46 protein-coding genes (2 of these 46 only partly in view) are annotated in these 57671 nt (G+C 68.6%); 22 read left to right on the forward strand and 24 right to left on the reverse strand.

The features are described from left to right. Both RAMLITH_RS11220 and RAMLITH_RS11225 read right to left on the reverse strand, forming a co-directional pair. On the reverse strand, positions 1-726 hold the 5' portion of the coding sequence (locus RAMLITH_RS11220; protein WP_168107487.1) for an SDR family NAD(P)-dependent oxidoreductase. 21 nt of this gene lie to the left of the window's left edge; 726 of the gene's 747 nt are visible here — the first part of the coding sequence; the start codon lies at positions 724-726; the stop codon falls past the left edge of the window. Beyond that, a complete protein-coding gene (locus tag RAMLITH_RS11225) occupies positions 723-1457 on the reverse strand; it encodes an SDR family oxidoreductase (RefSeq protein WP_168107488.1) in 735 nt (244 codons plus the stop codon). Before RAMLITH_RS11225 ends, RAMLITH_RS11220 begins: the two co-directional genes overlap by 4 nt. A 123-nt stretch (positions 1458-1580) precedes the next feature. Here RAMLITH_RS11225 and RAMLITH_RS11230 point away from each other — a divergent pair, with 123 nt between their 5' ends. The 6 genes from RAMLITH_RS11230 to RAMLITH_RS11255 all read left to right on the forward strand — a co-directional run bounded on the left by RAMLITH_RS11230 (position 1581) and on the right by RAMLITH_RS11255 (position 8062). Then, positions 1581-2321, forward strand: a complete 741-nt coding sequence (locus tag RAMLITH_RS11230) for a GntR family transcriptional regulator (protein ID WP_168107489.1) — start codon at positions 1581-1583, stop codon at positions 2319-2321. Between the two features lie 12 nt (positions 2322-2333). Then, positions 2334-3320 carry a sialic acid TRAP transporter substrate-binding protein SiaP gene (locus RAMLITH_RS11235; RefSeq protein WP_168107490.1) on the forward strand — a complete coding sequence of 329 codons (987 nt, stop codon included), beginning with the start codon at positions 2334-2336 and terminating at the stop codon, positions 3318-3320. Between the two features lie 81 nt (positions 3321-3401). Then, a complete protein-coding gene (locus tag RAMLITH_RS11240) occupies positions 3402-4007 on the forward strand; it encodes a TRAP transporter small permease (RefSeq protein WP_168107491.1) in 606 nt (201 codons plus the stop codon). Between the two features lie 3 nt (positions 4008-4010). Then, positions 4011-5405, forward strand: a complete 1395-nt coding sequence (locus RAMLITH_RS11245; RefSeq protein WP_168107492.1) for a TRAP transporter large permease — start codon at positions 4011-4013, stop codon at positions 5403-5405. Between the two features lie 61 nt (positions 5406-5466). Next, a complete protein-coding gene (locus RAMLITH_RS11250; RefSeq protein WP_168107493.1) occupies positions 5467-6981 on the forward strand; it encodes a UxaA family hydrolase in 1515 nt (504 codons plus the stop codon). Positions 6982-6997: 16 nt separating this feature from the next. After that, complete coding sequence (locus tag RAMLITH_RS11255) at positions 6998-8062, forward strand: malate/lactate/ureidoglycolate dehydrogenase (protein ID WP_168107494.1); 1065 nt, start codon at positions 6998-7000, stop codon at positions 8060-8062. A gap of 6 nt (positions 8063-8068) precedes the next feature. On the opposite strand, the gene RAMLITH_RS11260 is transcribed toward RAMLITH_RS11255, so the two are convergent. Beyond that, on the reverse strand, positions 8069-8842 hold the full coding sequence (locus RAMLITH_RS11260; protein ID WP_168107495.1) for an SDR family NAD(P)-dependent oxidoreductase: 774 nt from the start codon (positions 8840-8842) through the stop codon (positions 8069-8071). 183 nt (positions 8843-9025) lie between these two features. Here RAMLITH_RS11260 and RAMLITH_RS11265 point away from each other — a divergent pair, with 183 nt between their 5' ends. From RAMLITH_RS11265 to RAMLITH_RS11285, 5 genes are read left to right on the forward strand one after another with little or no spacing between them, the layout of a single operon-like run. Further along, on the forward strand, positions 9026-9673 hold the full coding sequence (locus RAMLITH_RS11265; protein ID WP_168107496.1) for a GntR family transcriptional regulator: 648 nt from the start codon (positions 9026-9028) through the stop codon (positions 9671-9673). Between the two features lie 37 nt (positions 9674-9710). After that, positions 9711-10694, forward strand: a complete 984-nt coding sequence (locus RAMLITH_RS11270; RefSeq protein ID WP_202883261.1) for a TRAP transporter substrate-binding protein — start codon at positions 9711-9713, stop codon at positions 10692-10694. Between the two features lie 6 nt (positions 10695-10700). Further along, the gene (locus RAMLITH_RS11275; protein WP_168107498.1) at positions 10701-11225 is read left to right on the forward strand and encodes a TRAP transporter small permease; all 525 of its coding nucleotides are present in this window, start codon (positions 10701-10703) and stop codon (positions 11223-11225) included. After that, positions 11225-12496, forward strand: a complete 1272-nt coding sequence (locus RAMLITH_RS11280; RefSeq protein WP_168107499.1) for a TRAP transporter large permease — start codon at positions 11225-11227, stop codon at positions 12494-12496. Before RAMLITH_RS11275 ends, RAMLITH_RS11280 begins: the two co-directional genes overlap by 1 nt. A gap of 49 nt (positions 12497-12545) precedes the next feature. After that, entirely contained in the window at positions 12546-13712 is a 1167-nt protein-coding gene (locus tag RAMLITH_RS11285; protein ID WP_168107500.1) for an enolase C-terminal domain-like protein, read from the forward strand. A 10-nt stretch (positions 13713-13722) separates the two neighbouring features. Here RAMLITH_RS11285 and pdeM read toward each other — a convergent pair whose 3' ends face one another. The 7 genes from pdeM to RAMLITH_RS26055 all read right to left on the reverse strand — a co-directional run bounded on the left by pdeM (position 13723) and on the right by RAMLITH_RS26055 (position 20204). Then, positions 13723-14409 carry a ligase-associated DNA damage response endonuclease PdeM gene (gene pdeM, locus RAMLITH_RS11290; RefSeq protein ID WP_168107501.1) on the reverse strand — a complete coding sequence of 229 codons (687 nt, stop codon included), beginning with the start codon at positions 14407-14409 and terminating at the stop codon, positions 13723-13725. Positions 14410-14459: 50 nt separating this feature from the next. Further along, complete coding sequence (gene slmA / locus RAMLITH_RS11295; RefSeq protein ID WP_168107502.1) at positions 14460-15101, reverse strand: nucleoid occlusion factor SlmA; 642 nt, start codon at positions 15099-15101, stop codon at positions 14460-14462. Positions 15102-15144: 43 nt separating this feature from the next. Next, entirely contained in the window at positions 15145-16524 is a 1380-nt protein-coding gene (locus RAMLITH_RS11300; RefSeq protein ID WP_168107739.1) for an ATP-binding protein, read from the reverse strand. A gap of 56 nt (positions 16525-16580) precedes the next feature. After that, on the reverse strand, positions 16581-17282 hold the full coding sequence (locus tag RAMLITH_RS11305; protein WP_168107503.1) for a response regulator transcription factor: 702 nt from the start codon (positions 17280-17282) through the stop codon (positions 16581-16583). 113 nt (positions 17283-17395) lie between these two features. Then, on the reverse strand, positions 17396-18286 hold the full coding sequence (gene argB, locus RAMLITH_RS11310; protein WP_168107504.1) for an acetylglutamate kinase: 891 nt from the start codon (positions 18284-18286) through the stop codon (positions 17396-17398). Positions 18287-18385: 99 nt separating this feature from the next. Next, a complete protein-coding gene (locus RAMLITH_RS11315) occupies positions 18386-19489 on the reverse strand; it encodes a glycosyltransferase family 4 protein (protein WP_168107505.1) in 1104 nt (367 codons plus the stop codon). A 7-nt stretch (positions 19490-19496) separates the two neighbouring features. Next, complete coding sequence (locus tag RAMLITH_RS26055) at positions 19497-20204, reverse strand: glycosyltransferase (protein WP_168107506.1); 708 nt, start codon at positions 20202-20204, stop codon at positions 19497-19499. A gap of 99 nt (positions 20205-20303) precedes the next feature. Between RAMLITH_RS26055 and rfbB the strand changes: the two genes are divergently transcribed. Genes rfbB through RAMLITH_RS11345 form a run of 5 tightly spaced genes read left to right on the forward strand, consistent with a single transcriptional unit; the run spans position 20304 to position 25390 of the window. Then, entirely contained in the window at positions 20304-21377 is a 1074-nt protein-coding gene (rfbB, locus tag RAMLITH_RS11325; protein ID WP_168107507.1) for a dTDP-glucose 4,6-dehydratase, read from the forward strand. Further along, positions 21374-22273 (forward strand): dTDP-4-dehydrorhamnose reductase, encoded by a 900-nt coding sequence (gene rfbD, locus RAMLITH_RS11330; protein WP_168107508.1) that lies wholly within the window; start codon positions 21374-21376, stop codon positions 22271-22273. Before rfbB ends, rfbD begins: the two co-directional genes overlap by 4 nt. 7 nt (positions 22274-22280) lie before the next feature. Beyond that, complete coding sequence (gene rfbA / locus RAMLITH_RS11335) at positions 22281-23183, forward strand: glucose-1-phosphate thymidylyltransferase RfbA (RefSeq protein WP_168107509.1); 903 nt, start codon at positions 22281-22283, stop codon at positions 23181-23183. Beyond that, the gene (gene rfbC / locus RAMLITH_RS11340; protein ID WP_168107510.1) at positions 23180-23740 is read left to right on the forward strand and encodes a dTDP-4-dehydrorhamnose 3,5-epimerase; all 561 of its coding nucleotides are present in this window, start codon (positions 23180-23182) and stop codon (positions 23738-23740) included. Before rfbA ends, rfbC begins: the two co-directional genes overlap by 4 nt. Before the next feature lie 3 nt (positions 23741-23743). Continuing rightward, a complete protein-coding gene (locus RAMLITH_RS11345; protein WP_168107511.1) occupies positions 23744-25390 on the forward strand; it encodes a M10 family metallopeptidase C-terminal domain-containing protein in 1647 nt (548 codons plus the stop codon). Positions 25391-25435: 45 nt separating this feature from the next. Here the strand turns inward: RAMLITH_RS11345 and RAMLITH_RS11350 are convergent, their stop codons facing one another. Genes RAMLITH_RS11350 through RAMLITH_RS11370 form a run of 5 tightly spaced genes read right to left on the reverse strand, consistent with a single transcriptional unit; the run spans position 25436 to position 32402 of the window. Further along, complete coding sequence (locus tag RAMLITH_RS11350) at positions 25436-26860, reverse strand: TolC family outer membrane protein (protein ID WP_238344135.1); 1425 nt, start codon at positions 26858-26860, stop codon at positions 25436-25438. A gap of 5 nt (positions 26861-26865) precedes the next feature. Next, a complete protein-coding gene (locus RAMLITH_RS11355) occupies positions 26866-28245 on the reverse strand; it encodes an HlyD family type I secretion periplasmic adaptor subunit (protein ID WP_168107512.1) in 1380 nt (459 codons plus the stop codon). A gap of 43 nt (positions 28246-28288) precedes the next feature. Continuing rightward, positions 28289-30019, reverse strand: coding sequence for a type I secretion system permease/ATPase (locus RAMLITH_RS11360; protein ID WP_168107741.1), 1731 nt, complete (start codon positions 30017-30019; stop codon positions 28289-28291). Positions 30020-30039: 20 nt separating this feature from the next. Further along, the gene (locus RAMLITH_RS11365; protein WP_168107513.1) at positions 30040-31794 is read right to left on the reverse strand and encodes a type I secretion system permease/ATPase; all 1755 of its coding nucleotides are present in this window, start codon (positions 31792-31794) and stop codon (positions 30040-30042) included. Then, the gene (locus tag RAMLITH_RS11370; protein WP_168107514.1) at positions 31791-32402 is read right to left on the reverse strand and encodes a hypothetical protein; all 612 of its coding nucleotides are present in this window, start codon (positions 32400-32402) and stop codon (positions 31791-31793) included. The genes RAMLITH_RS11365 and RAMLITH_RS11370 overlap by 4 nt, the downstream gene beginning before the upstream one ends. 244 nt (positions 32403-32646) lie before the next feature. Here RAMLITH_RS11370 and RAMLITH_RS26060 point away from each other — a divergent pair, with 244 nt between their 5' ends. Continuing rightward, the gene (locus tag RAMLITH_RS26060; protein WP_168107515.1) at positions 32647-34305 is read left to right on the forward strand and encodes a M10 family metallopeptidase C-terminal domain-containing protein; all 1659 of its coding nucleotides are present in this window, start codon (positions 32647-32649) and stop codon (positions 34303-34305) included. Positions 34306-34413: 108 nt separating this feature from the next. Here RAMLITH_RS26060 and RAMLITH_RS11380 read toward each other — a convergent pair whose 3' ends face one another. From RAMLITH_RS11380 to RAMLITH_RS11400, 5 genes are all read right to left on the reverse strand, one after another. Further along, positions 34414-35949, reverse strand: coding sequence for a class I SAM-dependent methyltransferase (locus RAMLITH_RS11380; RefSeq protein WP_168107516.1), 1536 nt, complete (start codon positions 35947-35949; stop codon positions 34414-34416). A 146-nt stretch (positions 35950-36095) separates the two neighbouring features. After that, positions 36096-40856 (reverse strand): beta strand repeat-containing protein, encoded by a 4761-nt coding sequence (locus RAMLITH_RS11385; RefSeq protein WP_168107517.1) that lies wholly within the window; start codon positions 40854-40856, stop codon positions 36096-36098. A 134-nt stretch (positions 40857-40990) separates the two neighbouring features. Further along, positions 40991-42334: a tetratricopeptide repeat protein gene (locus RAMLITH_RS11390; RefSeq protein WP_168107518.1), complete on the reverse strand. Its 1344-nt coding sequence runs from the start codon at positions 42332-42334 to the stop codon at positions 40991-40993. A gap of 189 nt (positions 42335-42523) precedes the next feature. Then, positions 42524-44551, reverse strand: a complete 2028-nt coding sequence (locus RAMLITH_RS11395) for a CHASE2 domain-containing protein (protein ID WP_168107519.1) — start codon at positions 44549-44551, stop codon at positions 42524-42526. Next, complete coding sequence (locus RAMLITH_RS11400) at positions 44548-45996, reverse strand: FecR family protein (RefSeq protein WP_168107520.1); 1449 nt, start codon at positions 45994-45996, stop codon at positions 44548-44550. The genes RAMLITH_RS11395 and RAMLITH_RS11400 overlap by 4 nt, the downstream gene beginning before the upstream one ends. Before the next feature lie 171 nt (positions 45997-46167). Here RAMLITH_RS11400 and RAMLITH_RS11405 point away from each other — a divergent pair, with 171 nt between their 5' ends. The 5 genes from RAMLITH_RS11405 to RAMLITH_RS11425 are packed head-to-tail and all read left to right on the forward strand — an operon-like array spanning position 46168 to position 50735. After that, positions 46168-46875, forward strand: coding sequence for a Crp/Fnr family transcriptional regulator (locus RAMLITH_RS11405; RefSeq protein ID WP_168107521.1), 708 nt, complete (start codon positions 46168-46170; stop codon positions 46873-46875). Between the two features lie 22 nt (positions 46876-46897). After that, on the forward strand, positions 46898-47713 hold the full coding sequence (locus RAMLITH_RS11410; protein ID WP_168107522.1) for an ABC transporter permease: 816 nt from the start codon (positions 46898-46900) through the stop codon (positions 47711-47713). After that, complete coding sequence (locus tag RAMLITH_RS11415; protein WP_168107523.1) at positions 47703-48872, forward strand: GNAT family N-acetyltransferase; 1170 nt, start codon at positions 47703-47705, stop codon at positions 48870-48872. Before RAMLITH_RS11410 ends, RAMLITH_RS11415 begins: the two co-directional genes overlap by 11 nt. 2 nt (positions 48873-48874) lie before the next feature. Next, positions 48875-50050: a glycosyltransferase family 4 protein gene (locus RAMLITH_RS11420; protein WP_168107524.1), complete on the forward strand. Its 1176-nt coding sequence runs from the start codon at positions 48875-48877 to the stop codon at positions 50048-50050. Then, positions 50025-50735, forward strand: coding sequence for a PIG-L deacetylase family protein (locus RAMLITH_RS11425; protein WP_168107525.1), 711 nt, complete (start codon positions 50025-50027; stop codon positions 50733-50735). Before RAMLITH_RS11420 ends, RAMLITH_RS11425 begins: the two co-directional genes overlap by 26 nt. 3 nt (positions 50736-50738) lie before the next feature. On the opposite strand, the gene RAMLITH_RS25475 is transcribed toward RAMLITH_RS11425, so the two are convergent. The 4 genes from RAMLITH_RS25475 to RAMLITH_RS11445 form a co-directional block, all read right to left on the reverse strand. Continuing rightward, positions 50739-52091 (reverse strand): ABC transporter ATP-binding protein, encoded by a 1353-nt coding sequence (locus tag RAMLITH_RS25475; protein ID WP_181017771.1) that lies wholly within the window; start codon positions 52089-52091, stop codon positions 50739-50741. After that, entirely contained in the window at positions 52091-56152 is a 4062-nt protein-coding gene (locus RAMLITH_RS11435; RefSeq protein WP_168107526.1) for a glycosyltransferase, read from the reverse strand. Before RAMLITH_RS11435 ends, RAMLITH_RS25475 begins: the two co-directional genes overlap by 1 nt. A 1-nt stretch (position 56153) precedes the next feature. Further along, complete coding sequence (locus tag RAMLITH_RS11440; RefSeq protein WP_168107527.1) at positions 56154-57257, reverse strand: glycosyltransferase family 2 protein; 1104 nt, start codon at positions 57255-57257, stop codon at positions 56154-56156. A gap of 153 nt (positions 57258-57410) precedes the next feature. Then, a protein-coding gene (locus RAMLITH_RS11445) for a WD40/YVTN/BNR-like repeat-containing protein (protein WP_168107528.1) crosses the window boundary here: on the reverse strand, positions 57411-57671 show its 3' end. The gene runs 909 nt beyond the window's last position; 261 of the gene's 1170 nt are visible here — the last part of the coding sequence; its start codon lies off the right edge, out of view — the gene reads right to left on this strand; it ends in the stop codon at positions 57411-57413.

Consider the following 57671-nt stretch of genomic DNA (forward strand, 5'->3'; position numbering starts at 1 on the left):
GGAGAGGTCGAACACCGCCCCGGTGGAGAACGAGCATTCCTCGGTGCACAGCCACGCCACCAGCGCGGCCACTTCCTCGGGCGTGCCGAAGCGGCCCATCGGGATCTTGGAGAGCATGAACTGGATGTGCTGCTCGCTCATCTGGTCGAAGATCGCCGTCTTCACGGCCGCCGGCGTCACGCAGTTGACGCGCACGCCGGTGTCGGCCAGCTCCTTGCCGAGCGACTTGGTGAGCGCGATGACGGCGGCCTTGCTGGCGCTGTAGGCGCTGGCGTTCGGGTTGCCGTCCTTGCCCGCGACCGAGGCGATGTTGACGATGCGCCCGTAGCCGGCTTCGCGCATCGCCGGGACGACTTCGCGGCAGCAATGGAACAGGCCGTTCAGGTTCACGTCGATCACCTGGCGCCACGCATCGACCGGATAGTCCCAGACCCTGGTGTTCGGCCCCGTGATGCCGGCGCTGTTGACGAGGGCGTCGATGCGTGCGGACTTCCGCAGCGTGGCTTGCACCGCCGCCTGCACCGACGCATGCTGCGCCACGTCCACTTCGACCGCGCCGGCGCGCTCGCCGAGCTGCGCCACCGCGCGCTGCATGGCCGCCGCGTCGCGGTCCCACAAGGTGACGCTGCCGCCGGAGGCGATCAGCCGCTGCGCGATGGCGAAGCCGAGCCCGGTGGCGCCGCCGGTGACGACCGCGTGCCGGCCGTCGAAATCGAGCCGGTTCATATGGTGATGCCGCCGTCGACGTTGTAGGCCTGGCCGGTGACGAACTGCGAATCGTCGCTGGCGAGGAACACCACCAGCGGCGCGATCTCGTGGGCCTGCGCCAGGCGCCCCATGGGCTGGCGCGCGACGAACGCCTTGCGGGCGGCCTGGGGATCGTCGAAGGCGTTGATGCGGTCCTGCAGCGACGGCGTGTCCACGGTGCCGGGACAGATCGCGTTGCAGCGGATGCCTTCGGCCACGAAGTCGGCGGCCACGCTTTTCGTGAGGCCGATCACCGCGGCCTTGGTCGTGCCATAGATGAACCGGTTGGGCAGTCCCTTGATGCTGCTGCACACGCTGGCCATGTTGACGATGCTGCCGCGCCCGGCGTCCAGCATGCGCGGCAGCACGGCCTGGATGGTCCAGAACTGCGACCGCACGTTCAGGTTCAGCGCGAAGTTCCACTCCTCGTCGCTCGCCTGCAGCACGGTGCCGCTGTGCACGAAGCCGGCGCAGTTGAACAGCACGTCGACCGACGGCATGGCGGCCACGACCTTGCCGATCGCGGCGCGATCGAGCACGTCCAGCGGCAGGGCCCGCACGTTGGCCACGCCTTCGTAGGACGAGAGCAGCTGCGCATTCACGTCGGTCGCCCAGACCTGCGCGCCTTCGGCTGCCATCGCGAGCGCGGTCGCGCGCCCGATTCCCTGGCCGGCCGCGGTGACCAGCGCTGTCTTGCCTTGCAGTCTCATTTGCTTCTTCCTTCGGTGAGGTGCGGCCATGTTCAGGGTTTTGCCCGATGCCCGGCCCGGCGATTGCCCGCATATTAATTGGTCTTACCGCTTGGCCACTTGCGGTGAACCCTAAGAACCATCGTGCCGCTGCAAACCGTCGAACCGCAACGCCTGTACCGGCAGATCGCCGAGCAGCTGCGTTCGCTCATCGCCGGCGGCGAATTCACTGCCGGCAGCCGCCTGCCGGCGGAGCGCGACCTCGCCAAGCAACTGGGCGTGAGCCGGCCTTCGGTGCGCGAGGCGCTGATCGCGCTCGAGGTCGAGGGCTGGGTCGAGGTGCGCACCGGTTCGGGCGTGTACGTGCAGGCGCGCAACGCGGCGGCGCTCAATGGCCATGCGCCGCAGGTTCCGGCCACCGAATGGGGCCCGCTGGAGCTGCTGCGCGCCCGGCGCCTGATCGAGGGCGAGATCGCCGCGCTGGCCGCGACCCACGCCAAGCGCAGGCACCTGCAGGCCATCGCCGAGGCGATCGACTTCATGCAGGCCGACGTCGAACGCGGCGTGGCGCCGCTGGAAGGCGACCGCGCGTTCCACGCCGCCGTCGCCCAGGCCAGCGAGAACGCCGTGCTGTTCGACACCGTGCAGACGTTCTGGGACGCGCGGCATGGCCCGCTGTTCGAGCGCCTGGGCGGCCACTTCGAGACCGAGAGCGTCTGGCGCCTCGCCATCAACGAGCACAATGCCGTGCTGTCGGCGATCCGCGTGCGCGACGCCGACGGCGCGCGCAGCGCGATGCAGCAGCACATGGACAAGACCAACGCCCGGTTCAGCGCGAGCTGGCGGCGCGCCCCCAGTTCCCGACCCCAGCACTTCAACCCGTAGGAGACCCTCAGCATGCAGAAACGCTTCGCCATCAAACTCATCGCCGCGTGCGCCGTCGCCGCCGGCGCCATGGGCACCGTGGGCCTCGCCCAGGCCCAGACCAAGCTCAAGTGGGCGCACGTCTACGAGACGTCCGAGCCGTTCCACAAGTACTCCGTGTGGGCCGGCGAGGAGATCAAGAAGCGCACCAACGGCAAGTACGAGATCCAGGTGTTCCCGGCCTCGTCGCTGGGCAAGGAATCGGACATCAACCAGGGCCTGACCCTGGGCACGGTGGACATCATCCTGACCGGCGCCAGCTTCGCCGGCAACAGCTACAAGCCGCTGGCGATCACCTACTTCCCGTTCATCTTCCGCGACGCCGAGCACCAGCTGAAGTACGCCAAGAGCGACGTGTTCAGGGAACTGGCCAAGGGCTACGACGACAAGACCGGCAACCACATCACCGCGCTCAACTACTACGGCGCCCGCCACGTCACGTCCAACAAGCCGATCACGAAGCCCGAGGACATGAAGGGCCTGAAGATCCGCGTGCCCGACGCGCCGGCCTACGTCGCCTTCCCGAAGTCGCTGGGCGCCAACCCGACGCCGATCGCCTTCGCCGAGGTCTACCTGGCGCTGCAGAACGGCACCGTGGAAGCGCAGGAAAACCCGCTGCCGACGATCGAGGCCAAGAAGTTCTATGAAGTCCAGAAGAACATCTCGCTGACCGGCCACATCGTCGACTCGCTGCTCACCGTGGTCTCGGGCCAGCTGTGGGGCAAGCTCTCGGCCGACGAGAAGAAGATCTTCACCGACGTGATGCAGGAAGCCGCCGAGAAGACCGGCCGCGAGATCATCGCCTCCGAAGCCCGCCTGGTGGAAGAGTTCAAGAAGAAGGGCAAGAACGTGATCGTGGTCGACAAGAACGCGTTCCGCGCCGAGGTGCTGAAGAACACCAAGCCGGCCGACCATGGCTACCGCCAGGCCGACTACGACCGCATCGTCAACATCAAGTAACACCGCGCCGCACCGCCCCTGCCGCCGTGGCGACAGGGGCGGTCCCATTTGGAGCGGTCACGAGCAGCAACAGGAGCAGACATGCATTCGATCGACGACATGCCGCACGTCATGGGAGACGACGGGCAGTTCCATGCCCAGGACGAGGCGGTGGATCTCTCGGGTACCCCGCGCGAGGCGTGGCTGGCCCTCGCCTTCTTCTGGCTGCTCGGGCTCACCGTGTTCTACCAGTTCTTCACCCGCTACGTCCTGAACGACTCGGCCGCCTGGACCGAGGAGATCGCGCGCTACCTGCTGATCGCCACGGTGTTCATCGGCGCCTCGATCGGCGTCGCGAAGAACAACCACATCCAGGTCGACTTCTTCTACCGCTACATGCCGCCGGGCATGGGCCGCGCGATGGCCACGGTCGTGGACGTCTTGCGCATCGCTTTCTTCGGCGCCGCCGTCGTGCTGACCATCCAGATGATGACCAAGCTCGGCCAGAGCGCGCGCATGACGCTGGTCGACCTGCCGATGAACGTCGTCTACGGCGTCTGCCTGGCCGGCTTCGTGTTCATGTTGCTGCGCTCGCTCTGGGTCGCGCGCGTGCACCTACGCCGCGGCTACACGGTGCTCGAGCGCGTGGAGTCGACCATGGAAGACGACCTCTCCGTCCCGCCCCGGCAAGCCCTGCAGAAGACCTGACCCATGCTCAAGATCGTTTTTCTCGGCCTGATGGGCCTCGGCCTGCCGGTCGCCATCGCGATGGCCGGCGCCTCGCTGATCTACCTGTTCTGGACGCAGAGTTCGCCCCCGTTCGTGGTGATCCACCGCATGGTGAGCGGGATCGACAGCTTTCCGTTGCTGGCCGTGCCGTTCTTCATCCTGGCCGGCAACCTGATGAACAACGCGGGCATCACCAACCGCATCTATAACTACGCGCTGGCGCTGGTGGGCTGGCTCAAGGGCGGCCTGGGCCACGTGAACGTCGTCGGCTCGGTGGTGTTCGCCGGCATGAGCGGCACCGCCATCGCCGACGCCGCCGGCCTCGGCACCATCGAGATCAAGGCCATGAAGGACCATGGCTACAGCTCGGAGTTCGCCGTCGGTGTCACGGCGGCCTCGGCGACGCTCGGCCCGATCATTCCGCCGAGCCTGCCGTTCGTGATCTACGGGATGATGGCCAACGTCAGCGTCGGCGCCCTGTTCCTGGCCGGCATCCTGCCCGGCGTGCTGCTCGGCGCGCTGATGATGATCACCGTCGCGTACTTCGCGCACAAGAACGGCTGGGGCTCGGACATCAAGTTCGAATGGCCGCGCGTGATCAAGGCGCTGGCCGAGACGGCGGTGGTGGCCGGCTGGCCGGTGGCGCTGTGGCTGCTGATCGTGAAGGCGGGCCTGCCGGCCCAGCCGACGGTCTTCGCCGGCCTCATCGTCCTGTTCGCCGCCGACAAGCTCTTCAGGTTCCAGGCGGTGCTGCCGATCATGACGCCCGTGCTGCTGATCGGGGGCATGACCACCGGCATCTTCACGCCCACCGAAGGCGCCATTGCCGCCTGCCTGTGGGCCATGGTGCTGGGCTTCGCCTGGTACGGCACGCTCACCTGGAAGATGTTCGTCAAGGTCTGCCTGGACACGGTGGAGACCACGGCCACGGTGCTTTTCATCGTGGCGGCTGCCAGCATCTTCGGCTGGATGCTGACGGCCACCGGCGTGACGGCCGCCATCGCCGAGTGGGTGCTGGCCTTCACCAAGGAACCGTGGATGTTCCTGCTGCTGGCCAACGTGCTGATGCTGTTCGTCGGCTGCTTCCTGGAGCCGACCGCGGCGATCACGATCCTGGTGCCCATCCTGATCCCGATCTGCCAGAAACTCGGCATCGACCTGGTGCACTTCGGCCTCGTGATGGTGCTGAACCTCATGATCGGCCTGCTGCATCCGCCGATGGGCATGGTGCTGTTCGTGCTGGCGCGGGTGGCCAAGCTGTCCGTCGAACGGACCACCATGGCCATCCTGCCGTGGCTGATCCCGCTGCTGCTCTCGCTGGCCGTGATCACCTACTTCCCGGCGCTGGTGCTGTGGCTGCCGAAGATGTTTTTCTAATCAGTTGAGGACCGAGCAGGAATTGCTCCGCAATTTCTCGATCTGTCCCGCAAGGTAATCCATGAATCCCTTCATCCGCCTCCATCCCGCAGACGACGTCCTGATCGCCCGCGCCCAGCTCGTGGGCGGTGCGTCCGTCGAGAACATCACCGTCAAGGGACTCGTGCCGGCCGGGCACAAGGTGGCGACGCGCGCGATCGCCGCCGGCGAACCGGTGCGCCGCTACAACCAGATCATCGGCTTTGCCAGCAAGCCGATCGCCGCCGGAGAGCATGTGCACACGCACAACCTGGCCATGGGCGACTTCGAGCGCGACTACGCCTTCGGCGCCGACGTGAAGTCGCAGCCCGTCCGGCGCGAAGCGAGCTTCATGGGCATCAAGCGCGCCGACGGACGCGTCGCCACACGCAACTACATCGGCATCCTGTCGAGCGTGAACTGCTCGGCGACGGCCGCCCGCGCGATCGCCGACCACTTCTCGCGCCAGACCAATCCCGCGGCGCTGGCGTCCTTTCCCAACGTCGACGGCGTGGTGGCCCTGACCCACGGCACCGGCTGCGGGATGGCCAGCGAGGGGCTGGGGATCCAGATCCTGGAGCGCACGCTCGCCGGCTATGCGACTCACGCGAACTTCTGGGGCGTGCTGGTGGTGGGGCTCGGCTGCGAGGCCAACCAGATCAACGCCTGGCTGGCCCACTCGAGCCTGCGCGAAGGCGAGACGCTCAAGGTCTTCAACATCCAGGACACCGGCGGCACGCGCAAGACCGTGCAGAAGGGCATCGCCCTCATCGAGCAGATGCTGCCGGTTGCCAACGCCGTGAAGCGCGAACCATGCAGCGCCTCGCACATCACGATCGGCCTGCAATGCGGCGGCTCCGACGGCTACTCGGGCATCAGTGCCAACCCGGCGCTCGGCGCCGCGGTGGACCTGCTGGTGGCGCACGGCGGCACGGCGATCCTCTCCGAAACACCCGAGATCTACGGCGCCGAGCACCTTCTCACCCGGCGCGCGGTGCGGCGCGAGGTCGGCGAGAAGCTGATCGAGCGCATCCGCTGGTGGGAGCACTACACGAAGGCGAACGACGGCGAGATGAACAACAATCCCTCGCCCGGCAACAAGGCCGGCGGCCTCACCACGATCCTGGAGAAGTCGCTGGGCGCCGTCGCGAAGGGCGGCACCAGCAACCTGCAGGCGGTGTACGAATACGCGCAGCCGGTCGAGGAACACGGCTTCGTCTACATGGACACGCCCGGCTACGACCCGGTGAGCGCCACCGGCCAGGTCGCCGGCGGCGCCAACATCATCTGCTTCACGACCGGCCGCGGCTCGGCCTACGGCTGCGCGCCGTCGCCGTCGCTCAAGCTCGCCACCAACTCGGCGCTGTGGCAGCGCCAGGAGGAGGACATGGACATCAATTGCGGCGAGATCATCGACGGCAAGGCCTCGATCCAGGAGATGGGCGAGCGCATCTTCCGCCAGGTGCTCGCGACCGCCTCGGGCGAGCCGACCAAGAGCGAGCAGCACGGCTACGGCCAGAACGAATTCGTGCCCTGGCAAGTGGGCGCGGTGATGTAGAACAAGGAGTCCGGAGATGGCAAGAAACTTCCAGGCCGGCGCGCTGCGCCAGGACATGGCCCGCGTCCTGCAGGCCGCGGGCAGCAGCGGCGCCGAGGCGCGGCAGGTGGCGGACAACCTGGTGATGGCCAACCTGAGCGGCCACGACTCGCACGGCATCGGGATGATCCCGCGCTACGTCGAGTCGATCCAGGAAGGCGGCCTGCAGCCCAATGCCGCCATCAAGGTGAATTTCGACGGCGGCGCGATGCTGGCCATCGACGGCCAGCACGGCTATGGCCAGGTGGTGGGCGTGCAGGCCATGGAACTGGCGATGGAGCGCGCCGCGCAGCACGGCAGCTGCATCATGGCGCTGGGTGAGGCGCACCACCTGGGCCGCATCGGCCACTTCGCCGAGATGGCGGTGGCGCGCGGGCTGGTGTCCATCCACTTCGTCAACGTCCTGTCGCGGCCCGTCGTGGCCGCCTGGGGCGGCTCCGACGGCCGCTTCGGTACCAATCCCTGCTGCATCGGCATTCCGCTCAAGGGCCGCGACCCGTTCGTGCTGGACTTCGCCACCAGCCGGGTCGCGCAAGGCAAGATGCGCGTCGCCCACAACGAGGGCCGCGAGGTGCCGGAGGGTTACCTCATCGACGAACATGGCCGACCGACGACCAGGCCCGGCGTGGTGGTCGTGCCCCAGTCGAATGGCCTGCTCGGGGCGCTGCTGCCCTTCGGCGAGCACAAGGGCTACGGCATGGCGATCGCGTGCGAACTGCTGGGCGGCGCCCTCTCGGGCGGCGGCACCTGGCACCGCAAGCCGGACATGCGGCGCGAGGTGCTCAATGGCATGGTGACGATCCTGATCGATCCGCAACGCCTTGGCACCGGCGAGAGCTTCGAGCAGGAGGCGGCCGCGTTCATGGAGTGGCTCAAGGAGAGCCCGCCGGCGCAGGGGTTCGACGCCGTGCGGATCGCGGGCGATCCGGAGCGCGAGGCGCGCATCAAGCGCGAGCGCGACGGCATCCTGGTGGACGACCAGACCTGGGCGGAGATCGTGGCGGCGGGCAAGAAGGTGGGATTGAGCGACCTGCCTGCGTGAGTCCCTTCAGATCAGGTGCATGCCGCCGTTGACGCCGACGGTCTGCCCGGTGACGAAACCGCTGAGCCGATCGCAGGCGAGGAACAGGAATGCGCCGACGCAGTCCTCGGGCGACCCGGCTCGGGCCAGCGGCGTCGCATCCACGTAGCGCTGCAACTGTTCCGCCGAAGTCACGTCGTGGATCGGCGTGGCTATGTAGCCAGGCGCCACGCAGTTCACGCGAATGCCGTGCGCGCCTTCCTCGCGTGCGACGCTGCGCGACAGGGCCTCGATACCGCCCTTGGCCGCTGCATACAGCGAGACGCCGAAACCGCCGCCGTTGCGGGCCGCGATCGAGGTGGTATTGACGATGCAGCCGCGCCCCTGGCGCCTGAAGTGGGGCAACGCGGCGCGAATGGTCTCGATCACCGCCAGCTCGTTCAGCTGGATGATGCGCAGGACCTGTTCCGCGTTGAACCGATCGATGGCTACGCGCGTGTACGGCGCGCCCGCATTGTTGATGAGCACATCGATGCCCCCCATCGCGGCGATTGCCGCTTCGGTGAGCGCGGTGCCGGCGCCCGGCACGGCGAGATCGGCCTCCAGCGCGAACGCATGGCCTCCCTGGGCGAGGATCCGCGTAGCGAGGGCGTCGGCGTCCTCACGCCGGGACGAGTAGTGGAGGGAGACGGTGGCGCCGCATTCGGCGAACGCCCGCGCGGCTGCCGCGCCGATGCCGCTGCTCGATCCGGTGATCAGGACCCGCCGGCCCTGCAATTCCTCGAACGGATTGCTCCACATGCGACGCTCCTTCGGTGTCGGCCCGCAGGCCAAGCCATCGCCCGTTGCCGCTCGAGCCTCGGAGCCGATGGCGCTTCCCCGGCCGGGTAAACCCGCTGCGGAGGGCCCCGATCGCGCCTATATCCTATAGGAAATCAACGATCCGCCCGCATGGCAAAACCCTTGCGACTCCCGCGTGCCTCGATGACCGATCAGGTCCACGAGATCGTTCGCGGACGGATCTTCGACCGCGTCTACGAGCCGGGCGCGCGACTCCAGATCGACGGGCTGGCCAAGGAGCTGGCAGTGAGTGCGACGCCGGTGCGCGAGGCGCTGGGCCGACTGGCCGCGGAAGGCCTGGCGCGGTCCGAGCCATTCGTCGGCTTCAGCGTGGCGCCGCTGCCGCAGGAAGGCTTCTACGAGCAGCTCTACGAGTTCCGGCTGCTCCTGGAGCCTTGGGCGGCCCGGGCCGCCGCGCGGCGCAGGAGCGAGGCTGGCCTCGCCGACATGCGCGCCGCGCTGGCGAGCATGGAAAAGACGGCGCTCGCGCGCAGCTACAGCCAGTTCAGGAAATTCGCCGAGGCCGACGCGGCCTTTCACCGCGCGATCTTCGTCTGCGCTGGCAACGAACCGGCGCTGAAGGCGTTCACCGACCTGCGCACCCACCTGCTGCTGTCGCGCCTGTACGTCCAGCGCGAGCAGGACACCGGCGCGACGCGACGCTTCCACGCGGCCATCTACCAGGCCATCGAGACGGGCGACGAGGACGAGGCGCAGCGCCAGATGACGCTGCATGTGCAGCACTCGCAGCGCAGTCTGCTCGACACGGTGCAGGACAAGAAGTCATTCTGATCCACCCACGACGACAGGAGTCACCACGATGAAATCGATGAGTATCTTGCTTGCAGGTGTCCTGGCCCTGGCTGCCGTCCCGGCCACTGCCCAGACGCTGCGCTTCGGCCACGCGAACGCACCGGGAGAGATCGCGTACGACATGTTCAACGAACTGGCCGAGAACGTGAAGACCCGCACCAAGGGCGCCGTCACCATCCGCATCTTTCCGTCCGAGCAGCTCGGCAAGGAAGCGGACCTGGTGCAGCAGGTCAAGAGCGGCGCACTGGACATGAGCGCACCGAGCATGCCGGTGATGTCCTCCCTGGTCCCAGCCATGGAAATGGCGAGCGGTCCCTTCCTCTGGAACGACTGGAAGGAAGCCGAAACCGTGCTGCGCGGCCCGACGTTCGATCCCATCTGGGCCGAGCTGACAGACAAGCACAACATCGTTCCGGTCAGCAAGATCCTGTACTGGGGCTGGCGCAACTTCACCTTCACCAACAAGGAAGTGCGCAAGCCCGAGGACATGGCCAACCTGAAGGTCCGCGTGCCGGAAAGCCCGATCTGGGTGGAGATGGTCAAGGCCTTCGGTGCCGCTCCGACGCCGATCCCGTTCGGCGAGGTGTACACGGCGCTGCAGCAAAAGACGGTGGATGGCCAGGAAAACCCGATCCCGACGATCTACTCGCGCAAGTTCTACGAGGTTCAGGGCGTACTGACGATGTCGCGGCACATGCTGCAGAACAACACCATCGTGATCAACAAGGCATCGTTCGCCAAGCTGTCGCCGGAGAACCGAAAGGTGCTGATCGAGGAGGCCGCGAAGGTCTCGGCGAAGAACACCGAACTGCAGCAGGGCCGCGAGAAGTCGATGCTGGAGGAAATCCGCAAGAGCGGCAAGACCAGGATCATCGACGACCCGGACCGCGCCGCGTTCCAGGCGAAGGTGGAACCCGCGTATGCCAATCTCGCCACCCGCTGGGGCAACGACCACTACAAGCGGATGAAGGACGCGATCGCCAAGGTCCGCGGAAAGTAAGCGGTGATGAACCGGACGCTGCTCAGGCGCGGTGACGAGATGCTGGCCACGGCCGAGAACGCGTTTCTCGCCCTGTCCAGCGGCCTCATCGCCATTCTCGTGGTTGCGGCGGTCTTCTTCAGGTACTTCCTCAACGATCCCCTGACCTGGACCGAGGAATTCATCGTCACCACCTTCACCTGGATGCTGTTCATCGGCTTCTCCAGCGGCTTCGCCTATCGCATGCACCTTCGCATCGACGCGCTGCTGCTGGTCCTTCCGGCCGGCGGGCGTTCGGCAGTGGGGGTGCTGGCCGTGACGGTCACGCTGGTCACCTTGCTGGGCCTCGCGTGGTTCGGAGCGGAGCAGACTTATTCGATGCTCGACAACCAGACGCCCATGTTGCGGATCTCCGCCGCCTGGGCGGCCAGTGCCGTTCCGGCGAGCGCCCTGTTCGCCATCGTTCACGTGCTGGGGCACGCGATAAACGACGGCGCCGGGCAGGCGCTGTGGACGACCGGTCCCGCCAATCCAAGTGAAGGCGGTCACTGATGGCCGTCCTCCTCTCGCTCTTCGGCGTGCTGCTGATTTTGGGCACGCCCATTGCGATCGCGATGGTCGCCGCCGCCGGCAGCGTGATCTGGATGGACGACATCCCGCTCACGATCGTGGCGCAGCGCATCCTCGCCGGATTGCAGTCGTTCCCGCTGCTCGCGGTGCCACTGTTCACCCTGGCCGGCAGCCTGATGAACGAAACGGGCATCAGCACGCGCCTGTTTGCCTTCACCCGGGCCATCGTCGGCCATATCCGCGGCGGCCTCGCGCAGACGGCCGTGGTCGGAAACGTCTTCCTGGCCGGGATCTCCGGGTCTTCGGTGGCCGACACCGCGGCAACCACGCGGGTGCTGGTGCCGCAATTGGAGCAGGCCGGCTACAGCCGCGCCTTCGGGGCGGCACTTGCCTGCTGCGGCGGCACGCTGGGGCCCATCATTCCACCGTCGATCCTGATGGTGATCTACGCCTGGCAGGCCAACGTCTCGCTGGGCAAGCTGTTCATCGCCGGCGTGGTGCCGGGCCTGCTGATGGCCTTCGCCCTGTCCGTCGTCATCGCAGTCATCGCACGTATCCGCAGGTATCCGACCTCCGGCGCATTTTCCCTGGCGGTGCTCTGGAAGGCATTCCTCGATGCGAGCTGGGCGCTGCTGATGCCGGTGATCATCATCATCGGTTTCCGGCTTGGCGCGGTGACGGCCACCGAGATCGCCGGGGTGGCGGTGCTCTACTCGCTGCTGGTCGGGTTCTTCGTCTACCGCACGCTGAGCTGGCGCCAGATTCCGGCAATCCTGCGCAACACGGCACGCGAGACCGGCGTCATCCTGATCATCGCCGGCGCGGCCGCTCCGTTCAGCTGGATCCTCGGCGTCGAGCAGGCCCCGCAGCTGGTGGTCCAGGCGATCACCGCCATCACTACCCAGCCCTGGGCGGTGCTGTTGATCCTCAATCTGGCGCTGCTCGTCGCCGGCATGTTCGTCGAGACCATCGCCATCATGGTGATCCTGGTGCCCATCCTCATCCCGCTTCTTTCCGCGGCGGGAATCGATCTGGTGCACTTCGGAGTCATCCTGCTGGTGAACCTCGTGCTCGGGCAGCTGACGCCCCCTGTCGGCGTGCTGCTGTTCGTGTCGATGACGATCGCCAAGGTCTCGTTGAGTGCGCTGGTGCGCGAGCTCTGGCCGTTCCTCTTGGGGCTGGTTGCCGCCCTGGCACTGATCACCTACCTGCCCGGCCTGAGTCTCTGGCTGCCCAGCGTGCTGGGGCCCTGAAGCACGCGCTCCGCACCGCCATTCGCAACGCCATCTTTTACCGACCGCCATGAGCACCATCCAGTCCATCGAGATCGTCGATTTCGAGTTCGAGTCCGCCAACAAGGCGCGGGTCGGCGTCGGCCAACTGGTCACCTTCAAGCGCGACTCCGCCATCCGCGTCGTCAAGAACGCGATCGCGATCACGACCGATGACGGCTTGCGCGGCGAGTATGTGACCAACTGGGTCGCAAGCCCGGCCACCCGGGGCGAGTTGGACATGCTGGTGCCGTTCCTGATCGGCCGCGACGCGCTGGCGCGCGAGGAGATCTACGACGATCTCAAGCGCGAAATCCGCCAATGGTCGGGGATGGGGCACGGGCCGCTCGACATCGCCTTGTGGGACCTGGCGGGCAAGAAGTACCAGGCGTCGATCTCGGAGATGATCGGCGGCTACCGCAAGCGCCTGCCGGTCTATGCGTCGACCTACCTCGGCGATGACGAGGGGGGCCTGCATTGCAAGGAAGCCTATGCCGACTTCGCCAGGCAGTGCTACGAGCGCGGTTTCCGGTCTTTCAAGATCCACGGCTGGAACGACGGCGACGCCAGGCGGGAGGCGCAGAACGTGCTGCACGTCGCGAAGGAAGTGGGCGACCGCATGACGCTCATGCTGGATCCAGCCAACCAGCTGCGCAAGTTCTCCGATGCGCTGTACGTCGGCCGCGCCTGCGACGAGGGCAATTACTTCTGGTACGAGGACCCGATGCGCGACAACGGCAAGTCGGCCTTCATGCACAAGAAGCTGCGTGAAATGATCCGCACGCCGCTGCTGATCACCGAGTACGTGCGCGGCATCGAGCCAAAGGCGGATTTTCTGGTCGCGGGGGGCACGGACTTCCTGCGCGTCGACCCGGAATACGATCATGGCATCACGGGCGGCTTGCGCATCGCGCACCTGGGCGAGGCCTTCGGGCTGGACGTCGAGGTGCATGCGTGCGGGCCGGCCCACCGCCATCTGATGTCCGCGATGCGCAACTCGAACTTCTACGAGCTCGCACTCGTCGGCCCCGACTGCCCCAACATGGTGGCGCCGGTGTACCTGTGCGGCTACACCGACCAGCTGGATTGCTGCGGCCCCGACGGCTGCGTCGAAGTGCCGTCAGGACCCGGCCTGGGCGTCACCTACGACTGGGATTTCATCCGCAGGAACGCGGTCGCGACGAAGGTATATCGGTAACGCGGCACCCTCACGCGATCGGCAGGGCGGGGATTGCCCGCACGACGTCGTCCGCGATCGGGAAGATGCGGTCCCCCGCCCGCGGCTCGATCCGGTGCATGCCGGTGAAGCTGCCGAACGCCGGCAGCACGCCGACGGCGTTTTGCGGCAGCACGCCGCTGTCGTCGCCGAACCAGAAGCACGGCAGCCGCAGTCGCTCGAACGCACGGCCCGCCACGCTGATGCACGGATGCCAGTGGCCGGCCAGCACATAGCGCTGCGGCATCGGCCTGGGGTGGTGGCAGAGCGCGAACGGGCCCAGCGCCAGCGGCTCGTCGACCACTTCGAGGCCCAGGTCCCCCGGCGGATCGCCTGCCCGGTCGTCGTGATTGCCGCGCACCAGCGTGACGGGCAGGCCGCGGTGTTCCGCCCGCCAGCGGCGCAATGCATCCAGCGTGCCGGCCGCATGCGATCGCGCCGAATGCAGGAAGTCGCCCAGGAACACGAGCCGCGTCGCGCCCGTGTCGGCCAGCGCCGCGGACAGGGTCCGCAAGGTCTCGGTCGTGGTGCCCGCCGGCACCGGAACCCCAAGCCGGCGAAAGCTCACCGCCTTGCCGAAGTGCGCGTCGGCCACCAGCAGCGTCTGGTGCGCCGGCAGGAACGCGGCGCCGCTCGGATGCAGGACGACGTCGGCGTCCGCGACACGGATTCTGAGCATCGGGGGGGAAACGCTGCGGCCCGCCTCGCGCGGGCACGACCATCAGGCGCTCAGAGCATGAAGCCCAGGCTGGCTTCCAGGTGCTCGGAAGGCAGCCGCTTGAAGCCGGACCGGGCAAAGCGCTGCAGGCGGCCCACGGCGAAGGCGGTGAGCATCGAGGCGCGCACCTGCGCATCGAGCCCCGGCGTGGCCGAGCCGTCGCCGTCGACGCCGCTGCGCAGGCTCTGCTTCAGCGTCGATTCGATCTTGTCGAAGAACTGGTTCATGCGCTGCTGCAGGCGGTCATTCTCGAACACCAGCGCGTCGCCGACCATCACGCGGGTCATGCCGGGATTCTTCTCGGCGAAGTGCATCAGCATCGCGACCACCTTGCCGGCCTGGGCGCCGCCGGCGGGCTCGCGCTCGCCGATCTGGTTGACCAGCGTGAAAACGCTTTGCTCGATGAACTCGATCAGCCCCTCGAACATCTGGGCCTTGCTCGCGAAATGGCGGTACAAGGCCGCTTCGCTGACATCCAGGCGCGCGGCGAGCGCCGCCGTCGTGATGCGCTCGGCACCGGGCTGTTCCAGCATCGTGGCCAACGCTTGCAGGATCTGCACCCGGCGTTCGCCGGGCTTGGGGCGCTTGCGCGCCGGCGGGGCGGCTGGCGCATCGAGAGTCGGATCCGGGGTGCTCAGCTGCGAGTCGGCCATGGGGTGCAACAGATGTGTTGAGTTGATTCTCGCACACGCCCGATCAGGGTTTTTCCGGGCCGGGGAACGACAGGCCCACCCTCAAGCCTCGCCCGCCCACGCCCGGCTGCAGTTGCAATTGCGCGTGGTGCACGCGCGCAATCTCGTCGGCGATCGCCAGGCCGAGCCCGTTGCCCTCGCCCTGCGTGCCACGCACCCGGTAGAACCGCTCCATCACGCGCTGCCGCTCCTCGGGCGCGATGCCGGGACCATCGTCCTCCACCTCCACGAACGCCTGCGTGCCGCGCTGCCCGCAGCGGATCGTGACCGAACCGCCGGCCGGCGTGTACTTCACGGCGTTGTCCACCAGGTTGCCCAGGAGCTCGCGCAGCAGCCAGTCATGCCCGGTCACCTGGACCGGCTGCGCGTCGAGGCCGAGGTCGATGCGCTTGGCCGCGGCGGCGTCCAGGTGCGTTTCCAGCATGGTCTCGCACAGCGCCTTGAGCTCCACCGGCTGCATCGGCTGGGCCTGCATCGTGCGGGCGTCGGCGCGCGACAGCGCGAGCAGCTGGTTGGCCAGTTGCGAAGTGCGCCGCGCCGCGCCGCGCAGCTTGTTGACCTCCTCCGCCGGCAGCTGCAGGGTCCCGCCCGGCTGGCCGGGCGCGTTGGCGGCCTGGGCCCAGGCCTCCACCTGCGCCTGCAAGCCGGCCAGCGGCGTGCGCAGCTGGTGCGACGCGTCGGCGATGAAGCGGCGCTGGCTCTCCGCCTGCGCGTCGACCAGGCCGAAGAGGCGGTTGAGCGACTGCACGAGCGGCCGCACTTCGTCGGGCGACGCCGTCTCGTCGATCGAGCTGAGGTCGCGCGGCGAGCGCCGCTCGAGCGCGTCGCGCAGGTCCAGCAAGGGCTTGAGCGCCCGCTCGACCGCCCAGCGCACCGCGAAGGCGGCGGCGATGACCAGCACCACGTTGGGCAGCAGCACCCGGAACAGCACGGAGCGCGCCCACTGCTGGCGCGGGTCGGAGCCGTCGGCCAGGGCGACGACCACGTCGCCGAGGACGGTGTGCTGGCGCTGCCGCACGATGCGCCAGGCCACGCCGCCATGCTCCTCGGTGCGGAATTCCGGCTCGCGTGTGGTCGGCGGCAGGGCAGCGAGCCACGGCTCGCCGTGCAGCACCTTGCCGTCGGGATCGGAGATCGCGTAGGCGGCGTGCCCCGGGCCGTCCTTCAGGAACTGCTGCACCGCCGGCGCCAGCAGCAGCACCGGCGGCGGCCCTTCGGCGACGATCGAATCGGCCATCAGCGGCACCAGCGCCAGCAGTCCCTGGTCCTGCCGCAACGCCACGTTGTCCGCGGACCGGTACTCGTACCAGGCATTGATCACCGCCAGCAGCAGCAGCGGCACGATCAGCATCACCAGCAGCCGGCGCCGCAGGCCCAGCGTGATCCCCGGCTCGCCCGTGCCCGGGTGCTCCGGCAACGCGAGGGCGCCCGGTTCGCTCTTCACGCCGCCGGCGCTTCGCTCAGCTCCAGCCGGTAGCCGAAGCCGCGGATCGACCGCAGCGCCACGCCGTGCGGCTCCAGCTTGCCCCGCAGCCGCGAGACGTAGACCTCGACGGCGTTGGGCGTGATCTCCTTGTCCCAGCCGGTGAGGGCCTGCAGGAGCTTGTCCTTGCTGGCCGGCTTGGGCGCGTGGATCAGGAGGTACTCCAGCACCGTCCACTCGCGCGGCCCGAGGTCGATGTTGACGGCGTGGCCGCCGCGCTGCCCGGTGGCGCGGCGCGTGGCGGTGTCGAGTTCGATCGGGCCGAAGCCGAGCACCGCCGTCTTGGCCGCCTGCGAGCGGCGCAGCAGCGCACGCAGCCGCGCCAGCAGCTCCGGCAGCTCGAAGGGCTTGATCATGTAGTCGTCGGCGCCGAGGTCGAGCCCCTGCACCCGGTCCTGCAGCGCGTCGCGGGCCGTGAGGATCAACACCGGCATCGCGTGGCAGGGCATCTCGGGCCGGCGCAGCCGCCGCGTGAGCTCCAGCCCGTCCATCTTCGGCAGCCCGATGTCGATGATCGCCGCGTCGAACGGCTCCGCCGCCAGCACCTCCTCGGCGCGTTCCCCACTGCCCACCCAGTCGACGGCGTAGCCGGCGTCGGTCAGCCCCAGCTTGATGCCGCTGGCCACCATCACATCGTCCTCGACCAGCAGCAGACGCATTGCAGGTGCCTCTCAGGTGTTTCGACTCCCTCCCCCTCTGGGGGAGGGTTGGGGTGGGGGTTCGCGCGCTGCCCCCACCCCGCCCTCCCCCAGCGGGGGAGGGAGAAAAGAATTCAGTGCGACCGGATCATCGTCCCGTACGCCTGGTCCGTCAGGATCTCTAGCAGCATCGCGTGCGGCACCCGGCCGTCGATGATGTGGACGGAATTGACGCCGCTCTTGGCCGCGTCGAGCGCGCCGGCGATCTTGGGCAGCATGCCGCCGGAGATCGTGCCGTCGGCGAACAGCTCGTCGATCTCGCGCGCCGTCAGGTCCGTCAGCAGCTTGCCGGTCTTGTCCAGCACGCCCGGCGTGTTCGTGAGCAGCACCAGCTTCTCCGCCTGCAGCACCGTCGCCAGCTTGCCCGCCACCACGTCGGCATTGATGTTGTAGCTCTCGTTCTCCGCGCCGAAACCGATCGGCGAGATCACCGGGATGAACTGGTCGTCCTGCAGCGCCTTCACCACCGAAGGATCGATGGCCACGATGTCGCCGACCTGGCCCACGTCGTGCTGCTTGTTCGGATCGGCGCTGTCCACCATCTTGAGCTTCTGGGCGCGGATCAGGCCGCCGTCGCGGCCAGTGAGCCCCACCGCCTTGCCGCCGGCCTGGTTGATCAGGCCCACGATGTCCTGCTGCACCTCGCCGGCCAGCACCCACTCCACGACCTCCATGGTCTCGGCATCGGTCACCCGCATGCCCTGGATGAACTCGCCCTTCTTGCCCAGGCGGCCCAGGGCGGCCTCGATCTGGGGGCCGCCGCCATGCACCACCACCGGGTTCATGCCCACCAGCTTGAGGAGGACCACGTCCTCGGCGAAGTCCGCCTGCAGCTCCGGATCGGTCATGGCGTTGCCGCCGTACTTGATCACCATGGTCTTGCCGTGGAACTGCCGGATGTACGGCAGCGCCTGGGCGAGGATTTCGGCCTTGTCGCGCGGGGCGATGTTCGAGATGTCGGTCATTGCTAGGGGCTGGAGGCTAGGGGCTGGGGGCTGCGGGCGTGGCCCTGGTCGGGTCGTGAAATTGTGCCGCAATCGCGCCGGGGGCGCGCCGGCCCGGCTTCAGCGCCGCAGCCAGCGGGGCACCTTGAAGCGCACGATGCTGACGTAGGCCCGGACGTAGACCACGACGGACCCGACGATGAAGGCCATTAGCAGCGGCGTGCGGTCCCAGAACAGCACGGCCGGCAACACCGTCATCACGGCGAAGCCCCACAGGTACGGGGAGGTGCGGTTGTTGCGCATCAGCACGCGGCGGGCTTCGTCGTCCTCGAACACCTCGCGCACGATGCGGCGGTAGATCAGCTGGTGGAAATGCAGGGCGTCCGCGACGCCCGGCGACTGGCCGCGCGCAGCCTTGCGGTAGATCGAGAACAGCGTCTCGAGCACCGGATAGATCAGCAGCAGGAGCGGAAACCAGGGCGACACCTGCGCGTGCCGCTGCACCAGCAGGATGCTCGCGATGGCGATGACCACGCCCCACAGATAGGCGCCGCCGTCGCCCGCGAAGATCAGTCCGCGCGGGTAGTTCCACACCAGGAAGCCCGCCGTGGCACCCGCCAGCACGAGGACGGCGGCGGCGAGTTGCCGGTCGCCGACCTGCAGGGCGACGTACGCCAGCGCGAAGCAGCAGACCACGGCTACCGTGCCGGCGAGGCCGTTGTAGCCGTCGATCAGGTTGAAGGCATGCGGCAGGCCGGTGATCGCCAGCGCCGCCAGCAACAGCCCGAGCCACGGCATGGCGGCCCAGGCGCCGTCCAGCCACGGCAGGCCCAGCCGCGATACCGACAGGCCCAGCATCCAGATGGCGAGGACCGAGGCCGCGACGGTGAGCAGCAGCCGGTAGCGCACAGGCAGCCGCTGGCTGAGGTCCTCGACGGTCCCCACCGCGACGCCCAGGAAGGACACGGCGCACAGCGCCCCGGCGAACCAGGCGTCGCTGCGGATCTGGTTCGGGATGCCCAGGCGCTGCGAGACGGCCATCCAGCCCCAGCCGATGCTGCACGCCACGAGCATGGCGATGCCGCCCAGCCGAGGCACATGGCCGACGTGAAAGCGTTGCGGCACGCCCGCCGCATAACGGCGGGCATGGCCGCGGCCATAGCGGACCACCAGTGCCGCGGTGACGAACGCACTCACGAAGCACAGGATCAACAGGAACAGCATGGAGCTCTCAGCTGCTGGCGGCCTGGTAGCGCCACAGCGCGGGGCCCGACCACAGCCGCAGGAGGCTCCTGAGATGCCACGCGAAATGCCGCAACTGCCGGCGGCTGCTGCGCGAGGCATCGTGGACCACCGTCGCGTCGGCCCGCCTCACGGTCCACCCCTGCAGGCGCAGCCGCAGGCAGAAGTCGACGTCCTCGCAGTACATGAAGAAGCGCTCGTCGAAGCCGCCCAGGCGCCGGTAGACCGCCGTCGGCACCAGCCAGAACGCGGCGCTGATCCAGTCGACGCGCCCCGACTCCCGCTTCAGCAGGTGCCGGCGCAGCAGCGCCGCGGGCGTCACGGCCTCGCGCTCGTTGTCCTGCACGCTGCCGTCGGGATTGAGCACGCGCGGGTAGGCGAGCCCGGTGCCGGGAACACTGGCCTCCTGCACCAGGTTCTGCCACAGCTCGGCGCTGGCGACCTCGATGTCGGGATTCAGGACACAGAAGAACTCGGAGTTGCAGTGGGCGAAGGCGCGATTGTGGTTGGCGCCGAATCCCTGGGGCTGGGTGTTGAACAGTTCCGAGACGGCGAACGACCAGCCGACCTGCGGCGCCTCGAGCGCCAGCGCGGGCAGGTTGTGGGTCACCACGACGCGCTCGATCCAGCCGTTGTGGTCTGAATCGGCAAGTCGCAGCAGGAGTTGCTGCACCATGTCGCCCTGGCCATGGCTCACCACCGAGACCGTGATGCCGCGGCCTGGGGCGGGTGGGCTCCCTGGGGGGGCACTTACAATCTGGGGGATCAAGTAGGGCTGGACAAAGCAGGAAAACACATGATTCTAGTGACCGGCGGCTGCGGCTTCATCGGTTCGGCCTTTGTGCTCCGGTGGCTGCAGGGCCAGGACGAGCCGATTCTCAACCTCGACCTGCTCACCTACGCCGGCCACCCGGGCAACCTCGCGCCCGTGGCCGGGGACCCCCGCTACCTGTTCGTGCGCGGCGACATCGGGGACCTGCCGCTGGTGAGTGAACTGCTCGCGCGGCACCGGCCGCGGGCCATCCTGAACTTCGCCGCCGAGAGCCACGTGGACCGCTCGATCGCGGCCCCGCAGGCCTTCGTCGAAACCAATGTCGTCGGCACCGTGAAACTGCTGCAGGCCGCGCACGCGTACTGGCAGGCATTGACCGGGGATGAAGCGCAGCGCTTCCGGTTCCTGCATGTGTCGACCGACGAGGTGTACGGGACGCTGTCGGCCCAGGACCCGCCATTTCGCGAAACAGACGCTTACGAACCGAACAGCCCGTACTCGGCCTCGAAGGCGGCCTCCGACCACTTCGTGCGGGCCTGGCACCATACCTACGGCCTGCCGGTCGTCACGACCAATTGCTCGAACAACTACGGGCCGCGGCAGTTCCCGGAAAAGCTCGTCCCGCTGATGATCCACAACGCCTTGAAGGGCCTGCCGCTGCCGGTGTACGGCGACGGCCAGCAGGTGCGCGACTGGCTGCATGTCGACGACCACTGCGCCGGGCTGCGGGCGGTGCTCGATCGCGGCCGCGTGGGCGAGACCTACAACATCGGCGGCCGGTCCGAGCGCACCAACATGCAGGTGGTCCACGCGATCTGCAATGCGCTCGACGAGCTGGTGCCGCGCGCGGGCGGCGGCAAGTACGCCGAGCTGATCACCCACGTCAAGGACCGGCCCGGGCATGACCGGCGCTATGCCATCGACGACGGCAAGATCGCCGGCGAACTCGGCTGGGCCCCTGCCCTCGCGTTCGAGGACGGCATGCGGCAGACGATCCGCTGGTATCTGGACCACCAGGACTGGGTCGAATCGGTGACCAGCGGCGCTTACCGCCACTGGGTCGAGCAGAACTACGGGGGCCGCGCCCGCGCCGCATGAAGATCCTGCTGCTCGGCGCCAACGGCCAGGTAGGCTGGCAACTGCGGCGCAGCCTGTCGGTCCTGGGCGAAGTCACCGCCTTGCACCGCGGCAGCTCGCCGTTGTGCGGCGATCTCACGCAGCCCGAGGCGCTGGCGCAGGCGATCCGCGCGGTGGCGCCGGACGTCGTCGTCAACGCCGCCGCGTACACGGCGGTGGATCGCGCCGAGACCGAGCGCGACGCGGCCTTCGCCGTCAACGCTGGCGCCTGCGAGGTGCTCGCCGCCGAAGCGGCCCGGCTCGGCGCCTGGCTGGTGCACTACTCCACCGACTACGTGTACGACGGCACCGGCCAGCGGCCGTGGCGCGAGTCGGACGCGACAGCGCCGATCAACGTCTACGGGGCCAGCAAGCTCGCCGGCGAGCAGGCCGTCGCGCGCCACGAGCGGCACGTCATCCTGCGCACCTGCTGGGTCTTCGACACCTGGGGCCAGAATTTCCTCAAGTCCATCCTGCGCGCCGCGGCGCAACGGGACAGCCTGAGCATCGTGTGCGACCAGTGGGGCGCGCCGACCCGGGCAGCGCTCATCGCCGACGTGACGGCGCATGTGGTCGCGCGGCTGCGGCCGGAGCTGGCCGGGATCTATCACGTGGCCGCCGCCGGGGAGACCAACTGGCACGCGTACGCGAGCCTGGCGCTCGAGCACGCCGCGCAATGCGGCATGCCGGCCAGGATACAAGTTGGAAACATCCGCGCCATACCATCGGGGGAGTACCCGGTCGCCGCCGCCCGCCCCGCGAACTCGCGGCTCGACACGCACAAGCTGCAATCGAGCTTCGGCCTGGTCCTGCCGCCCTGGCAGGACGGCGTGCGCGCGGTGGTCGCGGAACTGGCTTCTTTCAATTTGTCAGGTTGATTTCCCCATGAGTCCATTGCCAGTCAAGCAAACGCCCCGCCGGGGCATCATCCTGGCCGGCGGCGCCGGTACCCGGCTGCACCCGGCCACGCTGGCGATGTCCAAGCAGCTGTTGCCGATCTACGACAAGCCGATGATCTATTACCCGCTGGCGACGCTGATGCTGGCGGGCATCCGCGAGGTGCTGGTGATCAGCACGCCGCAGGACACGCCGCGCTTCCAGCAGCTGCTGGGCGACGGCAGCGCCTGGGGCATGAGCATCAGCTACGCGGTGCAGGAGCGGCCCGACGGCGTGGCGCAGGCCTTCGTCATCGGGCGCCAGTTCATCGGCGACCGGCCGAGCGCGCTGGTGCTGGGCGACAACATCTTCTACGGCCATGACCTGGTGCGGATGCTGCGCGAGGCGGACGCGCAGCCTTCCGGCGCGACCATCTTTGCCTACCACGTGAAGGACCCGGAGCGCTACGGGGTGGTCTCGTTCGACGACCAGGGCCGCGCGCTGTCGGTGCAGGAAAAGCCGCGCAACCCGCAGAGCCATTTCGCCGTGACCGGCCTGTACTTCTACGACCCGCAGGTCTGCGAGATTGCGGCGAGCGTGCGGCCTTCGGGGCGCGGCGAGCTCGAGATCACGACCGTGAACCAGGTGTACCTGGAGCGCGGCCACCTCAACGTGCAGACCATGGGCCGCGGCTTCGCGTGGCTCGACACCGGCACCCACGAGAGCATGCTCGAAGCCACCCAGTTCATCCACACGCTCGAACAGCGCCAGGGCCTGAAGGTGGCGTGCCCGGAGGAGATCGCGTGGCGCTACGGCTGGATCTCCGACCACCAGTTGCTCGCCCTGGCCGAGCCCCTGACCAAGAGCAGCTACGGGCGCTACCTGCAGGCGATCGCGCAGGGAACGGTGTGAGCCTCGCCGTCACCGCGACCCGCCTGCCGGAAGTCCTGGTCGTCGAACCGAAGGTGTTCGGCGACGAGCGCGGATTCTTCCTCGAGAGCTTCAACCAGGCCGCGTTCCGCGAGGCCACCGGCGTGGCGCTGGATTTCGTGCAGGACAACCATTCGCGCTCGGCGCACGGCGTCCTGCGCGGCCTGCATTACCAGATCCGCCAGCCGCAGGGCAAGCTGGTGCGGGTCGTGAGCGGCCGCGTGTTCGACGTGGCCGTCGACATGCGCCGGTCCTCGCCACGGCTGGGCCAATGGGTCGGCGTCGAGCTGAGCGCGGCCAACCACCGCCAGCTGTGGGTGCCGCCCGGATTCGCGCACGGCTTCGTCGTGCTCTCCGACAGCGCCGACTTTCTCTACAAGACGACGGACTACTACGCGCCGCAGTTCGAGCGGGCGCTCGCCTGGAACGATGCCCACGTGGGCATCGAGTGGCCGCTGGGGGAACTCCGCCAGGCACCGGCACTCTCAGCGAAGGACGCGGCCGCCCCCTCCTGGAGCGGCGCCGAATTCTTCGACTGATCCATGACCTTGTTCGTGTCCGAGGGCGCTTCCCTCGAGGGAGCGCGCCTTTCCGACCATTCCAGACTGCACGCCGGCGACGCATACGCTTACGCAAGCTACAGCACGTATCAGCACAGCTTCCCCTACACCGGCGACTACCGCATCGACGCGCTGCTGGAAGGCTATCCCAACCAGACCGGGCTGGGTGCCCTCGGCTACCAGTGGAATGCCGGTCGTGCGCTGGGCAGCCCGGTGCAGGTCACCTACAGCTTCGCCGCCGCCGCGCCGAGTTACGGCGGCAACGTCGATGCCAGCAGCGGCGACAGTGGCTTCGAGCCCTTCAACGCGGAGCAGAAAGCAGCCGTGCGGCAGATCATGGGGCAGCTCTCGCAGGAGTTCGGCCTGGACATGGTCGAGGTCGGGGACGGCACCTTCAGCTACGGCCAGATCCGCTTCGGCAACAACTACCAGGAGACGTCAACGGGCTACTCGTGGCTGCCGTTCAGCACGCCCGATGACCGCTCGGGCGACGTGTGGCTCGACCTGTGGACGCCGCAGAACCTCTCCAGCCTGGCGCCCGGCAGCGAGGGCTACGGCACGCTGCTGCACGAGATCGGCCATGCGCTGGGACTGAAGCATCCGGGCGACTACAACGCCGGGTCGGGCGGTTCCGGGCTGCCCGGCAACTACCTGGGCACGGCCGAGGACAACGAGACCTACACCGTGATGTCGTACACGGCGCCCGCGGGCGGCCAGCAGCGCGACTGGTTCGGCATGTACGACCTGCTGGCGCTCAAGACGCTCTACGGCAGCCGCAACTACAACGCCGGCGACACGGTCTACAGCTACACCGATGCGACCGGCCGGGTGCTGAAGATCGTCGACGACGGCTCCGGCTTCGACACCATCGACATCTCCGGCGTGAGCTCGGCCGGCAACCGCGTCGTCGACATGCGGCCGGGCACCTTCAGCTCGATCGGCGTCAGGGCCAACGGGCAGAAGGCCGTGCAGAACGTCTCCATCGACTTCAGCACCGTGGTCGAGAAATTCGTCGGCACGGCGCATGGCGACATCGTCACCGGCAACCACGCGAACAACGTGTTCGTGCTGGGCCTGGGCTCCAACGTGGCCGATGGCGGCGCGGGGATCGACCTCGTGCAGTACACCGGCAACCGGGCCGGGTACCAGGGCGCGGCCACGGGCGGCGGCCTGCAGGTGACGGGCAACGGCGCGAGCGACACCTTGTCGAACGTCGAGCGGCTCGCCTTTGCCGACAGCAAGCTGGCGCTGGACGTCGGCGGCAACGCCGGTCTCGCGGCGAAAATCCTCGGTGCCGTGTTCGATGCGCCTGTCATCCGCGCCGACCCGGGCTCTGCGGGTCTCGCGCTGGCCAAGGTGGACGCCGGAATGAGCTACGCCGACCTGCTCACGCTCGCGCTCGACTTGCGCCTCGGCGCCGGACGCACCCACGAGCAGGTGGTCGACCTGCTGTACACGAACATCGCCGGAGCGGCGCCGACGGCGGATCAGGCTGCACCTTACCTGGCGCAGCTGTATGGCGGGACCTTCACCCAGGCGAGCCTGGGCGTCATGGCCGCCGAAACGGCCGAGAACGCGGCCCAGATCGACCTGGTGGGCCTGGCCCAGACGGGGCTCATCTACGTCTGAAAGCGGCGGCGCGCTGGCGCGGCGCACACGCCGCGGCGCTCCCGCTCAGGGTTGCAGCCAGGCGTTGATTTCCTGCACCGCCTGCTCGTCGGCCTCGCCGGCGAGGGCGCGCAGCCGGATGCGCGAGATCATGTACAAGTAGCGCGCATTCGCAAGGTCGCGCAAGGCGGTGACCCGCTGTTCCTCCGCGTTCAGCACGTCCACCAGCGTGCGGCTGCCGGCCTCGAACGAGCGGCGATTGGAATGCACCATGGTCTCGGCCGAGCGCACGGCCTGCTCGAGCGCGCGGATTCGCAAGGCGCCTTCGGTCAGGCCGCGGTATTCCTTCTCGACGCGCAGCGCCAAGTCGCGGCGCGTGGCCTCCAGCGCCAGCCCGACCCGTTCCTGCTCGGCGACCGCCTGCCGCACCTGCGAATTGACGTAGCCGCCCGCATACAGGGGCACGTTCAGCTGGATGCCGATCGACTTGTTGTCGTAGCGGGAATTGACTCGCGTCACGTTGTCGCTGTCGCTGATCGACCACTGCGCGATCGCATCCAGTGTGGGCTTGTGGCCCGCCTGCGCCTTCTCGATCTCGAAGCGGGCGGCTTCCAGCTGCGCCCGCAGCGCGCGCAGTTCGGGGCTGGCCTGCTCGGCCCGGTCGGTCCACCGGAGCAGCGCGCCGGGGTCGGGCGCGGTGGCCCGCAGCTTGTCGGGATCCACCGGCGCCAGCCTGGCGATCGGCGCGTTGACCATCACCTGCAACTGGCGTTTCGTGTAGTCCAGGTTCTGCCGCGCCTCGAGCTCCTGCGCGACCGTCATGTCCACCCGTGCCTGCGCCTCGTCGATGTCGGTGCGCACGCCGGCGCCCGCGGCGAAGCGCTTGCGCGCCGCATCGAGCTGGGTCGTGTACGCCTCCTTCTGCGCCAGGACCAGTGCCAGCTGGTCCTGCGCCAGCAGGCCCTCGAGGTAGGCACCCGACACGCGCACCGCGACGTTCTGCAGCTCCTTGTCGAGGGTGGCGTTGGCGTCCTCGACCTGCGCCTTCGCCTGCTGGTAGTCGGCGAAATTGAACGGCCGGTACAAGGGCTGGCGGATCGTGAGTGCGCGGCTGCTGCTGGTGTACTGCTGCTCGGACCGGACCGGCTGTCCCGCCAGTCCGGGCTGCACGCTCTCGAGGTCGTTGCGAAAGCGCGAAGCATTCGCGGAGACGTTCGGCAGCAGCTGCGCGCGCGCCTGGGGCAGGCGTTCGCGGCGCGCCGCCGCGGCGGCTTCGGCGGCGCCGATGACGGCGTCCTGCTCCAGCGCGGCGCGGTACGCCTGCGCCAGGTTCAGCGACAGCGGCGCCGTGGCCCCCCGCGGCGTGGAACCGGTGCCGGCGGCATCTTGCGCGGCGGCCGGCAGCGGTGCCGCGGCCGCGGCGATTGCGAGCGCCACGGCGGCGAGCGGCCGGCGAACAGCCGGCTGGCGGTGCGAGATCATCGTCGGCATCGCGTTCACTCCTCCTTCATCGAAGCGGCCATCCGCTTGGTCAGCGGATGCAGCAGGTAGGTCAGCAACGTGCGCTCACCGGTCTTGAACACCACTTCCACCGGCATCCCGGGCTGCAGCTGGCGCTTGCCGAGCTTCTTGTAGCCCTCGGGGGTGACCGAGACACGGGACAGGAAGTACTGCACGCCGGTCTGCTGCTCCGTGAGCAGATCGCCGGACACGGACACCACCTTGCCGTCCACGACGAGTTGCGGAGCATTCGCGAACGAGTTGAAGCGGATGTCCACCGGCAGCCCCGCGTGCACCTTGTCGATCAGGTTCGGGGCCACCTTCGTTTCGACCAGCAGCAGCTCGTTCTCGGGAACGATGTCCATCAGTTTCTGGCCGCTCTGGATCACGCCACCGACCGTCTGCACGGTGAGGCCCACCACCTGCCCGGCGGCCGGCGACTTGATCTCGACCCGGGTGAGCTCGTCGGCGAGCGCCCGGAACTTGCCTTCGTCGGACTGCACTTCGCGGGTGACGTCGGCCAGCTGGGTCTCGACCTCCTTGCGGTATTCCTGCTGGCGCCCGATCATCTTCTGCCGCAGCTCGCCGATGGACCGCTGGCCGCGCGTGATGTTGCCCAGGAGTTCGGCGATCGAGCCGTTCGCCTCGGACACCATCCGTTCCAGCTCCAGCTGGCGGTTGCGCGGCGCGTAGCCCTCCTTCACCAGGTCCCGCGTCTGCTTCAACTCGTCCTGCAGCAGGCCGACCTGCAGGCGCCGGTTCGACAGCATGCCCTGGTAGGCGGTCAGCAGGCCCTCCTGCCCCTCGATGCTCTCGCGCAGCGACTGCAGGTCCGCCTGCAGCGCGGCCTTGCGCGAGCGGAACAGCTGCTCCTGCGTCAGCATCTGGCTGCGGATCAACGGGTCGCCGGCAGCGCTCTTCAGGTCCGGATGGAACGCGATCGTGGTAGCGCCGGTCTGCTCGGCAACCAGCCGCCCCTGCATGGCGCGCAGGCCCAGGTAGCGCTGGCGGATCGCTTCGTAGTTGGCTCGGGTCGCGGCTTCGTCCAGCTTGATCAGCAACTGTCCTTCCTTGACCTGCTCGCCCTCGCGCACCAGCACCTCCCTGACGATGCCGCCGGTCAGGTGCTGCACGGCCTTGCGCTTGGTGTCGATGGCCACGAGGCCCTGGCTGGGCACGCCTTCGTCGAGTGGCGCGAACGCGGCCCAGACCAGGAAGCCACCCAGCCCGATCAGCAGGGCCCAGATGCCGATGCGGGATGGGCGGCTTGCATCGGCCACGGCCGTGACATCCTGCTGCGGCGCCAGCTCGGACGGCGGCACGACGGTCAATGGTCTGGAGGCAGAAGGACGCTCCAGGAGTTCGGATTTGTTCATCGCGTCAATCGTTCGTTGAATTGTTTCGGGGTCTCTGCCGCCATCAGGCCGGTTGCGCCGCGCCGACCGCGGGCGCGGCGGGCGGCCTGGCGGCGGCTCGCAGGGTGGCCAGCACGGCGTCGCGGGGACCGTCGAGCCGCAACTGTCCGTCCTGCAGCACCATGATCCGGTCGGCCACGGCCACCACGCCGGGCCGGTGGGTGATCAGGAACACCGTCTTGCCGCGCGCCTTGAGCTGCTGCACGGTCCGCACGAGCGCGGCTTCGCCGGCGTCGTCCAGGTTGGAGTTGGGCTCGTCGAGCACGAGCAGGGCCGGATCGCCGTACACGGCACGGGCCAGCCCGATGCGCTGGCGCTGGCCACCCGAGAGCAGGTTGCCCGCTTCGCCGATGGGCGTGTCGTAGCCCTTGGGAAAACGCAGGATCATCTCGTGCAGCCCGGCGCACTTCGCGGCCTCGATCACCTTGGCCGAATCGAGCTCGCCGAAGCGCGCGATGTTCTCGCCGATGGTGCCCTCGAACAGCTCGATGTCCTGCGGCAGGTAACCCACGTGCGGTCCGAGCTCGATGCGGTTCCAGCCGGCGAGCGGCATGCCGTCCAGCAGCACCTCGCCCGAGACGTCGGGCCAGATGCCCATCATGACCCGCGCCAGCGTGGACTTGCCCGAGCCGGAAGGACCCAGGACGACCGTGGCCGTGCCCGGATCGACCGAGAACGTGATGCCTTTGAGGATCGGCGCCTCGCGCCCCGGCGCCACAGCGAACACCTCGCGCAGGGCGACCGCCCCCTGCGGCGGCACCCGCCTGAGGTTCGGGTCGCGCTCGGGATACGCGGCCAGCAGTTCCTCGAGCCGGTGGAAGGCCGCGCGCGTCGTGATGAAGCTGCGCCACACCATGACCAGCTGGTCGATCGGCGCCAGGGCGCGCGCCATCAACAGGTTGGCCGCGATCATCGCGCCGGCCGTCAACTGGCCGTCGATCACCAGCAGCCCGCCGGCGGCCAGCGACAGCGACTGCTGCGTGTAGCGCACGAACTTGCTCCAGGCCGCCACCCGGCTGCTGACGTCATGCGCCAGGCCGTTCTGGGCCAGGGCGGCATTGTTCCAGCGGCGCCAGCGGCGGCGCAGGTTGCCGAGCATGCCCATGGACTCGATCACCTCGGCGTTGCGCAGCTTGCTCTGGAGATAGGCGTGCACGTCCGTCGCCGCGCGAGCGGCCGATTCGGCGGGCGCCACGGTCCGGCGATGGCCGAACCACGCCAGCGCGCCCTGCACGAGGGCGAACAGGACCGCCAGCCAGCCCAGCATCGGGTGCAGGAAGAAGGTGACGGCGATGTAGATCGGCGCCCACGGCACGTCGAACAGCGCGAAGATGCCCTGCCCGGTGATGAACTGGCGCAGCGTGATCAGGTCCGTGAAGGCCCGCGACGGGCTGGCGCGCGCCTCGCTGAGATAGGAGTCGAAACTGGCGTTGAACACGCGCGAGCTGACGTGGTCGTCGAAGCGCACGCCGGCGCGCACCAGCACGCGCGAGCGCATCCACTCCGAAAAGGCCATCACGCCGAACAGGAACAGCGTGATCAGCGAGACGGCCAGCAGCGTCAGCTCGCTCTGGCTGACCATCACGCGGTCGAAGACCTGCAGCATGTAGATGGTCGGCGCCAGCATCATCAGATTCGCGACCATGCTGAACAGGCCGACGACGAGGAATTCGCGGCGGAAGGCCCACAGCGCCGCCGCGAGTTCGCTGCGGCCGAAGAAGGAGGGTTTGGTCATGGTGATCTGGATCCGCTGGTTCACGTGGCCGCGACCACCTGCTGCCCCGCCGCCGGCGGGCGCTGCTGCGCCTGCGCCGCCTGGATGGCCTTGTTCAAGGCGGCCAGCACGTCGTCGCGCGGGCCGAACGCCTGCACCTGGCCGTCGCGCAGCACCAGCATCTTGTCGACCACCGGCAGGATGCTGGTGCGATGGGTCATGACCACGAAGCTCGTGCCGCGCGCCTTCATCTGCACGATGGCGGCGGCCAGGGCCGCCTCGCCGGCCTCGTCGAGGCTGGAGTTGGGCTCGTCGAGCACGACGAATACCGGGTTTCCGTACAAGGCGCGGGCCAGCCCGACGCGCTGCCGCTGTCCTCCGGACAGGATGGCGCCCTCGCGTCCGACGGGACTGTCGTAGCCCTGGGGAAGCGCCATGATCACCTCGTGCAGCCCCACGGCCCGGGCCGCCGCTTCGACCTTGGCAGGTTCCACGTCACCGAAGCGCGCGATGTTCTCGGCGATGGTGCCGTCGAACAGTTCCACGTCCTGCGGCAGGTACCCGACATGCGGGCCGAGCTCCGACTTGTCCCAGGCAAAGACGTCCACGCCGTCCAGGCGCACCTTGCCGCCGGCCGACGGCCACAACCCGACCAGCAGGCGCGCCAAGGTCGTCTTGCCGGAGGCCGAAGGGCCGATCACGGCCACGACCTCTCCCGGATTGAGCGCGAAGGCCACGCCCTTGAGGATCGGCACCTGGTTGCCCGGCGCCGCGGCCAGGACCTGTTCCACCTGCACCACGCCACGTGGCGCGGGCAGCGGCATGACCTTGGGCGGGGCGGGCACCGCCGTCAGCAACTGGCTGAGGCGGCTCCACGAGTCGCGAACCGTGATGACGCTGCGCCACTGGGTCACGAGCTGCACCAGGGGCGCCAGCATGCGCCCACCCAGGATGGAGGCGATGATCATCATGCCGGCGCCGCCGCGCAGTTCGCCGTACAGCAGCAGCCACGCGCCAAGACCGAGCAGGAGCGAGCCCATGGTCGTCTGCAGGAACTTGGTCAGCGCCTGGAAGCCGCCGGCGCGCTCGGAAGCGATCGCCTGCAGCCCCAGGAATTCGCGCTGCTTGGCCGCCCAGCGGCTGTGGATGTCGCGCTGCATGCCCATGGCCTCGATCACCTGGGCGTTGCGCAAGGTGCCGTCCGCGTATTGCTGCGCGCCGAACGCGCTGCGATTGGCCTCCACCAGCGGCGGCTGCGTGGCCCGTTCGTTCAGCCAGCCCACGAAGGTCTGCACGATCGCGCCGGCCACCGCCACCCAGCCCAGGACCGGGCTGATGGCGAAGATCAGCACCATGAAGACCAGCGCCACCGGCGCCTCCATCGCGGCCAGCACGGCCTGCGAGCCGAGGAACTCGCGCAGCACGCGGAAATCGCTCATCGGCTGCGTCGTGCCGCCGGGCAGGCGCCGCAGGTTGGCGGCGAACATGGCGCCGAACACGCGGTCGCCCAGGCGCCGGTCGAGCTCCACGCCGGCGGCGTGCAGGATCTGCGCGCGCGACCATTCCAGTACTTCCATCACCACGTAGGCGCCCAGCACCAGCACCAGCAGCATCGCCAGCGTGACGTGGCTGCGGCTGTTGACCACGCGGTCGTAGACCTCCAGCATGAAGCCGGTGGGCGCCAGCACCAGCAGGCTGCCGACGATGCTGAACCAGAAGGCGCGCTTGAAATGGGGCCGCAGCTCCAGCAGCGCGTCCTTGAGTTCTGGCGTCGGTTTGGGGAAAGGGGGGTTCATGCGGCGGTCTGCACTTTCACGTATTCGGGAAGGATGCCCTGCTGGCGCAAGGCAAGCGCCTCGGGTTTGGCGGCCTCGTCGGGCGCCTCGCCGAACAGGAACATCAGCTGGAATGCGCTGTCGGCCTTGCGCGAGAGGACGATCTCGCGCAGCTTCTTCTCGCGGAAGTTCTTCTCGTCCTGCGGCGACAGGGAAAGCAGGAACCGCATCCGGCCGTCCAGGGTGTAGAGCGACAGCGATCCGTCCTTCACGCTGAGCGTGTGGCGGTCGAAGTAGACCGGGCAGTGGTCGGTGAAGTTCAGCAGCGGCAGCGGGCGGCCCTGCAGGCGGTCCAGGTGGAAGGGGCTGGCCGGGTCCTGGAACAGCAGGCGCGCGGTGCGCGAGACCGAGTAGATGGCGTTGCAGACCATCTGCGAGCCGATTTGCGGGAACTGCTCGCGCAGGGTCTTGTACGCCATGTGATGCAGCGTCACCCGGTGCCACATCCGGTTCTGCTGCACGATGGGCGCCAGCGCGTTGCACACCTGCGCAAACGCCGCCTGCAGCTGCACCAGGCGCTGGTGCTGCTCCGGGGAGGCGTTCAGGGGAATGCGCAGCGTCGTATTCATATAGGAAAGGGAGTGTACTCTATTCCTATATGAATTTACCGACCTTCCGGCAAGCGCTACCGATCCGTGCCTGACGCGGATGCGGCGCCGCAATCGCAGTGTTTACCCCTACCGCGAATGGAGCTGCACATGACACAGGTCAGAGCGACCCGTGACCAGCTGCGGACAGTCAGGCTGGCGCGGCTGCGAAGGCGCTTACGCTGACCCCACAGCGCCGACGAAGAAAAACAAAGGATCGGAAAGCATGACCGACATCTCCTCCGTCACCCCCTTGGTGGTGCCGTACGACGCGGTGAAGTCGCTGCTCTACACGGGCAACATCGACACCACTCCGCGGTGGAACAACGCGACGAGCCTGGGCAGTCCGGTTTCCCTCACCTACCATTTCAGCGACTCGCCCCCGTCGTACGAAGCGGGAAACGGCTATGCGAATGCCTCGGCCCAAGCCTGGTCTGTTGCGCAAAAGAGCGCAATTCAGCAGGTTCTCTCCGCATATTCCAGTGTGGCCGGCTTGACGTTCACGCAGGTTTCGCGTGCCGACCAGGCGGACCAGACCTTCTTCCTGGCGTCGGAGATGACGCCCTCCGGCTTTGCCTACACCCCGGGGACTCCTGCGGTAAAGGGCAACTCGTCCGGCGACGTGTTCCTGAAAAGCAGCGCCTTCCCGACGGACGGGTCCAATCTGTATCTCGCCTATCACGAGATCGGCCACACGCTGGGAATCGCACACCCCTATGCCGGCGGGAACAAGCCGACCATCGAGAGCTTTGGCCTCAGCGGAAGCCGTCTCCTTTCCGTCGTGGATCAGCGGCTGACGGACAAACCGCACTACCTCTATTCGTCGGGAGCGACATCCGGCGTCGAGCTCATCTTCAATCCGAGCGGCCCGATGCTGCTGGACATCGCAGCGCTGCAGGCACTGTACGGTGCGAATACGGCAACCGCCGCCGGCGATGACGTTTATCGCTTCGAGGTCAATCCCAACTTCTACAGAACCATCTGGGATGCGGGCGGACACGACACCATCGACGTTTCGAACCAGACCGATCCATCCCTGATCTCGCTGGTCGAGGGGACCTACAGCACGATCGGTCTGCGCGATCCCTTGGAAGGCGCCCCGGCTTATCTCGTCTCCTGGGTCGAGCAGAACGGATTCAGGCTGAACGATGGCAGCAACAGTCTTGCCATTGCCTTCGGTGCCGTCATCGAAGACGCGATCGGCTCTCCCGCCTCCGACATGCTCCTGGGCAACGCCGCCGCGAACTTCCTGCGCGGCGGCGGCGGCAACGACACGTTGAAGGGAGGCACTGGCAACGACAGGCTGGAAGGCGGGCCTGGCACCGATGTTCTCGATGGCGGTTCCGGAATCGACACGGCAATCTATGCCGGCTCGAGATCCAGCTATGCGGTCCAGGTTTCGGTGACGCAGGTTCAGGTCAGTGGCGGGACAGGAGGATCCGAAGGCGCAGACACCCTCGTCGGAGTCGAGCGCCTTCTGTTCGCCGGGACCTCGGTCGCTCTGGACATCGGCGCCGGAGCGGGAATGGTGGCAAAGATACTCGGGGCCACGTTCGGTGCCGGCGCAGTCCACAACAAGGGCTACGTGGGCATCGGGCTGGGCCTGGTCGACGCGGGCAGCTCGTACACCGAAGTCGCCGCGCTGGCTGCAACGCTGGCTCTGCGAGGCAATACCAGTCATGCCGGGTTGGTCGACCTGCTTTATACGAATGTCGTCGGGAGTCACCCCTCCGCGGCCGATCTCGGGTTCTTCGTGTCCCTGCTCGAATCGGGGCAGTACTCTGTTGGCTCCCTCACGGTTCTTGCCGCCGAGACCTCTTCCAACCTGGCCAATATCGGCTTCTACGGGGCGCTCCAGAACGGAATCGAATTCACTCCAGTCTGAGTGCGAACAACTGTTCTGAAGGCTCGCCGAGTCGACAAACGGGCGGCAGATGCGCTCGTTCTTTGAGCTCAGCAGGCAGCCGACCGGCTGATCGCGCCGCCCGTCAGGTCAGGCAATCTGCAATGACTTGAGGATGGGCAGCTGCGCTTCCGCGAATGTCTTCGCCTGCGCCGTGAGCTCCGACAGGTTCTCCTCAGGCGTCGGCAGGCCCTTGCCGTCCTTGATCAGCGTCTGGCCTTGCACGGCAAGGAGTTGCCACGCGGACTGCGCCCACTCCGCCGGCTGCTTTTGTCCCTGGGATCGTGCCAGCAGGAAGAGCTGCTGGAAACGGTTCACGGCAATCCCGCCGCCGGTGACCGGGCTGGCCAGATACGAGACGTCGTTGCTGCTGCGCGCCTTGAGCATGAGGTACTGGTTCAGCCGCTCGCAGGTCTTCCTGGCCTTGGAAGCAGCTTGATCGTCCTGTGCCAGCTGCAGGTGTCCGGCGCCAGTGAGCAGCAGCACGGCTTCGACGATCAGGCCGAACGTGATGTTCCTGTCCTTCAACGCCTGCTCGAGTTGCCCGATGGAGTGAATCCTGTGATCGGCCAGCGCGTCGAGAATCGGGTTGTAGATGGCCTCGGACATGGTCGCCTCGCCGACGGCGCCAGTCACCTTGAGCGAGACGTCCACGCGAGCCGTGGTCAGGATGAGCCGCACGTTCCGCAGCGCCTCCATCTGTTCGAGCGCGCTGAGGCGCCTGGCGCCCTTGACCCAGTAGTCCTTCCTGAACTGCTGGTTGACCATGAAGTCGCGCACGGTCTGGCGGAACATCGGATCCGGAATTTCCTTGATGAACACCTGCTGCTCGGGAGTGAGGTTGACGACGTCCACCTGGTCGAGGTAGTTCGCGGAGCAGGCGTACTGCAGCTTGGCCGCTTCGAGCCACCCGGCCATGGTGGCGAAGTGCATGGGGTGCCAGTCGCGGTTGAAGTATTCGTGCGCGAGGTAGTGGCGATTGTGTCCCTTCATGTGCTTCAGGCGATCGGCCACCAGCGGGTTCGCACGGGCAAAGGCAGGATTGGTTGCCAGCAGCTTTTCCGCGAAATCCATGGCACCATCGATGCGGCTGACAATGCCACGCCCTTCCGAGCCCAGCACCTCGGCGTGCTCCGTCATGAGGTGGCGCATCGGCGCGAAGGCGGCCCATCCGGGCAAGGTGTTGTAGCTGATGTAGAGGATGCCGCCGACCTTGAGCTTGCGGCGGACGAAGTCCACGATCACGGCACGGTTCTCGTCGGAGATCCAGCTCCAGATGCCGTGCACGCCGATGTAGTCGAAGCCGGGCAGGTCCGGTCGCTGCGCGAATTCGGCGAAGGCCTCGTCATGGAGCTGTGCCCCTGAGCCGGACGCCTGCGCCAGTTCCTGCGCATAGCCGGCCTGCGACGGATTGAAGTCGGTGCCACTCCACCGGATGGCCGACGCCGCGGCATGCAGGTTGGCCGAAAGTCCCTGCCCGAAACCGAGTTCGCAGGCGGTAGCCATCTCCGGACACTGCAGACCCTGGTTCAGGAAGGCCAGCTTGACGCGCAAGGGGTTGAGCTCGGTGTAGTAGCCGTACGTGTAGCCGATGTCGGCGACATAGCCGGCGGTCCAGTCGTTCATTCCTTCTCCTCTTGATCTGGGGTTCTTTCTGGGGACACCATTTTCCGGTGCACCAAGAAAAAACCCCACCCCTTCGTGAGGGGCGGGGTCGGATGGCTTCTCAGCTCAAGCACCTACCCGGGGGCGGGTGCTTGCCAGCCAGGCGCTCAGGCGATTTCCAGCGTGCCGTTGGTCTGGTTGTACGACGCCACGGACAGATCGACCAGGCCGGTGAGCTTGATGATCGCGTCCACGTTGTTGCCGAAGTCAGGCGTACCGGCTCCAGAGTGGTCACGGCCAGACTGGACGATGTAGGTGTTGCCACCGAACTGGAACCAGGCCGCGTTGTCGGCATCGGCACCCAGCGCATTGACCGCCGCGTTGGCGTAGTCCTGGAACACGGCGGTACCGGCCAGCACGATTGCGCTTTGCGTGAACACCACCGTACCGCCGTTGGCAGCGTCCAGGTCGATCACGTCGCCGGAGGCGGCGTCGGCGATCGTCGAGTAGCTGTTGACGTTGCTCGGCTTGTTCATCACAAAGATGTCGTTCCCAGCACCACCGCTCAGGGTCGTCAGGTCGGCACCGGTCAGGGTGTCGTTGCCCGCGCCGCCGTTCAGGGTGTCGCCGGAGCCGGTGGCCGTCAGCGAATCCGCACCCGAACCGCCGGTCACGGTCAGCGCCAGCGCGGAGTTGGCGTTGATCGTCAGGGCACCGGTCAGCGCCGAAGCGTCGACGCTCGTCAAGGCTGCATCGCCAACCAGCGTGAGATTCAGGCCGGCGTCGCCGCCCACCGTCACCGATTTCGCCGCAGCGGCAGTCAGCGTCAGGGTGTTGACGTGAGCCGTGGTATTGGTGTCGTCGGAGGTAATCGCCACCGACTCCACGCCTGCCACCGTCACGGTACCGCCCGCCAGAATCCCAGCCGAAGTCAGGACCAGGTTGAAGCTGTCCGCGGACCCCGTTGCGTCGGCCAGCGACGCCGTGATGCCGGCAGCATTGTCGGCGGTCAGTTCCAGCGTCCCGTTGGCGCCGAACTTGCTGAGGGCCAGGGTATTGACACCTGCGGTGCCGGCGCTGATGACGTAGTTGATGTCGTCCAGGTTCGACAGATCAACCGCGGAAACCGCGCCAGGCACGCTGAGGGACAGGCGCTCGAAGCCGTCGATCTTCGTCTCGAAGGTCGCGCCGGTGGAGGCCGCCACCGCATCGGCGACAACCATCACCAGGGTATCGGTGCCGTCGCCGCCAACGATCGCTTCCGCCGGCGTGCCGGTGCCCGATGCCAGCGTCACCATGTCGTTGCCGGCGCCGGTGTTGACGGCCTTGGAAACGGTGGCGGACGACAGCGTGACGTTGTCCACGCCGGCGCCGCCGGTGTACGTGGCCTTCGAGGCGTCGATGGATGCGGTCACCGTGCCGGTCGTGGCCGACGTGTTGACCGAGGTCAGCGTATCAGTCTCGGCACCCGACAGCGTCAGGCCGGCAGAACCGGTCACGGTCACCGACTTCAGCGCGGCCAGGTCGGCGGTGAACGTCGCCTTCTTGTCGCCAGCCACGGTCAGGGTTTCGACAGCGGCCGCCGTCAGGGCGGTCGAGGAGTCAGCACCCGTTGCCGTTACGTTCAAGGTCTTGAGCGACGGCGCCGTCAGCGTGACCGCGTGGGTGACCTTGTTCAAGGTCAGGCCCAGCGTCGTCGCCGAGGTGGCGACGGTGGCCGCGCCGCCGGAGTTGGCCAGCGACAGGGTGGTCAGCGCGTTCAGATCGGTGCCGGTGGCGCCCAGATCGGCAGAGCCGTAGCCATTAACCGTGACGTTGGAGATGCTGGCGGTGGCATTGCCATCGACTCGCACCGCACCGTAGGTGATGGTGTTGGCCGAGGTCACCGCAGCGCTGGCTGCCGTTCCGGCAACGACCGTTTCCGTCGGATCGACGGCGCCTGCCGCCAGGGCCAGCACTTCCGACTCGTCGATGGCGGTGAACACAACGACAGCACCGCTGGCAGCGCCGCTGGTGAAGTTGGCGGACAGGGCGCCACTGAAGGTGCCATTGGCCGTCGAGCCGGCGGGCCCCTGGGTGTCGGAGGCGGTCAGGTTGGAGAACGCCTGGGCGACCTGGGCGGCGGTGAGGTCCTTGCTCGCCGTGAAGGTCAGGCCATCGACCGTGGTCGTTTGACCGTTGGTCAAAGCCTTGAACGTCACCGTGTGCAGTTCCTTGACCACGGCCACGGCGGCCTTGGTGAACTCCGTTTCGGCGTAGTTCTGGTTGACCGTCACGGTGGTGGTCTTGCCATTGCTGTTGACGAGCACATCACCGAAGGTGTGGGCCGCGCCCGCCGTCTGGTCCTTCGCATTGATGGTCAGGTTGGAGTTCACCGTGACCGACGTGCCACCGGTGACGGTGACATCGCCCTGGTCGAGCGTGGCCGTACCGTCGCCCGTCAGGTTGCTCGTCACGGCAACGGCGCCGCTGGGCGCGGTGCCGGTACCGACCGTGATGGCGCCGTTATCAGCAGTTGCCGAAGCAGTGACAGAGACGTCCGTGCCGCCAACCACGTCGATCTTGCCGTCGACGCCAGTAGTGGTCTGCTTGCTGGCAGTGACGGTGATCGCGCCGGAACCCTTCGCCGAGATGTTGCCCGTACCCTGGTTGGTATCGGTGATGGTCACGGCACCGGCGGCGCCGGTCGTCGCGCCGACGGAAATGCCCTTGTCGGCCGTAGCGTCGGTCACCGTGACGTTCTTGCCGCCATCGGTGGTGATCGCGCCGGTCGCGCCGGAGACATTCACGTTGGTGGTCGTCGCGGCCTTGGCGAACAGGTCGTCAACCAGCGTGACGTTCACGGTTTCCAGCCCGGAAATCGTGGACAGGTCGAAGTCGCCCGCCGAATCGCCCAGGTCGCCCGATGCGCGCACGTTGATGGTCTGCACGTTGCTGACCGTGACACCGGCCGGCAGGCCCGCGTCCACGTGATTGCCGACGACGTTCAGCGTCATGGCGTTGGTACCGAGACCGCCGTTGATGCTGTCCAGCGCGTTCAGCGTGGTATTGGCAGCCGTGACCTTGTCGATCAGCGCAACGATGGTGTCGTTGCCGTCCGTGCCGGCCGAGTTGGCCGAGCCGATCAGGCCAGGGATCGTGTCGATCGCGGTCGTCAGCGTGAAGGTCTGGCCCACGCCGCCGGCGGTCGTTGCGTCGACCGTCGAACCGCCGAGGGTGAGCGTAGTGCCGGCAACCTGCGCCTGCACCGTGAAGGCTTCCGGCAGTTCGGTCGTGGCGTCGTTGACCGGGGTCACCGTGAACGTCGCGGTGCTGCTACCGACAGCGATGGTGGCGGTCAGCGGGTTGAACGAACCGGTGGCGAAGTCGGCCGTGTTCGTGTTGCCCGTGCCGGTATTGCCGGCGGCGCCGTCACCCGGCAGCAGCGTGAACACGACATCGGTCGCCGAAGTCACGGCCTCGGACGCGGTGACGGTATAGACCTGCGAAGCACCTTCCTGGACGGTGGTGCCAGCCTTGGTCAGGGTGAACGTCAGCGGCTTCGGCGTGACGGTGATCGTCAGCGTGTTCTGGCTGGTGGCACCCAGGGCGTCCGTCACCGTGTAGTTGGCAACGATGGCCAGGGGCGCATCGGAGTACACCAGCGCATTGGCGGCGGTGTTCGCCGCCGGATCGAAGGTGTAGGAGCCGTCGGCATTCAGGGTCAGGCCTTCGACGGCCGCGTCGAGGGAGAACGTCAGCGTGTCGCCGGTATCGGCATCCGTGGCGACCAGCTGGCCACTCACGGCTGCACCACCTTCGTTGGCGGCATCGCCGGCGGCCTGGGCAATCGGCGCGTCGTTGGGGTCGACGGCGACGGCGATCGTCTGCGTCGACGTGGCGCCCAGGGCATCGGCGGCCGTGACGGTGATGGTGTCGCTGCCGCTGAAGCCGGCGTTCGGCGTGTAGGTGAACGTGCCGTTGCCGTTGTCGACGACCGTGCCGCTGGCGGCAGAGGCCGACAGGGTGACGGCGTCGCCTTCCGCGTCGGCGGCGGCCAGGTTGAATGTGGCGGACTTGCCTTCGTTCACGGCCAGGCTGGCTTCGGCGGTGATCGCCGGCGCCGTGTTGTCCATGCTGGTGTCGTTGACGGTCACCGTGGTGCTCACGCTGGCCTGGCCGACGACGGAGATCGTCAGGGTCTCGGCGCCTTCGGTCGTGCGGTCGGCATTGACGGCGATGGTGGCGTGGGCCGTGCCGTTCGCGTCGGTGGTCACCATCGTCAGCTGGCTGCCGACGTCGCTGGCGTGGGCGCTGTCCACGCGCAGGACGTATTCGGTGTTGGGCGTGCCGTTGGTCAGGTGCACGGTGATCGAGGAGCCCTCATCCACGCTGGAGGCGGCGGCCATGAGCGTGAAATCGATCGTGGCGTCGATGGCGGCCTTGGCGGAGGTGACGGAGGCCGGGTCGGCGGTCACGCCGCTCAGGGCGGTCTGCAGGCTGGCCAGGTCGGTAGCGGCGATGCCGCGGTCGACGGAGTAGTACGTGGCAACGGCAACCTTGTTGTTCAGGATGGCGTTGGCGGCGGAGTACTGGTTGTTGGCCGAGTCGGGCACCGAGTTCAGGGCGGCGTACGCCTCGTACACGATGGCGCCCTTGGACACGCCGGCATTCATCTTGGAGATGATGAAGTCGCGGGCGAGGGAGTCGGCCTGGAGGCCCAGGGGGGTCAGGAACGCATCGGCGAAAGCTTCGGCCGTCTGCGTGTTGGGATTCAGGGCGGCATAGACAGAAGTGCCAGCCAGGATGCCGGCAAGTGTCTGCAGGCTACGGCCGTTCGTCTCGTAAACCGAGACGATCTGGCTCAGATATTCCGCGCCGGGTGCAGCGTTGAACATCAAGACCGTCAGTTCGACGATCTGACTGCGTTCAGTTGCAGTAATTGCCATCAGGTTTCTCCATCAATGGAAAGGTTTCGATCAGGAACACAGCGCGCCCGATTCAGGGGGCAAGTATAGGGAACCGTCCTACAAGAGCAATGTGATCGCAATCACAGGGTGGCGGGCATTTGTCCGACGTTGTTTTATTGCATCACTTCCCAGCGCAACCCCATGTAGACGCTTCGCTGGCGCGCGTCGAACACGGCCAGGTTGCTCGATTGCCGCGAGATTTCGGCGTTCGCGACCAGTGCCAGGGACTCCGTCAGGGGCCAGCTCGCCTCCAGTTGCAGCACGTGCCGGATGGTCGAGCGGGGTACGTTGCCCAGGAGGGGGCTGTACGGGGTGCGGTCCCTCTGGCGCGTCGTGCTCCATTGGGCGCCAACCCGGCCCCCGAGCCAGGGCCCTTCCCACTGCGCCCTGACTTCCGCGCGCCGGTACGCGCCGCCCGCACGGGCTGCCTGCAGCGGCCGGTCGCTCCCCAACCGGGCCTGGGCGCCATAGAAGAATGTGTTGGCGGTAAGCGCCTCGATGCCACGCCCCACCATGGACCGGCGGCAAAGCCATCCGGCCGCTCCCCCCTGGTACAAGCCGTCAAGAACGCGCGATTCGGGATAACCCCGATGCTCCAGTTCCAGGCTCGCGGCCGGACGGCAGCCGGCGAGCACTTCGCTCCATGGGCTGGCCTCGGTGCGCTCGCGCGCCTCCCACTGATACTGCAATGTCGCCCGCGTCGCACGCAGCAGGCTGGTCCCGCCATAGCGCAGGTGGCTGCGCGCCACCCGTGCCACCCACTGCCGCGACGCCGCGGGCGCATCCAGCCAGGTGGCGGCGACATCGCTCTGCTGGTAGCTGGTCTCGGAGTCGCCGGTCTGGCGCGCCTTGAATTCCGCCTGGACCACCAGCACCGACTCGTTCCAGGGACGCAATCCCTGCCACTGGACGACGCCCAGCGTCGCCCCGCCACTCCTGGGCCGGGACTCGACGTCGAGCGGCAGCGTGACGTCCCCCTGCGGAAATGTAAGTGTGACCTCACTGCTGCTGGGTGCGTTGTTCAAGTTGGTCTCGGAGCCGCCCATGGCACTGAATTGCCAGCGCGATTGCCAGCCGGCCGTCAGGACGTTCGCCAGCGGCGTTGGCAACGAAAGGATCTCCAGTTGACGATCGATGACCTGGCCGATGGGCAGCGGCAGGTCGCTCCGTTGCCGCATGTGCGCCAGGAACGCCCGGGCGGACGCCGTGTCGCCCTCCGCCGCCAGCGCCTGCGCCAGGTCCAGTTGCGCACCCGGCAGGTCGGGATCGTGGAGCAGCGCTCGCTCCAGCGGCTCGATGGCCTCCGCCGTGCGGCCCAGGGCCAGCAGCGTCGCGCCGCGCCACGCATGAAAAGCCGCGTTGGTCAGGCAGCCGCGTTCATCGGCGGCGGCCTGCTGGGCCGTCGCCAGTTTCTGCAGGTCGGAACGATCCGCCGGCAGCGGGTACCGGGGCTGCAAGGGACAGGCGGTGGCGGGAGGTGTCGAGGGCGCTTGCGCCTGGCTCCAGGCGAAGGGCGGCGCCAGGCATGCGGCCAGGACGAGGAGGCGCAGCGGGCGCGAGAGGGCCGGGCGGGACGAACGTTGAACGGCCACCGTGGAAAGCGCGCGGACCGCGCGGGAGAAACTACTGCGCCAGCACGGCCTGCTTCAGGCAGCCAGATGGCCTTGTTGCTTCAGGTATTGCAGGGACTGCTGCTCCGCATCGCTGCCGGGCTGCACCAAGGTGCGCAGTGTAAATACTTTGCTGCTGTGTCGCAATCCGGGAAGCAGGAAGCTGCCGAGCGGTTTCAGGGCCAGCTCCTGGCGCTCGAACGGCACGCCGACGCGCCCCGCGGTCTCCGACCCGACGAGGATCGGATAGGCGAGTTCGGCCGTCATTTCCTGCAGCCGCATGGCCACCGTGATCGGCTGGCCAAGCACCGTGTGAACGCGCCGCGACGCGGGTCCGAAGCTGCCGACCAGGGCGCTCCCGCTCTCCACGCCCACGCCCAGGCCCAGCGGCTCGAGGCCCTGCGGCGGGACATTGGGCAGTTCCTCGCTGCAGCGCAGCCACAGTTCGCGCGCGGCGGCGAGCGCCTGCGCCGGATGGTCCGGGCAGGCCCGCGAGCCGTTGAACACGGCCACCAGGCTGTCGCCCGTCACCTCTTCGACGGTGCCGCCGCCCGCCTCGATGATGCTGCTGGCGGTGCCGTAGAACCGGTGCAGCACGCGGGCGGCGTCTTCGGGACTGCGCACTTCGCAGTACGCCGAGAAGTTGCGCACGTCGGCGACCACCACCGTCAGGTCGCGCCGCTCGGCCGAAATCTCGCCGGACGGCTCCAGCAGCGCGATCTTCTCGGCGACGGCCGCCGGCAGGTAACTGGCCAAGTTGCGGAACAGGCGGCCTTTCTCGCTCAGGCTGCGGGCATGCTCGGCCAGCCCCAGGAACAGGCCCGACAGCACGATCGCCAGCGAAGCGTGCGCCCACCCGAGCCACCAGTCGACCGCAAGCAGCGCGAGGCCGTGCAGCGCGAAGCCCAGCGCGGCAAACACCAGCGCCGCGACCGGAATCCAGAGCACGTGGCGCGACTGGAGCCGGCGCGCGCTGGATTCCGCCGCGGCCCGGTTCCAGCTGAGGGCCAGCAGGACGAGGATGGCCAGGGCCGCCCACGCGGTCTGGAGGAAGGACGCGGCGCGGGGCGTGAAAGGCACCGCCTCGTCCAGGATGCCGGTGAGCAGTTGGGCGTGGACTTCCACTCCGCTCACGGCGCCACCGAGCGCCGTGGGCACGGCATCGGCCAGGCCGAACGCGGAGGCGCCAACCAGCACCCAGGCACCCGCGAGGACGTTGGGCTGCGCCAGCTTGCCTTCGAGCACGTCGGCCGCCGAAATCGAGACCAGGCTGCTGCGGGCCTTGTGGTACGGAACCCGGATGTCGCCGTTCGCATCCAGCGGCACCCGCACGCCCGGCATGCCGCTGAGGGTGAGCGTCCACGCCGGATCCCACGGCCGGCTGCCCGGCTCCGCCTGCAGCGGCACGCCCGTCGCCGGGTTGTCCAGGGCGAGCAGGCCGGCCAGCGCCAGTGCCGGATAGTTCCGCTGCCCGAAGCATGCCAGCGCCGGTACGCGCCGCACGGCGCCGTCAGGGTCCAGGCGCGGCGTGATGTGGCCGGCGGGCGTGTCCAGGCCGGCCACGTTCGCCACGTACCCCTGCGCGGGCGCCGCCGGCGGCAGGCAGGCCTGGCCCGGCAAGGCGCCGGTCAGCTGGCCGCTGCGCTGGCTGCTTTCGTTGCGCAGCGCGAACACCTGCGCCAGGACGGCAGGGCCGCTGCCCCGGGTCGCGGCGAGTGCCCGCGCCAGTTCGCCCGTCCCCTGCCGCTCGTCGGCGAACACCACGTCGTACAGCTGCAGCGAGGCACCTTGCGCGCGCAGGGCGTCGACCAGGCGGGCCTGGGTCTCGCGGGGCCAGGGCCAGGGCCCGACGCGCTGCAGGCTGGCGTCGTCGATGTCGACCACGACGACCCGGCGCTCCTCGCCCGACTCGGCGCTCAACTGCCACACGAGGTCGGTGGCGCGTTCGTCCGCCTGCTGCAGCGCCGTCGGCGCCAGCAGGGCGATGCCCGCCCATGCCACGAGCGCGACGGCCAGCGCCAACCAGCGCAGGCGCCGGCCCAAGGGCAAGGCGGCGGACCTCATGGACGCGACCAGAGCGTGATCCCCGACAGGGTGCCGGCACCCACCGACTTGTCGAAGAAGTAGCCCGCAGCCTTGCCGTCCAGCGACGCGGCGCCCGCGATGGCCTGGCCCGCCAGGCTGCGGTCGTAGAAGATGCCGTCGCTGCGGATGAAACCCGACCCCGCAATGCCGACCGGCCCGGTGATCGGGTTGTTCACCCGCAGGTCCGTTGCAAAGCGCAGGTTCGCGAAGTCGAGCGTCAGGCGGCCCTGCTCGACAACCGCCGATGACAGCTGCCCCCCGAGGTCGTACTGCGCATAGGAATTGGACAGCGCGAACTGGTAGGAGCCAAGTCCCTTCGCCAGGTCGGTGGCTCCGTCCTGGATCCGGTAGAGATAGAACAGGTGATTGCCCACCGTCACCGAGCGCCCCTGGGCCGCATCGGCCTGCGCGATCGAAAAGTCTCCCGCGGCCGCGCCACCAGCCCAGCGCCCCCACGCCAGCACCGCAGGTGGCAGCGGAACCACCGGATCGGGCGTCACCACCGGTGGCGGCTCCGGCGCGACCACCACTGGGGGCGGCGGCGGCGGTGGCGGCGGCACTGCAGCTCCCGCGTAGCCGGTGATGACCGCAGTCACGGCGCCCTCGGCCAGGGCCGTCGTCGCCTGGCGTTCGGATTCGGTTCGGCCCAGCGTCGACTCGGACCCTGGGGCCGGCGCGGCCGCCACCGGCACGACCGTACGGGCCGTCGTCGCCTGGCCGTGTCCGCCCTCCGTGCTGTTGGATGCGAATACCGCGCCCTGCAGCGGCTTGATCTCGGGCTGGGCGAGTTGCGGCCGGAATTCCACCTGCAACTGGCCCATGTCCGCCGACAGCAGCTTCGCCGAGGAAGAGCCGCAGGGACCGAGCGCCTGCGCCGTGCAGTCGGCGCCGAACGGCGCCATGACGATGGCGCCCTGGTTCACGGCGGCGCGGGTCGTCAATTCGCCGGTGCGGACCACGAAGTCGGTGCCCCGGACCCCGATCGCCACCAGCGGCGTGTTCAGGCGGAAGCGGTCGCGCGCACCCTCGGCGGCGGCGCCGGAGATGGCCCGCGCCACGCCGTATTCGAGCTTGAACCGCACCAGCGACATCGAAACGCGCTGCGGGTCGTACCGGTAATCCTCCACCAGCATGCGGCTGCCCGGGCGGATGCTGACCAGCGCGCCGTCGATGAAGCGGATGTGGAGGTGGCCGCCATCGGCCGTGTCCAGCCGGTCACCCGGCAGGATGGGCGTGCCGCGGCGGACCATCTCGGGCAGGCCCTGGGCCGTGGTGCGGGTCACCGGGCCGACGCTCATGGTCACCTCGCCTACGGGGCGCTGGGCAGCCGGCACGGCGTCCGCATGGGCGCCGCCGGCGGCAAGGCACGCCACGCCCACCGCCGCCAGCAGGGCGGTGCGCGGGAAAGGAATCGTGTAGGACATGGGTCGACCAAAAGTGTGAGGCGCTCGGCCACTGGTGTGCTAATTTACCAACGGCGCGCCGTTCCCGATGTGAGCCCCGTCACAAAAGGCCGGAAAGCTTCGGCAGGGCAGTCGCACCCACGGAACGAAAGATCCTCTTCACTATCATTCCGTCTTTCGAAATTCATCTTCATGCCCGTCCCCGCCTCCGTCATGTCGCAGCTGCCTTTGCTGGCAGGACTGCCGGCGGTGACGGTAACGCATCTGGCCCAGCATGCGTCGGAGCGCGTGTTCGCCAAGCGCGAGGTGGTCCTCCAGAAAGGGGCGGACGGCGGATCGCTCTGCTTCCTGCTCGACGGCCGCCTGCAGGGCGTCGACTTCACCGTCGATGGCCGCGAAGTAGGCCTTTACTTTGTGAATCCCGGCGATTATTTCGGCGACATCGCCGTGATCGACGGCGAGCCGCATCCGGTCTACGTGACGGCGGTGTCCCGCTCGCGCGTGGTGTTCGTGCCACGCGACCTGATCCGGCCCATCCTGTTCGCGCACCCGCGCGTCGCCGAAGTGCTGTGCACGAGCCTGGCCTTGCGGTTGCGGCAGATCTCGGGGCAGCGGCGGATCCTGGGAATGCTGAACCCGATCCAGCGGGTCTGCGCCCAGCTCGAACTCATGTTCGCGCCGCACCGCGACGGCGGCACCTGGGTCAGGAACGCGCCGACCCACCAGGAACTGGCGATCATGATCAACGCCAGCCGCGAAACGGTCACCCGCGTCTTCCAGCTGCTGCAAAGCCGTGGCGTCGTGGAACGCAGCGGCAACGACCTGCGCATCGACGATCCGGCGTTCCTGCAGGACGTCGCGGCCGGCCGGCGCCAGCCGGATCGCACCGGGTCGCCCTGAGCGCCGAGGCACAATCGGCGCGATGCTTTCCCGCCTGCTCCACCTCGGCCACCCGATCTTCCTGGCGCGGCACCGCTGGCTCGTGCTGCAGATGGTGCGCCGCGAGATCATGGCCCGCTACCAGGGATCGGTGCTGGGGGCGAGCTGGGGCCTGCTGTCGCCGCTGTTGATCCTGGCCGCCTACACCTTCGTGTTCCGCGGGGTGTTCAAGGCACGCTGGCCCGGCGGCAGCGACTCGACGGCGGAATTCGTCCTGCAGCTCTTCGCGGGCCTGCTGGTCTTCAACCTCTTTTCCGAGGTACTGACCCGCGCGCCCCGGCTGGTGCTGGAGCAGCCCAACCTGGTCAAGCGGGTCGTGTTCCCGCTCGAGACGCTGTCGTGGGTGGCGGTGGGCGCAGTGATGTTCAACGCGGGGATCGCGCTCGGAATCCTCCTGGCGGCGACCGTGGCCCTCGGCTCGCACCTGACGCCGTGGGTGCTCGCGACGCCGCTGGTGCTGGCCTGCACCGTGCCCATCCTGCTCGGACTGTGCTGGCTGCTGTCCGGCCTGGGCGTGTTCCTGCGCGACGTCGGGCACGTGGTGGGCCCGGCCGTGAGCCTGCTGCTGTTCGTGTCGCCGATCCTCTACCCCACCAGCGCGCTGCCGCCGTTCGTGGCCGACCTGCTCTGGCTGAATCCGTTGACCTTCCCGATCGAGGCCCTGCGCGGGCTGGTGCTGAAGGGAACGCCGCCGGACTGGGGCGCGCTCGCGAGCTACACCGCGATCGGCCTGGCCTTCGCCTTCCTGGCCCATCGCCTCTTCGAGCGCATCAGGCCCGCCTTTGCCGATGAAGTCTGAAGCCGTGCCGCCGCCGGATGCCGCGGCCACCGACCGGGCGCTGGTCGCCGCCCTGAACCGCCGCACGGCCGGCGTTCCCGCCGGGGCGGCCGTCGACCTCGCCGACCTGGAACGCATGGACCCGTACGGGCCGGCGGCGTTCGACAAGCTCGCCCGCCGCTTCGGCCTGGCGGCCGCCGCCGGAGGCTGGCAGCTCGAAAGGCAGCCGCGCTGGCGCCCGGACTGGGTGCGGCCGGAACACGAAGCCCAGTGCTTCGACCTGTTCGAACTGGCCTTCGGCTACCGGATCGACCCGGCGCTGTGGCGCTGGAAGTACCGGGACGCGGCGGCGCCCGGCATGGGCGTGTGGCGCGACGGCCAGCTCGTCGCGTTCTACGGCGCGATGCCGCGGCCGGTGCGCTTTCTGGGCGAGCCTGCCGCCACCGTGCAGATCGGCGACGTCATGTCGCATCCCGCCGAGCGCGGCGTGATGACCCGCTCCGGCCCGTTCCAGATCGCCGCGTCGACCTTCATCGACCGCAGCGTCGGCTACGGCCGGCCGCAGTTGTTCGGATTCGGCTTCCCGACGGCGAAGGCGCTGCAGGTTGCCCAGAAACTGGGCCTGTACGAAGGCGTGGACCAGATCTGCGAGCTGGGCTGGAGCGCCGGTCCGAGCTGGACCGAACGCCTGCTGCGCTGCGCGCCCGCCGGACCGCAGGACGGCGCCGCCATCGACAGGCTCTGGCGCAGGATGGCGCAGGACTTCGGCGACAGCATCATCGGCGTGCGCGACGCGAGGTACATCGAGGAGCGCTACCGCAAGCACCCCACGGTGGCCTACGAATGCCTGCTGGTGCGGCGCGTGCTCACCGGCGCGCCGCAGGGACTGGTAGTAGTGCGGCGGCCGGAGCCGGAACGCGTCGAACTGATGGACCTCGTGGCGCCGAAGCGCAACTTCCCGGCGCTGATCGCCGCCGCGCGCCGCTGGGCCGCCGATCACGGCGCGAGGCGCGTCACGGCCTGGCTGACCGAGAGCCATGCGAACCTGCTGGCGCCGACGTCGCCCGAGCGCCACCCGCTGGACCTCGTGGTCCCGGCCAACGTGTGGAGCCCCGGCCCCTCGGCCGAGCAACTGCGCGGGCGCTGGTGGCTCATGGCCGGCGACACCGACTTCCGCTGACCATGCGCGTGCTCATGGTCACCCGCGAGTCGGCCGAGGACCGGCGCTACGGCCTGGGCCGCAGCCTGGCGCCGCTGATGGCACCGATGGCGGCGGCGGGGGCGCAGGTGCGCTACTTCTGCGCGGACGATCTTGACCCGGCCGCGGTGCAGCGCCGCCGGGATCGCACCGCGCGCTGGGAAGGCTGGCCCATGGTCGCCGGCCGGCCCAACCGCGTCAACCTGTTGCGCGCCTGGTCGGAACGAATGCATGTCGGCTTCGAGGCGTCCCGCGTCGCACGGCTCGAGGCGTACACGCACGTCCATGCCCACGATCCCTGGCTCGCCTGCGGCGTCGCGCTGGGGTTGCGCCGGCACGGCGCGGGCGGCGTCCACTGGGGCCTGACGCAACATGGATTCGGCTCGTACAGCCAGGCCACGCACGAGGACGGCCTGGAGCAGGGCCCGGCCGCGCAGGCCTGGCTGCGGCGCATCGAACGCTTCGTGTCGCTTCGGGCGCGCTGGGTGATGGCGCCGACCCAGGCCGGGCTGGCCCAGCTCGCGCGCGACTTCGCGCTCTCGCGTGTGCCGGCGCACTGGCATTGCGTGCCGCATGCGAAGCCGCCGCTGGACCCACGGACCCCCGCCACGCGCGACGGCGCGCGCGCGGCACTCGGCTGGAGCCATGACGAACTGGTGGTGCTTGCCGTCGGCCGGCTGGTGCCCTTGAAGTGCTTCGACCGGATCATCCGCGCCTGCGCGGCGCAGCAGGTCCCGCGTCTGCGGCTGCAACTGCTTGGGGGCGGCGATGCCTCGGCACTTCAGGCGCTGGCGCACAGCCTGGGCTTCGGCGCGCAGTTGCACGTCACCAGTACCGACGACGTCACCCCGTTCTTCCACGGCGCCGACGTCTACATGAGCGCGTCCAGCACCGAAGCGTTCGGGCTGGCCAACCTGGAAGCCCTGTGTGCCGGCCTGCCGGCCATCTGCAGCGCCGTGGGCGGCGTCCCGGAGGTAACGGGCGACGGCGCCTGGCTGGTCCCCAACGACACCGACACCCTCACCCGGACGCTGGCCGCACTGCTCGCCGACGAGTCGCTGCGTGCGCATTGGACCGCGCGGGCGCTCGCCCGGGCGGCCGCGTGGCCGGCGCCCGAGGACATAGCTCGAAAATATGTGGCCATTTATCAAGCGGCCTAGCCGTCCGGCCGCGCAGCCGAACGCGCTGCCGCCCGAACTCGACCTCGCCGGCGCGCGCCGGGCGCTGGTGATCGCGCCGCACCCGGACGACGAAACGCTCGGCTGCGGGGGCACGCTGGCGCGGCTGGCGCCGACGTGCGACATCCACGTGGTGCTGGTCACCAACGGCGATGGCGGCGGCGGCCTGCCGGCGGAAACCAGCGCGATTCGCAAGCAGGAGATGGCCGCCGCGGTGCGCACGCTCGGCATCGCCAGCGAGGTGCTGCACCTCGACGAGCCCGACGGGCGATTCGACGACACGCGTGCATTCCGCGAGGCGCTCGCCGCCATCGTGCAGCGGCTGCAGCCCGACTGGGTCTTCCTGCCCTGGCTCGAAGACTCGCACCCTGACCATTCGCGCATCTCGCGCGCCAGCTCGCAGGTGTTGCGGCGCAGCGGCGTCGACCGGGTGCTCTATTACGAAACCTGGAATCCGGTGCCCGCCACCCACGTCGTGGACATCACGCCGGTGCTCGAAACCAAGAAGGCGGCCGTGCTGTGCCACGCGACGGCGCTGAAATACGGCAACTACCTGGACGCGATGCTGGGCCTCAACGCCTATCGGGCGCTGTACCTGCCGCCGGGCGAGCGGCGCTGGGCCGAGGCGTATGCCGTGACCGGCGCGCGCGACAACCGCTTCCTGTAGGCCCTAGTCTTCGACGTGGCCGGGTTCGACCCGCCATGTGTGCGGCAGGTCCACGAGGCCCGGCTCGGGCCGGGGATCGGTCACCGACAGCAGGGCGATGCGTGCCGCCTCGGAATAGAGGTGGATGGCATTTTCGTTGCCCAGGTAGGCGCCGATGTAGTAGTCGCCCTTGCGCAGCGCCAGCGGGCCGAACTCGATCGTCGCCGTGCCGCGGCCCTGCGCGTCCCGCTCCAGCATCACCTTGTCGGTACGCGAGACGACGCTGCTCAGGATCATCGTGTTGGCCAGCTCGAAGGTCATGCCGGCCGTCGGCATCGGGATCCCGGGGTCGGAGTCGAATTCGATCGACACCCGCAGCGTGCCCTGCCCCGGCGTCATCTGCAGCCGCGTGGAAGCGACTCCGTCCAGCGACGTGACGACCCGGCGGATGCGTGCATGGCCGGGCGTGGCGGTGCCCGGTTGCGTGACCGGCGTCGCAACCGGTGCCGGCGCTTCGGGATCGGCCGGCGGTGCCGCCACGGGGGCGGACAGCGGCGCGGCGGACTCTTCGGCCGAGGGGACTGCTACCGGAGCGCCCGGCGCAGGAACTTCCGGCGAGCCGCCCGCGAGGAACAAGGTGTAGTCGCGCACGACGGCGTGCGACGGTCCGACCGCCATGGCCTTGCCTTCGTGCAACCACAGGACCCGATCGCAGAATGCCTCGATCTGGTACAGCGAATGCGAGCAGAACAGGATCGTCGTGCCGCGCTCCTTCATCGCCAAGATGCGGTCGAACGACTTGCGCGCGAAGCCGCCGTCGCCGACGGACAGCGCCTCGTCGATCACCAGGATGTCGGGCTCGACGCTGGTCGCCAGCGCGAACGCGAGCCGCACGAACATCCCGCTGGAATAGGTCTTGACCGGCTGGTCGATGAAATGCCCGATGCCGGAGAACTCGATGATCGAGTCCATCTGCTCCAGCAGCTGCGCCCGGCCGAGGCCCAGCAAGGGCCCGTTGAGCAGCACGTTGTCGCGGCCGGAGAAGTCGGGGTTGAAGCCGGCGCCCAGTTCCAGCAGGGCGGCGACGCGTCCATCCACGCGCACCGTGCCGGTGGTCGGCGTCACCGTCCCGCACAACAGCTGCAGGAGGGTCGACTTGCCGGCCCCGTTGTTGCCGATGAGGCCCAGCGACTCGCCCTTGCGCACCTGCAGCGACACGTCGCGCAGGGCCCAGAAGCTGTCGCCCGGGATCTCGCGGCCCAGGAGCGCGGCCCGCAGGCGCGCGGCCGGGCTCGCGTTCGGCCGGTAGGCCTTGCCCAGGTGGACGGCCTCGATCGCGAGCGCGGCTTCGTGCACCGGTGCGTCGGACAGGTTCATCAGGAAGTTCGTCCGATCCAGAAGCCGGTCCCCAGTATCAGGTCGTACAGCCTTTGCGGCAGCCTGACCGACCGCCGGTCGAGCCAGTTGGCGATGGGCAGCAGCGGCGGCACGATGCGACGGGCGGCGGCGAGCCAGCGCGGCGGACGGGCCGGCGGCATCACCGGCTGGTCGGACGCCAGTTCCGGATGCATGGCGTAGATCTTCCCGATCGCGCCGCCGACCTTGACCTGGCGGCGATAGAAATCCTTGAGGTCCATCGGGTGCAGGTGCCGCGCGCGAGCCTGCTGGTTGTAGACGATGCGCACGCCGCGCTTGTTCAGCCGGTAGCCGACTTCGACGTCCTCCCAGCCATAGGTCCGGAACTCGGGGTCGAACGGGCGCGGGCCGAGGATCTCGCGCGGCAGCGAAACGTTCGACGTATAGAAGCAGGTGTACGGAACGTCGTCGCCGTCCTTCATGTACCGGTAGCCGAACTGGTGCCCCGCCTCGTTGACATGCTCGAGCAACGGCGTGACCCGCATCGCCGAACGCTCCCAGTCGGTGTAGCCGACCACCGCGCACGGCACCCCCAGCTCGCGATGGCGGCGGACGTGCTGCTCGACGAAGTCCGGATCGGGAATGATGTCGTCGCCGATGAACAGCACGAGGTCGCCGTCCGCATGCTCGAGGCCGTTGTTGCGCGCGATGCCCTGGCCGGTGTTGGCCTGGGTGTAGATCTTCAGGCCGAGCGCGCCGGGATGCGCGTCGCGCCATTTCTGCAGCTCGGTCCAGGTGTCGTCGACCGACCCGTCGTCGACGACGATGACCTCGAAATCAGCCCAGGTCTGCGCGGTGAGCGCGTCCAGCGTGCGCAGCAGGACGGGGCGCCGGTTGAAGGTCGTCACGATGACGCTGACGCGGCCGGGCGCGTAGGCGTTGGCCGCGTCTTCGGCGCGGAACGCGATCTCGCGGACGATGCAGCCGAGGCGGCGCAGGTCGCCGTTGCCGAACAGGTCGTGCGGACGCCAGGGCGTGTTCTCGATGCGGATCCTGAGGAGCCCGTCTTCATCGGCCCGCGCCGGCATCTCCAGCGTCCGCCAGAACGAGCCGGGCGCGAGTTCGAAACCCTGCCGCTCGCCATTGCAGTGGAGCGTGAGCGCCGCGTGTTCGGCGGCCCGGTCGGGGATGTGGATCTCGACGCACAGCGTCCCGCTCGCGCCCGGCTCCACCTTGAGCGTTGCCGAGGCGTCGCCGCAGGTCGCGCGCGCCACGCTGCCATCGACGCCTTCGGGGCCGTACCAGCCCGGGCCGAGCCGGCCGGCCGCCGACGTGCGCCCAGGCCACAACTGCGGTGCGACGATCAGCGCCGGATCGCCGGAGGCGTCGGTGAGCGGCGGGATGGTCGGCGTCGGGGGCACGTGCTCGGTGATCAGGCCGCGCGCGAACAGCTCGGCGTCGGAGAGCCGGCGCAGCCGCTGCAGCCGCCGGCGCTCGCGCACGGTGCCGCGGATGTGGATCAGGTTCCAGGTCAGCGCGTGCCACGCGAGCCCGAGCTGGCCGGTGCGCAGCCACAGCGCGACGAGGCGGCGCGTCGCCCAGACCGCGTTGCGGAACTCGTAGTTCTTCCACAGGCTGCGCAGGTTGTGCGTGTTGCCCATCCAGTCGCGAAACTTCGTTCCCTGCTGGCTCTTCGTCGTGCCGCCGAAGGCGTGGAAGACAATCGAGGCCGGGCACAGGACGACACGCTTGCCGAGCAGCCACAGCCGCCAGCCGAGGTCCACGTCCTCGTGGTACATGAAGAACGACGGATCGAAGGCGCCGACGTCGAGGAAGTCCGTCCGGCGCATCAGCATCGCCGCGCCGGAGGGGAACAGCACGTCGACCGGCGCCGCTTCCGCGGGGCCGGCCGGTGGCGCGAAGGGGTAGCCGAAGTCGATGTCGTAGCCGAAACCGAGCCGCGACATGCCGCCGCCGCGCGCGTTGAGGTAGTCCGGCCGCGTGAGCAGCCGCAGCTGCGAGCAGGTCGCGCCGATGCCCGGGTCCAGCAGCACCGGCCGGATCAGGTGCTCGAGCCAGTCGGGCGTCACCACGGTGTCGCTGTTGAGCAGCACGAGGTAGTCGCTCTTCGCATTGCGCGCGCCCACCAGGTTGGCGAGGCCGAAGCCGAGGTTGCGCGTCTCGGCGATCACGCGCACCTGCGGCCAGTGTTCCCGCATCCAGGCGACGCTGTCGTCACTGGATCCGTTGTCGACGACGATGACCTCGTAGTGCAGCTTGCGCGTCGCGAAGACCGAGGGCAGGCACTTCTCGAGATGGTGACGGCCGTTGTAGTTGACGATGACGATCGAGACCAGCAGCTCGTCGGCGGACACGAGGTTCAGCTCCACCTGCTGCGCCGCCTCCGCCTGCACCTTGGCCGCGTCGGCACGCACCTCGGCGAGTTCCTTCGCGGTCCGCTCATGGAGTGCTGCGAGCTCGGCGCTCATGCGCTCGTGGACCGCCGCAACCTCGGCGTCCGCTCGCTCGTGCAGCTTGCGCTCTTCCTCCTGCAGGTTGCTGCGCAGCTGGCCGATTTCCAGCGCGGCCTCGCGCGCCAGCTTCTCGCGCAGCGCGAGCTCGGCCGCCCTCGCCTCGCGCCGCACCTCGCGCGGAATCAGGGCTCGCTTGACTGCGAGCTGCGATCGAGCCAACTGGCGCGCGGGAGCGCGCTGCAGGTGCTTGGTGAAGATGCGCTCCAGGCCCTCCTCCTGCAGCGACTCGCCGCCCTTGCCCGTGATGAAGCTCTCGCCGAACACTCGGTATTCGGCGACCGTGCGGGCGATGTGTTCGAAACGGCAGCGCTCGGCGAGCCGAAGATACAGGTCCCAGTCCTCGAAGCAGGCGAGCGACTCGTCCAGGCCGCCGATCGCCCGCAGGTGCGCCGTGGGCATCAGGCAGCCGATGAACGGGATCTGGTTCTCGAACAGCATCAAGTCGGCGTCGTACGGCGCGCCGAATGTCCGCAGGTGGCGCCGCTCGCCGCCCTCGTACCGATAGGAGTCGACGCTGCCGAAGTAGACGGTGTGCGGATCGGCAGCCGCGGCAGCCAGCGCGCGTACGCCGCCGGCCAGATAGATGTCGTCGTCGTCGAGGATCAGCAGCCAGTCGCCGCCGGCTGCCGCGATGCCGGCGTTGGCCGCCGGCGACCGGCCGCGGCCGGGCTGCAGGTCGACCACGCGCACCGCGAGCCGGCCGCGGAAGCGATCGGCGACGTCCGTGACCGGGTTGCCCCCGTCGTTGACGACGACCACGTCCAGGCCCGGATAGTCCTGCAAGGCGAGGCTCGCCAGCGCCTCCTCGAGGAGCTGCGGCCGGTTGCGCGTGCGGACGACGACCGAGATCGACGGCAGCGCCGTCGCCGCCGTGCCGCACGAGCGGTGCGCCAGCGCGGCGAGCGCGGCGGTCGCGCCGCGCGCCGGCTCGAAGCGCTCTTCGACCCAGAACGCTTCGGCGGCGGTCGCGCCGGGCAGCGCCAGCGCGCGCAGGCGATCGGTCAGTTCACTGCGCAGGCGCGGCGACTGCACGGCGGCGGAGAACCCGTCTCCCAGCCGGCCGAGGGCCGCCTGCTTGGCCTCGACGACGGCCGAGATATCGAGCGTGCGGTTGACGTCGCCCACGCGCGACAGCTCGTAGTACCAGGCGGCGCCGTCGAAGCCCGCCGCGGCCAGCATGCTCTCGAGTTCGACCGCGGTCGCCCGCAGCCCCGGATCCTCTTCGAAGCGTGACGGCAGGAACACCGTCGTCGGCGCGATCTCGCGCACGAGCCCGGCGAGCGAGGCGATGTCGCCGGCCGCCTCGCTTTCGCCGCCGAGGAAAACGCGGCGGATCTCGGGCAACAGGTCGCCGAACGGGGCCTGCCCCGAATGCGTGTACACGATGGCGACCGCGATGCCGCTCAGGCGGGCGCGAATCAGGCTGCCGCCGAGCGCGCTGATCTCCTCGCCGGGATGCCGCGCGAAGACCAGCCAGGGGCCCGGCGGAAGCGGGACGTCGACAGCCGGCCTGTCGATCTCGGGTTGGGGCGTGGATGGCGTATTCATGTCATTGGCCCGCTGCCGGGGTTGCGTAGGCCGCCGGCATCAGGCAGGCGTGCAGATAGAGAAGCCACTGCCGAACCGCCCATTGGCGGCGCAGCCCCAGGGCGCGAAGGCCGTTGATCCGCTCGCATCGGCTGCGCGGACGATCGAACAAGGCGCAGTAAGCGGCGAGCAGTTCGCGATGCGCGTGGGCGGCGACGCCGGCCCGCTCGAGCCGCGCCCTCAATGCACTCGCCTGCGCCAGGCTGCGCGCGAAGTTGCCGCGGCCCGTCCGGCTCAGCTGCAGGCCCTGCCAGACCGAGGCGACGCCGCGCCGCCATCCCTTGGCGCCGATCTGGTTGCCCCCGTGCTGGCGGTAGCGGACGGTCGGTGTCGGGTCACAGCTGATCTTCCCGCTGGCGGCGGCGACCAGCGCCAGCCACCAGTCGTGCACCATCGCGGCCGGAGGGATCGGCAGCGCGGCGTCGAGCAGGGGTCGATTGACGAGAACGGTGCAGCCCGTCACGTAGTTCTGGACCAGCAGCGTGCGCAGCGGCGCCGACGGCTCGTCGCGGATGTGCTGGAAGCTCATGAAGGACGGATGGATGCTGTGGCCGTCGCGGTCGATCAGTTCGAGATCGGAGTGAACGAGGATCGGCACGGCGGGCCCGAGCCGGTCTTCCTCGGCCCGCATCAACGCCGCCTGGCGCGCGATCTTGTCGGCGAACCAGACGTCGTCCTGGTCCATCAGCATGACGTAGGTGGCGCCCTGGGCGCGGGCTTCGCGCAGCAGGCAGTCGAAGTTGGCGACGGTGCCTTGGTTGGCACCGCTGCCCGGCAGCACGGTGATGCGCGCATCCTTCGCGGCGTAGGCCTCGACGATCTCGGGCGTCCGGTCCGTCGATGCGTCGTCCCGAACGAGCAGATGCCAGCCGGGCTCGCTCTGGGCGAGCAGGCTGTCGAGCTGTTCGGCGATGAAGGCGCTGCCGTTGTAGGTCGCCAGCAAGACGTAAATCGGTTCGGTCACGACCTTCGGTACGGATGGAAACTGGAGTCCTGATCTCGGTGTCGTCGCATGATGACGAGCTGGCGACGTCGTTCCGCTCGTCGTCGCGAATCGTCGTTCCAAGCTGGCGGAGTACGGCGTCGACCGAGCGGCCGGCCCTCCGGGCGCCGCTCGACAAGGCGGTGGATTTTACATTACAGGATGCTCGCCCAAGCCGCAGCCGGCCCGATCTGCGCGAGCATCGCGTCCGGTTCGGCTGTACCGCGCAACTGCGGGTTACAGCAGCGTTCGCCAGGTGCGACCGTCGTCGGTTGAGCGCTGCCAGCTGTAGCCCGCGCCTTCCAGCAGCCAGCTTCTCGCCAGCAATGCACCGGCAGCATCGCGTTCGAACCGGGAAGAGACGCCATCGAAGGGGCGCCATGTCGCTCCAGCGTCCGTACTGAGCCACTGCGCCCCATCCCTGGCCATCACCAACGTCCTCCCGTCGATCGGGGCCGCCGCCACTGCGGCGGCGGTCCACCGGCGGCCGCCGTCGGT

Origin of the sequence: Ramlibacter lithotrophicus (genome assembly GCF_012184415.1) — a bacterium.
Lineage (GTDB): Bacteria > Pseudomonadota > Gammaproteobacteria > Burkholderiales > Burkholderiaceae_C > Ramlibacter > Ramlibacter lithotrophicus.

Bases quoted from the DNA above. Each gene is read 5' to 3' on its own strand.
- RAMLITH_RS11275 (WP_168107498.1), top strand. From the start codon at position 10,701: ATGAACCGGACGCTGCTCAGGCGCGGTGACGAGATGCTGGCCACGGCC.
- RAMLITH_RS11315 (WP_168107505.1), bottom strand. From the start codon at position 19,489: ATGCTGTTCCTGTTGATCCTGTGCTTCGTGAGTGCGTTCGTCACCGCG.
- RAMLITH_RS26060 (WP_168107515.1), top strand. From the start codon at position 32,647: ATGACCGACATCTCCTCCGTCACCCCCTTGGTGGTGCCGTACGACGCG.
- RAMLITH_RS11360 (WP_168107741.1), bottom strand. From the start codon at position 30,019: ATGACCAAACCCTCCTTCTTCGGCCGCAGCGAACTCGCGGCGGCGCTG.
- RAMLITH_RS25475 (WP_181017771.1), bottom strand. From the start codon at position 52,091: ATGAACCTGTCCGACGCACCGGTGCACGAAGCCGCGCTCGCGATCGAG.
- RAMLITH_RS11400 (WP_168107520.1), bottom strand. From the start codon at position 45,996: ATGTCCTACACGATTCCTTTCCCGCGCACCGCCCTGCTGGCGGCGGTG.
- RAMLITH_RS11280 (WP_168107499.1), top strand. From the start codon at position 11,225: ATGGCCGTCCTCCTCTCGCTCTTCGGCGTGCTGCTGATTTTGGGCACG.
- RAMLITH_RS11260 (WP_168107495.1), bottom strand. From the start codon at position 8,842: ATGTGGAGCAATCCGTTCGAGGAATTGCAGGGCCGGCGGGTCCTGATC.
- RAMLITH_RS11285 (WP_168107500.1), top strand. From the start codon at position 12,546: ATGAGCACCATCCAGTCCATCGAGATCGTCGATTTCGAGTTCGAGTCC.
- RAMLITH_RS11350 (WP_238344135.1), bottom strand. From the start codon at position 26,860: ATGCCGACGATGATCTCGCACCGCCAGCCGGCTGTTCGCCGGCCGCTC.
- RAMLITH_RS11415 (WP_168107523.1), top strand. From the start codon at position 47,703: ATGAAGTCTGAAGCCGTGCCGCCGCCGGATGCCGCGGCCACCGACCGG.
- RAMLITH_RS11405 (WP_168107521.1), top strand. From the start codon at position 46,168: ATGCCCGTCCCCGCCTCCGTCATGTCGCAGCTGCCTTTGCTGGCAGGA.
- RAMLITH_RS11255 (WP_168107494.1), top strand. From the start codon at position 6,998: ATGGCAAGAAACTTCCAGGCCGGCGCGCTGCGCCAGGACATGGCCCGC.
- RAMLITH_RS11435 (WP_168107526.1), bottom strand. From the start codon at position 56,152: ATGAATACGCCATCCACGCCCCAACCCGAGATCGACAGGCCGGCTGTC.
- argB (WP_168107504.1), bottom strand. From the start codon at position 18,286: ATGACCGACATCTCGAACATCGCCCCGCGCGACAAGGCCGAAATCCTC.
- RAMLITH_RS11305 (WP_168107503.1), bottom strand. From the start codon at position 17,282: ATGCGTCTGCTGCTGGTCGAGGACGATGTGATGGTGGCCAGCGGCATC.
- slmA (WP_168107502.1), bottom strand. From the start codon at position 15,101: ATGGCCGACTCGCAGCTGAGCACCCCGGATCCGACTCTCGATGCGCCA.
- RAMLITH_RS11235 (WP_168107490.1), top strand. From the start codon at position 2,334: ATGCAGAAACGCTTCGCCATCAAACTCATCGCCGCGTGCGCCGTCGCC.
- RAMLITH_RS11355 (WP_168107512.1), bottom strand. From the start codon at position 28,245: ATGAACAAATCCGAACTCCTGGAGCGTCCTTCTGCCTCCAGACCATTG.
- RAMLITH_RS11425 (WP_168107525.1), top strand. From the start codon at position 50,025: ATGTGGCCATTTATCAAGCGGCCTAGCCGTCCGGCCGCGCAGCCGAAC.
- rfbB (WP_168107507.1), top strand. From the start codon at position 20,304: ATGATTCTAGTGACCGGCGGCTGCGGCTTCATCGGTTCGGCCTTTGTG.
- RAMLITH_RS11250 (WP_168107493.1), top strand. From the start codon at position 5,467: ATGAATCCCTTCATCCGCCTCCATCCCGCAGACGACGTCCTGATCGCC.
- RAMLITH_RS11410 (WP_168107522.1), top strand. From the start codon at position 46,898: ATGCTTTCCCGCCTGCTCCACCTCGGCCACCCGATCTTCCTGGCGCGG.
- RAMLITH_RS11245 (WP_168107492.1), top strand. From the start codon at position 4,011: ATGCTCAAGATCGTTTTTCTCGGCCTGATGGGCCTCGGCCTGCCGGTC.
- RAMLITH_RS11265 (WP_168107496.1), top strand. From the start codon at position 9,026: ATGACCGATCAGGTCCACGAGATCGTTCGCGGACGGATCTTCGACCGC.
- RAMLITH_RS11420 (WP_168107524.1), top strand. From the start codon at position 48,875: ATGCGCGTGCTCATGGTCACCCGCGAGTCGGCCGAGGACCGGCGCTAC.
- RAMLITH_RS11395 (WP_168107519.1), bottom strand. From the start codon at position 44,551: ATGAGGTCCGCCGCCTTGCCCTTGGGCCGGCGCCTGCGCTGGTTGGCG.
- RAMLITH_RS11270 (WP_202883261.1), top strand. From the start codon at position 9,711: ATGAGTATCTTGCTTGCAGGTGTCCTGGCCCTGGCTGCCGTCCCGGCC.
- RAMLITH_RS11225 (WP_168107488.1), bottom strand. From the start codon at position 1,457: ATGAGACTGCAAGGCAAGACAGCGCTGGTCACCGCGGCCGGCCAGGGA.
- pdeM (WP_168107501.1), bottom strand. From the start codon at position 14,409: ATGCTCAGAATCCGTGTCGCGGACGCCGACGTCGTCCTGCATCCGAGC.
- rfbA (WP_168107509.1), top strand. From the start codon at position 22,281: ATGAGTCCATTGCCAGTCAAGCAAACGCCCCGCCGGGGCATCATCCTG.
- RAMLITH_RS11345 (WP_168107511.1), top strand. From the start codon at position 23,744: ATGACCTTGTTCGTGTCCGAGGGCGCTTCCCTCGAGGGAGCGCGCCTT.
- RAMLITH_RS11240 (WP_168107491.1), top strand. From the start codon at position 3,402: ATGCATTCGATCGACGACATGCCGCACGTCATGGGAGACGACGGGCAG.
- RAMLITH_RS11385 (WP_168107517.1), bottom strand. From the start codon at position 40,856: ATGGCAATTACTGCAACTGAACGCAGTCAGATCGTCGAACTGACGGTC.
- RAMLITH_RS11380 (WP_168107516.1), bottom strand. From the start codon at position 35,949: ATGAACGACTGGACCGCCGGCTATGTCGCCGACATCGGCTACACGTAC.
- RAMLITH_RS11365 (WP_168107513.1), bottom strand. From the start codon at position 31,794: ATGAACCCCCCTTTCCCCAAACCGACGCCAGAACTCAAGGACGCGCTG.
- rfbD (WP_168107508.1), top strand. From the start codon at position 21,374: ATGAAGATCCTGCTGCTCGGCGCCAACGGCCAGGTAGGCTGGCAACTG.
- RAMLITH_RS11370 (WP_168107514.1), bottom strand. From the start codon at position 32,402: ATGAATACGACGCTGCGCATTCCCCTGAACGCCTCCCCGGAGCAGCAC.